At 53.9% G+C, this 52,260-nt stretch carries 79 protein-coding genes and 1 pseudogene (2 of these 80 only partly in view); 39 read left to right on the plus strand and 41 right to left on the minus strand.

Annotated elements, in window-relative coordinates; all coding sequences use genetic code 11:
- The 8 genes from B0E33_RS30770 to B0E33_RS31070 form a co-directional block, all read right to left on the minus strand.
- On the minus strand, positions 1-30 hold the 5' portion of the coding sequence (locus B0E33_RS30770) for a hypothetical protein (RefSeq protein WP_156912307.1). 138 nt of this gene lie to the left of the window's left edge; the window shows 30 of its 168 coding nt (coding positions 1-30); it begins with the start codon at positions 28-30; its stop codon lies off the left edge, out of view.
- A complete protein-coding gene (locus B0E33_RS01325; protein WP_077290182.1) occupies positions 27-290 on the minus strand; it encodes a hypothetical protein in 264 nt (87 codons plus the stop codon). The genes B0E33_RS30770 and B0E33_RS01325 overlap by 4 nt, the downstream gene beginning before the upstream one ends.
- Positions 287-490 (minus strand): hypothetical protein, encoded by a 204-nt coding sequence (locus B0E33_RS30775; protein WP_156912308.1) that lies wholly within the window; start codon positions 488-490, stop codon positions 287-289. The genes B0E33_RS01325 and B0E33_RS30775 overlap by 4 nt, the downstream gene beginning before the upstream one ends.
- Positions 491-739 (minus strand): hypothetical protein, encoded by a 249-nt coding sequence (locus B0E33_RS01330; RefSeq protein ID WP_077290183.1) that lies wholly within the window; start codon positions 737-739, stop codon positions 491-493.
- Entirely contained in the window at positions 736-1,047 is a 312-nt protein-coding gene (locus B0E33_RS01335; RefSeq protein ID WP_077290184.1) for a hypothetical protein, read from the minus strand. Before B0E33_RS01335 ends, B0E33_RS01330 begins: the two co-directional genes overlap by 4 nt.
- Positions 1,048-1,649: 602 nt before the next feature.
- Positions 1,650-2,543 carry a BRO family protein gene (locus B0E33_RS01340; protein ID WP_077290185.1) on the minus strand — a complete coding sequence of 298 codons (894 nt, stop codon included), beginning with the start codon at positions 2,541-2,543 and terminating at the stop codon, positions 1,650-1,652.
- Positions 2,544-2,556: 13 nt separating this feature from the next.
- Complete coding sequence (locus tag B0E33_RS01345) at positions 2,557-2,901, minus strand: hypothetical protein (protein WP_156912309.1); 345 nt, start codon at positions 2,899-2,901, stop codon at positions 2,557-2,559.
- A complete protein-coding gene (locus B0E33_RS31070) occupies positions 2,898-3,257 on the minus strand; it encodes a hypothetical protein (RefSeq protein WP_167579467.1) in 360 nt (119 codons plus the stop codon). The genes B0E33_RS01345 and B0E33_RS31070 overlap by 4 nt, the downstream gene beginning before the upstream one ends.
- On the opposite strand from B0E33_RS31070, the gene B0E33_RS01350 reads away from it, so the two are divergent.
- The gene (locus B0E33_RS01350) at positions 3,163-3,375 is read left to right on the plus strand and encodes a helix-turn-helix domain-containing protein (RefSeq protein ID WP_077290187.1); all 213 of its coding nucleotides are present in this window, start codon (positions 3,163-3,165) and stop codon (positions 3,373-3,375) included. The two genes, B0E33_RS31070 and B0E33_RS01350, sit on opposite strands and share 95 nt — an antisense overlap.
- Before the next feature lie 65 nt (positions 3,376-3,440).
- A complete protein-coding gene (locus B0E33_RS01355) occupies positions 3,441-3,737 on the plus strand; it encodes a hypothetical protein (RefSeq protein ID WP_077290188.1) in 297 nt (98 codons plus the stop codon).
- Here the strand turns inward: B0E33_RS01355 and B0E33_RS01360 are convergent.
- A complete protein-coding gene (locus tag B0E33_RS01360; RefSeq protein ID WP_077290189.1) occupies positions 3,734-4,096 on the minus strand; it encodes a hypothetical protein in 363 nt (120 codons plus the stop codon). The genes B0E33_RS01355 and B0E33_RS01360 overlap by 4 nt on opposite strands.
- Before the next feature lie 280 nt (positions 4,097-4,376).
- On the opposite strand from B0E33_RS01360, the gene B0E33_RS01365 reads away from it, so the two are divergent.
- The 6 genes from B0E33_RS01365 (at position 4,377) to B0E33_RS01375 (ending at position 6,233) form a co-directional block, all read left to right on the plus strand.
- Positions 4,377-4,577 carry a hypothetical protein gene (locus tag B0E33_RS01365; protein ID WP_077290190.1) on the plus strand — a complete coding sequence of 67 codons (201 nt, stop codon included), beginning with the start codon at positions 4,377-4,379 and terminating at the stop codon, positions 4,575-4,577.
- Between the two features lie 267 nt (positions 4,578-4,844).
- Entirely contained in the window at positions 4,845-5,009 is a 165-nt protein-coding gene (locus tag B0E33_RS30780) for a hypothetical protein (protein WP_156912310.1), read from the plus strand.
- Positions 5,009-5,176, plus strand: coding sequence for a hypothetical protein (locus B0E33_RS30785; protein ID WP_156912311.1), 168 nt, complete (start codon positions 5,009-5,011; stop codon positions 5,174-5,176). The genes B0E33_RS30780 and B0E33_RS30785 overlap by 1 nt, the downstream gene beginning before the upstream one ends.
- Before the next feature lie 168 nt (positions 5,177-5,344).
- Positions 5,345-5,515 (plus strand): hypothetical protein, encoded by a 171-nt coding sequence (locus tag B0E33_RS30790; RefSeq protein ID WP_156912312.1) that lies wholly within the window; start codon positions 5,345-5,347, stop codon positions 5,513-5,515.
- A gap of 225 nt (positions 5,516-5,740) precedes the next feature.
- Entirely contained in the window at positions 5,741-5,938 is a 198-nt protein-coding gene (locus B0E33_RS01370; RefSeq protein WP_077290191.1) for a hypothetical protein, read from the plus strand.
- An 85-nt stretch (positions 5,939-6,023) separates the two neighbouring features.
- Positions 6,024-6,233, plus strand: coding sequence for a hypothetical protein (locus tag B0E33_RS01375; RefSeq protein WP_156912313.1), 210 nt, complete (start codon positions 6,024-6,026; stop codon positions 6,231-6,233).
- 262 nt (positions 6,234-6,495) lie between these two features.
- Here the strand turns inward: B0E33_RS01375 and B0E33_RS01380 are convergent, their stop codons facing one another.
- The 15 genes and pseudogenes from B0E33_RS01380 to B0E33_RS01445 form a co-directional block, all read right to left on the minus strand.
- Positions 6,496-8,835, minus strand: a complete 2,340-nt coding sequence (locus B0E33_RS01380; RefSeq protein ID WP_077290193.1) for a bifunctional DNA primase/polymerase — start codon at positions 8,833-8,835, stop codon at positions 6,496-6,498.
- Between the two features lie 50 nt (positions 8,836-8,885).
- A complete protein-coding gene (locus tag B0E33_RS01385) occupies positions 8,886-9,176 on the minus strand; it encodes a hypothetical protein (RefSeq protein WP_077290194.1) in 291 nt (96 codons plus the stop codon).
- Entirely contained in the window at positions 9,176-9,361 is a 186-nt protein-coding gene (locus B0E33_RS01390; protein ID WP_077290195.1) for a hypothetical protein, read from the minus strand. The genes B0E33_RS01385 and B0E33_RS01390 overlap by 1 nt, the downstream gene beginning before the upstream one ends.
- Before the next feature lie 66 nt (positions 9,362-9,427).
- Positions 9,428-9,760: a hypothetical protein gene (locus B0E33_RS01395; RefSeq protein ID WP_077290196.1), complete on the minus strand. Its 333-nt coding sequence runs from the start codon at positions 9,758-9,760 to the stop codon at positions 9,428-9,430.
- Positions 9,757-10,071, minus strand: coding sequence for a helix-turn-helix domain-containing protein (locus B0E33_RS01400; RefSeq protein WP_077290197.1), 315 nt, complete (start codon positions 10,069-10,071; stop codon positions 9,757-9,759). The genes B0E33_RS01395 and B0E33_RS01400 overlap by 4 nt, the downstream gene beginning before the upstream one ends.
- A complete protein-coding gene (locus tag B0E33_RS01405) occupies positions 10,068-11,897 on the minus strand; it encodes a helicase-related protein (protein WP_228148049.1) in 1,830 nt (609 codons plus the stop codon). The genes B0E33_RS01400 and B0E33_RS01405 overlap by 4 nt, the downstream gene beginning before the upstream one ends.
- A gap of 69 nt (positions 11,898-11,966) precedes the next feature.
- Positions 11,967-12,824: pseudogene (locus tag B0E33_RS31600) on the minus strand (Hint domain-containing homing endonuclease); the annotation flags it as partial.
- Complete coding sequence (locus B0E33_RS01410) at positions 12,821-13,015, minus strand: hypothetical protein (RefSeq protein ID WP_077290199.1); 195 nt, start codon at positions 13,013-13,015, stop codon at positions 12,821-12,823. The gene B0E33_RS01410 and the pseudogene B0E33_RS31600, both read right to left, overlap by 4 nt.
- A 10-nt stretch (positions 13,016-13,025) precedes the next feature.
- Positions 13,026-13,316 carry a hypothetical protein gene (locus tag B0E33_RS01415; protein ID WP_077290200.1) on the minus strand — a complete coding sequence of 97 codons (291 nt, stop codon included), beginning with the start codon at positions 13,314-13,316 and terminating at the stop codon, positions 13,026-13,028.
- Entirely contained in the window at positions 13,316-14,281 is a 966-nt protein-coding gene (locus tag B0E33_RS01420; protein ID WP_077290201.1) for a hypothetical protein, read from the minus strand. The genes B0E33_RS01415 and B0E33_RS01420 overlap by 1 nt, the downstream gene beginning before the upstream one ends.
- 138 nt (positions 14,282-14,419) lie before the next feature.
- Positions 14,420-14,938: a hypothetical protein gene (locus B0E33_RS01425; protein WP_156912314.1), complete on the minus strand. Its 519-nt coding sequence runs from the start codon at positions 14,936-14,938 to the stop codon at positions 14,420-14,422.
- A 5-nt stretch (positions 14,939-14,943) separates the two neighbouring features.
- Positions 14,944-15,729, minus strand: a complete 786-nt coding sequence (locus B0E33_RS01430; RefSeq protein ID WP_077290203.1) for an ATP-binding protein — start codon at positions 15,727-15,729, stop codon at positions 14,944-14,946.
- A 110-nt stretch (positions 15,730-15,839) separates the two neighbouring features.
- Positions 15,840-16,334, minus strand: a complete 495-nt coding sequence (locus B0E33_RS01435) for a hypothetical protein (RefSeq protein WP_077290204.1) — start codon at positions 16,332-16,334, stop codon at positions 15,840-15,842.
- Entirely contained in the window at positions 16,335-16,787 is a 453-nt protein-coding gene (locus tag B0E33_RS01440; protein ID WP_156912315.1) for a hypothetical protein, read from the minus strand.
- Positions 16,788-16,931: 144 nt separating this feature from the next.
- Positions 16,932-17,180: a hypothetical protein gene (locus tag B0E33_RS01445; protein WP_077290206.1), complete on the minus strand. Its 249-nt coding sequence runs from the start codon at positions 17,178-17,180 to the stop codon at positions 16,932-16,934.
- Between the two features lie 99 nt (positions 17,181-17,279).
- Between B0E33_RS01445 and B0E33_RS01450 the strand changes: the two genes are divergently transcribed.
- Positions 17,280-17,603, plus strand: coding sequence for a helix-turn-helix domain-containing protein (locus B0E33_RS01450; RefSeq protein WP_077290207.1), 324 nt, complete (start codon positions 17,280-17,282; stop codon positions 17,601-17,603).
- A gap of 117 nt (positions 17,604-17,720) precedes the next feature.
- Here the strand turns inward: B0E33_RS01450 and B0E33_RS01455 are convergent, their stop codons facing one another.
- The gene (locus B0E33_RS01455; protein WP_077290208.1) at positions 17,721-18,233 is read right to left on the minus strand and encodes a helix-turn-helix domain-containing protein; all 513 of its coding nucleotides are present in this window, start codon (positions 18,231-18,233) and stop codon (positions 17,721-17,723) included.
- Positions 18,234-18,325: 92 nt separating this feature from the next.
- Here B0E33_RS01455 and B0E33_RS01460 point away from each other — a divergent pair, with 92 nt between their 5' ends.
- From B0E33_RS01460 to B0E33_RS01525, 14 genes are all read left to right on the plus strand, one after another.
- Positions 18,326-18,631 (plus strand): hypothetical protein, encoded by a 306-nt coding sequence (locus B0E33_RS01460; protein ID WP_077290209.1) that lies wholly within the window; start codon positions 18,326-18,328, stop codon positions 18,629-18,631.
- Complete coding sequence (locus B0E33_RS30795) at positions 18,628-18,804, plus strand: hypothetical protein (protein ID WP_156912316.1); 177 nt, start codon at positions 18,628-18,630, stop codon at positions 18,802-18,804. The genes B0E33_RS01460 and B0E33_RS30795 overlap by 4 nt, the downstream gene beginning before the upstream one ends.
- Positions 18,801-19,010, plus strand: a complete 210-nt coding sequence (locus B0E33_RS01465) for a hypothetical protein (protein ID WP_077290210.1) — start codon at positions 18,801-18,803, stop codon at positions 19,008-19,010. The genes B0E33_RS30795 and B0E33_RS01465 overlap by 4 nt, the downstream gene beginning before the upstream one ends.
- Positions 19,007-19,261, plus strand: coding sequence for a hypothetical protein (locus tag B0E33_RS01470; protein ID WP_077290211.1), 255 nt, complete (start codon positions 19,007-19,009; stop codon positions 19,259-19,261). The genes B0E33_RS01465 and B0E33_RS01470 overlap by 4 nt, the downstream gene beginning before the upstream one ends.
- Complete coding sequence (locus tag B0E33_RS01475) at positions 19,258-19,569, plus strand: hypothetical protein (protein ID WP_077290212.1); 312 nt, start codon at positions 19,258-19,260, stop codon at positions 19,567-19,569. The genes B0E33_RS01470 and B0E33_RS01475 overlap by 4 nt, the downstream gene beginning before the upstream one ends.
- Positions 19,569-19,835 (plus strand): hypothetical protein, encoded by a 267-nt coding sequence (locus B0E33_RS01480; protein WP_077290213.1) that lies wholly within the window; start codon positions 19,569-19,571, stop codon positions 19,833-19,835. Before B0E33_RS01475 ends, B0E33_RS01480 begins: the two co-directional genes overlap by 1 nt.
- Complete coding sequence (locus B0E33_RS01485) at positions 19,832-20,587, plus strand: DUF1194 domain-containing protein (RefSeq protein ID WP_208997743.1); 756 nt, start codon at positions 19,832-19,834, stop codon at positions 20,585-20,587. Before B0E33_RS01480 ends, B0E33_RS01485 begins: the two co-directional genes overlap by 4 nt.
- An 11-nt stretch (positions 20,588-20,598) precedes the next feature.
- Entirely contained in the window at positions 20,599-20,796 is a 198-nt protein-coding gene (locus B0E33_RS01490) for a hypothetical protein (protein WP_077290214.1), read from the plus strand.
- A complete protein-coding gene (locus tag B0E33_RS01495) occupies positions 20,784-21,053 on the plus strand; it encodes a hypothetical protein (RefSeq protein ID WP_077290215.1) in 270 nt (89 codons plus the stop codon). The genes B0E33_RS01490 and B0E33_RS01495 overlap by 13 nt, the downstream gene beginning before the upstream one ends.
- Positions 21,053-21,295: a hypothetical protein gene (locus B0E33_RS01500; protein ID WP_077290216.1), complete on the plus strand. Its 243-nt coding sequence runs from the start codon at positions 21,053-21,055 to the stop codon at positions 21,293-21,295. Before B0E33_RS01495 ends, B0E33_RS01500 begins: the two co-directional genes overlap by 1 nt.
- Before the next feature lies 1 nt (position 21,296).
- The gene (locus B0E33_RS01505) at positions 21,297-21,575 is read left to right on the plus strand and encodes a hypothetical protein (protein WP_077290217.1); all 279 of its coding nucleotides are present in this window, start codon (positions 21,297-21,299) and stop codon (positions 21,573-21,575) included.
- Position 21,576: 1 nt separating this feature from the next.
- Positions 21,577-21,801: a hypothetical protein gene (locus B0E33_RS01510; protein WP_077290218.1), complete on the plus strand. Its 225-nt coding sequence runs from the start codon at positions 21,577-21,579 to the stop codon at positions 21,799-21,801.
- Between the two features lie 2 nt (positions 21,802-21,803).
- Entirely contained in the window at positions 21,804-22,088 is a 285-nt protein-coding gene (locus tag B0E33_RS01515; RefSeq protein WP_077290219.1) for a hypothetical protein, read from the plus strand.
- A gap of 144 nt (positions 22,089-22,232) precedes the next feature.
- Positions 22,233-23,207: a tyrosine-type recombinase/integrase gene (locus B0E33_RS01525; protein WP_228148050.1), complete on the plus strand. Its 975-nt coding sequence runs from the start codon at positions 22,233-22,235 to the stop codon at positions 23,205-23,207.
- Positions 23,208-23,645: 438 nt separating this feature from the next.
- Here B0E33_RS01525 and B0E33_RS01530 read toward each other — a convergent pair whose 3' ends face one another.
- From B0E33_RS01530 to B0E33_RS01545, 4 genes are all read right to left on the minus strand, one after another.
- Positions 23,646-24,392, minus strand: a complete 747-nt coding sequence (locus tag B0E33_RS01530; RefSeq protein WP_077290222.1) for a hypothetical protein — start codon at positions 24,390-24,392, stop codon at positions 23,646-23,648.
- A gap of 78 nt (positions 24,393-24,470) precedes the next feature.
- Complete coding sequence (locus B0E33_RS01535; RefSeq protein WP_077290223.1) at positions 24,471-25,574, minus strand: MrcB family domain-containing protein; 1,104 nt, start codon at positions 25,572-25,574, stop codon at positions 24,471-24,473.
- A 177-nt stretch (positions 25,575-25,751) separates the two neighbouring features.
- Complete coding sequence (locus B0E33_RS01540; protein ID WP_077290224.1) at positions 25,752-27,956, minus strand: hypothetical protein; 2,205 nt, start codon at positions 27,954-27,956, stop codon at positions 25,752-25,754.
- A complete protein-coding gene (locus tag B0E33_RS01545; RefSeq protein WP_077290225.1) occupies positions 27,922-28,812 on the minus strand; it encodes a DUF7146 domain-containing protein in 891 nt (296 codons plus the stop codon). The genes B0E33_RS01540 and B0E33_RS01545 overlap by 35 nt, the downstream gene beginning before the upstream one ends.
- Before the next feature lie 224 nt (positions 28,813-29,036).
- Between B0E33_RS01545 and B0E33_RS01550 the strand changes: the two genes are divergently transcribed.
- Positions 29,037-30,035 carry a pentapeptide repeat-containing protein gene (locus B0E33_RS01550; RefSeq protein ID WP_167579477.1) on the plus strand — a complete coding sequence of 333 codons (999 nt, stop codon included), beginning with the start codon at positions 29,037-29,039 and terminating at the stop codon, positions 30,033-30,035.
- Between the two features lie 101 nt (positions 30,036-30,136).
- On the opposite strand, the gene B0E33_RS01555 is transcribed toward B0E33_RS01550, so the two are convergent.
- The 3 genes from B0E33_RS01555 to B0E33_RS31330 all read right to left on the minus strand — a co-directional run bounded on the left by B0E33_RS01555 (position 30,137) and on the right by B0E33_RS31330 (position 31,625).
- On the minus strand, positions 30,137-30,730 hold the full coding sequence (locus B0E33_RS01555; RefSeq protein ID WP_156912317.1) for a hypothetical protein: 594 nt from the start codon (positions 30,728-30,730) through the stop codon (positions 30,137-30,139).
- Positions 30,727-31,227 carry a hypothetical protein gene (locus tag B0E33_RS01560; RefSeq protein WP_077290228.1) on the minus strand — a complete coding sequence of 167 codons (501 nt, stop codon included), beginning with the start codon at positions 31,225-31,227 and terminating at the stop codon, positions 30,727-30,729. The genes B0E33_RS01555 and B0E33_RS01560 overlap by 4 nt, the downstream gene beginning before the upstream one ends.
- A gap of 251 nt (positions 31,228-31,478) precedes the next feature.
- Positions 31,479-31,625, minus strand: coding sequence for a hypothetical protein (locus tag B0E33_RS31330; RefSeq protein WP_206051403.1), 147 nt, complete (start codon positions 31,623-31,625; stop codon positions 31,479-31,481).
- Positions 31,626-31,725: 100 nt separating this feature from the next.
- Between B0E33_RS31330 and B0E33_RS01570 the strand changes: the two genes are divergently transcribed.
- The 14 genes from B0E33_RS01570 to B0E33_RS01635 all read left to right on the plus strand — a co-directional run bounded on the left by B0E33_RS01570 (position 31,726) and on the right by B0E33_RS01635 (position 41,015).
- A complete protein-coding gene (locus B0E33_RS01570; protein ID WP_156912319.1) occupies positions 31,726-32,490 on the plus strand; it encodes a S24 family peptidase in 765 nt (254 codons plus the stop codon).
- An 8-nt stretch (positions 32,491-32,498) separates the two neighbouring features.
- Positions 32,499-32,750 carry a hypothetical protein gene (locus B0E33_RS01575; RefSeq protein ID WP_077290231.1) on the plus strand — a complete coding sequence of 84 codons (252 nt, stop codon included), beginning with the start codon at positions 32,499-32,501 and terminating at the stop codon, positions 32,748-32,750.
- Positions 32,751-33,178: 428 nt separating this feature from the next.
- Positions 33,179-33,568, plus strand: a complete 390-nt coding sequence (locus B0E33_RS01580) for a hypothetical protein (protein ID WP_077290232.1) — start codon at positions 33,179-33,181, stop codon at positions 33,566-33,568.
- Complete coding sequence (locus tag B0E33_RS01585; protein ID WP_265733565.1) at positions 33,520-34,038, plus strand: PD-(D/E)XK nuclease-like domain-containing protein; 519 nt, start codon at positions 33,520-33,522, stop codon at positions 34,036-34,038. The genes B0E33_RS01580 and B0E33_RS01585 overlap by 49 nt, the downstream gene beginning before the upstream one ends.
- Positions 34,035-35,075, plus strand: a complete 1,041-nt coding sequence (locus B0E33_RS01590; protein WP_077290234.1) for a recombinase RecT — start codon at positions 34,035-34,037, stop codon at positions 35,073-35,075. The genes B0E33_RS01585 and B0E33_RS01590 overlap by 4 nt, the downstream gene beginning before the upstream one ends.
- Positions 35,072-35,662: a hypothetical protein gene (locus B0E33_RS01595; protein ID WP_077290235.1), complete on the plus strand. Its 591-nt coding sequence runs from the start codon at positions 35,072-35,074 to the stop codon at positions 35,660-35,662. Before B0E33_RS01590 ends, B0E33_RS01595 begins: the two co-directional genes overlap by 4 nt.
- Entirely contained in the window at positions 35,659-36,018 is a 360-nt protein-coding gene (locus tag B0E33_RS01600; protein ID WP_077290236.1) for a hypothetical protein, read from the plus strand. The genes B0E33_RS01595 and B0E33_RS01600 overlap by 4 nt, the downstream gene beginning before the upstream one ends.
- The gene (locus B0E33_RS01605) at positions 36,015-36,197 is read left to right on the plus strand and encodes a hypothetical protein (RefSeq protein ID WP_077290237.1); all 183 of its coding nucleotides are present in this window, start codon (positions 36,015-36,017) and stop codon (positions 36,195-36,197) included. The genes B0E33_RS01600 and B0E33_RS01605 overlap by 4 nt, the downstream gene beginning before the upstream one ends.
- Positions 36,197-36,595: a hypothetical protein gene (locus B0E33_RS01610; protein WP_077290238.1), complete on the plus strand. Its 399-nt coding sequence runs from the start codon at positions 36,197-36,199 to the stop codon at positions 36,593-36,595. The genes B0E33_RS01605 and B0E33_RS01610 overlap by 1 nt, the downstream gene beginning before the upstream one ends.
- Positions 36,592-36,852 (plus strand): hypothetical protein, encoded by a 261-nt coding sequence (locus tag B0E33_RS01615; RefSeq protein ID WP_077290239.1) that lies wholly within the window; start codon positions 36,592-36,594, stop codon positions 36,850-36,852. The genes B0E33_RS01610 and B0E33_RS01615 overlap by 4 nt, the downstream gene beginning before the upstream one ends.
- Positions 36,853-36,861: 9 nt before the next feature.
- Positions 36,862-37,221 (plus strand): hypothetical protein, encoded by a 360-nt coding sequence (locus B0E33_RS01620; RefSeq protein ID WP_156912320.1) that lies wholly within the window; start codon positions 36,862-36,864, stop codon positions 37,219-37,221.
- A 187-nt stretch (positions 37,222-37,408) separates the two neighbouring features.
- Positions 37,409-38,485 (plus strand): site-specific integrase, encoded by a 1,077-nt coding sequence (locus B0E33_RS01625; RefSeq protein ID WP_077290241.1) that lies wholly within the window; start codon positions 37,409-37,411, stop codon positions 38,483-38,485.
- Between the two features lie 36 nt (positions 38,486-38,521).
- The gene (locus tag B0E33_RS01630) at positions 38,522-39,454 is read left to right on the plus strand and encodes a hypothetical protein (RefSeq protein WP_077290242.1); all 933 of its coding nucleotides are present in this window, start codon (positions 38,522-38,524) and stop codon (positions 39,452-39,454) included.
- A gap of 373 nt (positions 39,455-39,827) precedes the next feature.
- On the plus strand, positions 39,828-41,015 hold the full coding sequence (locus B0E33_RS01635) for a glycosyltransferase family protein (RefSeq protein WP_156912321.1): 1,188 nt from the start codon (positions 39,828-39,830) through the stop codon (positions 41,013-41,015).
- Positions 41,016-41,045: 30 nt separating this feature from the next.
- Here B0E33_RS01635 and B0E33_RS01640 read toward each other — a convergent pair whose 3' ends face one another.
- The 9 genes from B0E33_RS01640 to B0E33_RS01680 all read right to left on the minus strand — a co-directional run bounded on the left by B0E33_RS01640 (position 41,046) and on the right by B0E33_RS01680 (position 50,980).
- Positions 41,046-41,942 (minus strand): sulfotransferase family protein, encoded by an 897-nt coding sequence (locus B0E33_RS01640; RefSeq protein WP_077290244.1) that lies wholly within the window; start codon positions 41,940-41,942, stop codon positions 41,046-41,048.
- Positions 41,943-41,968: 26 nt separating this feature from the next.
- Positions 41,969-43,864, minus strand: coding sequence for a glycosyltransferase family 2 protein (locus B0E33_RS01645; RefSeq protein ID WP_156912322.1), 1,896 nt, complete (start codon positions 43,862-43,864; stop codon positions 41,969-41,971).
- A 25-nt stretch (positions 43,865-43,889) separates the two neighbouring features.
- On the minus strand, positions 43,890-44,768 hold the full coding sequence (rfbA, locus tag B0E33_RS01650; protein ID WP_077290246.1) for a glucose-1-phosphate thymidylyltransferase RfbA: 879 nt from the start codon (positions 44,766-44,768) through the stop codon (positions 43,890-43,892).
- A 37-nt stretch (positions 44,769-44,805) separates the two neighbouring features.
- Entirely contained in the window at positions 44,806-45,696 is an 891-nt protein-coding gene (gene rfbD, locus B0E33_RS01655; RefSeq protein WP_077290247.1) for a dTDP-4-dehydrorhamnose reductase, read from the minus strand.
- Positions 45,693-46,775, minus strand: coding sequence for a dTDP-glucose 4,6-dehydratase (rfbB, locus tag B0E33_RS01660; RefSeq protein WP_077290248.1), 1,083 nt, complete (start codon positions 46,773-46,775; stop codon positions 45,693-45,695). Before rfbB ends, rfbD begins: the two co-directional genes overlap by 4 nt.
- Positions 46,772-47,350, minus strand: a complete 579-nt coding sequence (gene rfbC / locus B0E33_RS01665) for a dTDP-4-dehydrorhamnose 3,5-epimerase (protein ID WP_077293102.1) — start codon at positions 47,348-47,350, stop codon at positions 46,772-46,774. Before rfbC ends, rfbB begins: the two co-directional genes overlap by 4 nt.
- A 162-nt stretch (positions 47,351-47,512) precedes the next feature.
- Positions 47,513-48,607 carry a M24 family metallopeptidase gene (locus tag B0E33_RS01670; protein WP_077290249.1) on the minus strand — a complete coding sequence of 365 codons (1,095 nt, stop codon included), beginning with the start codon at positions 48,605-48,607 and terminating at the stop codon, positions 47,513-47,515.
- Positions 48,608-48,699: 92 nt separating this feature from the next.
- Positions 48,700-50,286, minus strand: coding sequence for an ABC transporter substrate-binding protein (locus B0E33_RS01675; RefSeq protein ID WP_077290250.1), 1,587 nt, complete (start codon positions 50,284-50,286; stop codon positions 48,700-48,702).
- A 25-nt stretch (positions 50,287-50,311) separates the two neighbouring features.
- Positions 50,312-50,980, minus strand: a complete 669-nt coding sequence (locus B0E33_RS01680) for a cupin domain-containing protein (RefSeq protein ID WP_023003831.1) — start codon at positions 50,978-50,980, stop codon at positions 50,312-50,314.
- 223 nt (positions 50,981-51,203) lie between these two features.
- Between B0E33_RS01680 and B0E33_RS01685 the strand changes: the two genes are divergently transcribed.
- Positions 51,204-52,260 carry the 5' portion of an ABC transporter permease gene (locus B0E33_RS01685; protein WP_077290251.1) on the plus strand. Its footprint extends 20 nt past the window's final position, so 1,057 of the gene's 1,077 nt are visible here — the first part of the coding sequence; it begins with the start codon at positions 51,204-51,206; its stop codon lies beyond the right edge, outside the window.

The raw sequence follows: 52,260 nt of genomic DNA on the forward strand, positions 1-52,260 counted from the left end.
AATCGCCCATGCAATGAGGAACCAAGTCAAACCATCACCTCCAACGTTGCAAACTCTGCCTTGTGCAGCACTTCCGCCATCAGCCGAACGCCTGGCGGGGTATCCTTGGGAATGATCGTCGGCACCGCTTCAATCTCGGCCCTGCAAGCGATCTGCCAGCGGGTTATTGCCTCGTCTCGCGTGTTGCCTTGCGTGCAGATATCGCGATACATGCCTTGACAGATGTGCTTGCCTGTCGATGGACAGCGAAACAGCGCAACGCGAAAGGTGAGATTGGCGGGCTGCTTCATTCCACCGCCTTTGGCTTGACGTTGATGCGGTAAGTTTCTTTGCGTCCACCCAACCCGCAGCTATCAAGAAATATGTCGGCATCTCTGCGACTATCCCACAAGCCACCAAAGAAATGCTCGCCGCCTGTGACGTATACATGAACCGAACCTGGTCGAATTTCTTTATCTGAACCGAACAACGGTCTGCACATCTTCGCCACTCAAACCTCCTGACCTGACCGGCAATAAGCGCCGGCCTTGTTGCGTATCCAAAGCACGTCGCCTTGCTTCGCCTTCACACGCACAATCACGTGCTCAGCTACCCATTCATGTTGCAGCCGAGCAGTTCTGAGAAACTGCGCCAGCTCAGCCGGTGACAGGCACGTGGTTTCGTTCGTGCTTGGCGGGCGTTCGTTGCTGGCCATTGCTGGCGAGGTGAGAGCGAGAAGGACGGCGAGCGTGCGGGTCATGGCTTTGCTTCTGCCGCAAGCTGCGCCTTCGCAAGCTCAAGAAGATGGTTCCATGTCGCTACAATTATACGAGCGTGCGCGGCTGAGTTCGGACTTGGCCCCGTGTGGCAGATGATCGTTTCAGATCCTTCCAGGTAAACGCCTTGTAGTGCTGTCTCATCTGGAAGGTCGAAATTATCTCGCGTCAGGTTGAGCGTGTTTCTGAACTGATTGATATGCTCTTCATCTGATTGCGTTGCAGTCTCACCCCATTCAACTGGACCGACTGCGAGAAGACGCTCGACTATGTCATCTGGGATACGGTTCATCCCGCCACACCCTCCAAATCATTCAATTTGGTGAATATAGCATAAACGGCATTTTGGATGCAACGGCTCGACTGTATCAAATACGATATTTAATACATCACAGAAATTGATTGATTGAGCGTGATTGATCACAGAAACAGGCGGCAAAAAAACTCAGGAACTAAATAATTCCAATTTTATAAGTATCTCCAATAACTTATTACTGATAGATTAGTTTTGACCTGTTTTCAGTATAGTGAATAGGCGGAAAGTGCTTTTTGTAGGGTAAAATTACCCCTACAATAATCAAAGAGACCCCCTTCGAAAAAAAGACAGAACTAAAATATAATAAAATATATATTATAAGTTATTGATATTATTAAGTTATTTCATCTGGATTTATTGAACATTCAATTATTTGAATATATTGTATCTTATTGATTTTTATAACAAATTTCGGTTTTATTTTATTTTCAATAAATACCCTCCGAAGCCCTTTCTTGAGTGAAAAACTCCACTTTGTTTGGCGCTGCCTAAAAATTAAATACGCCTAAAAAATGTGCATCACGCAAAAGAAAACCCGCTCAAGGCGGGTTCAAAAGTCCGATATTGGTGCCTGATATCTATCCAATCCAGGTCAAGACAATTGATGGTCTACCCTTCTTACCTTCGTTCCTGTTCTCTCTTTTGATCAGGTTTTCAGATTCCAGATCAGAAAGAATGATGTTTCGTTCTTCGGCAGTAAGACCTTGCATACCACGTGATAGCTCACGCTCAGAGCATGGACTGCGCCGGATTAGAAAGCTCTTGACGAGTTCTCTTTGTATGTCTGAAGTAACCACAACGCTCTTCTCTGCTCGCTTCAGTCTCGTGCCTTTCCAGACGAGCCATGTGACGTCATTCGGCCTTTTGAAGCCAATCGGCCCCTTCCCTTTGAAGCGGTTAATTGTTCCCTTCAGAACCTCACCTCGCACGATGGCGCGTCTTTCTTCCGCATCCAATTCCGGAAACATTTTGAACAGCTCCCGTTCATGTATCGCGCCAGCTTCGCTGATGACATTTCTAATACGCCTTACGGGGTCATGCGCATCTTCTGGCTCAACAATGCCAGCAAGCTTACGTCTACGACGATCCTGCTCCGGCGTTTTTTGCTTTCTCTCATAATCCGAAAATGCGTCTATCAAAAGGCTCATGCCTTCCGGGTACTTGTGCAGGTCCTCAGTTGGTGCGCCATTCGAATAAAACCACTCATTGAATTTTCTGAACTTCTCAGATTTCCCATCGGCAGCAGATAATACAACAGCATGAGGGCTTAAATGGGTGAGACTATGCACACCATTACCCGTCTTGTTTTTCAACCGCATCTTGTCTTTTTCATTAAAGAGCGAGGCAATATATACATGATTGCCATATCCAGTCGCCTCGCAAACATCCTTCGCGACTGCCCATATCTGCCCGTCATGGACGGCTGTCCTAATATGTTCATTTTCTGCAAGGTATTTCATCAGATCATTCATACCGTATCTCCTGTTAGGCAAATTCAGGCAGAGACAGAAGGCGTTTTGCGTCCTTGGCTGCGGACAACAAAACTTCTTCATTCATCAGGTCATCAAACTCGATTGTGCCGATGTAGACCTTGATTGCGATGTCTCTGGCGTCTTCAGCCGGCGTGCTGATCGCTTCATCAAATACGGCTTTGAGCGCGGTTTGATCCGGGCTTTCCATGCCTGCGTTATAATCAGCCATGATCTGCGACCATGCAGCGTCAGCGCGGTTCTTGAGTGCCTGCAACGCCGTTGCTGTTGCCTGCGTTGATGTAAAGCCAGCAGTCATGGCAAGCATACTGCCGCGTGTGAAATCTCGACGGTTCATCATGCGTCCTCCAATACCTTGACAGCAGCGCCGCCAGACAACTTTGGCAGCTTTGGTGCAGGGATTGCATAAGCGTTGCCGTTGTCGCGCTCTGCGCGCTCGAAAGCTGCACGCAGCGCCGGGTTTTTGAACATCGAGGAAAGAGATTGTGCCTGGTATGCCATTTTTGATATTTCCCGTGTTGACTTTCCGTCTTGCGATGAAATATACATAAATGGTGCAACATTGCATGTCAACATCATTAGTGCGATATAGGCAAAAAAAGTGCTATCACCAAGAGAATGTAAGGCAGCAAGAGCCGGCCTTGATTGGTCGCGTGATGAGCTTGCGGAAAAATCAGGCGTTGGAAAGCGCACCATCGTTGACTTCGAAAACGGTGCGCGTGAACCAATAAACGCAACAAAACTTGCTTTAAAATCAGCGCTTGAAGCTGGTGGAGCAAAATTCGAGACCGGGATGGTATGCGTTCCGATCTAAGTATCTGGACATATTTCAAATTGTCTGATTGAAATAATTCAATTCAACGTTGTCAGGATTGACATATGGCTACCGTTATCAGAACCACAAAGCGCAAGCGCGGAATCTTCGGCACTATCATGTGGTGGCTGTTTCTAGCCTTCAACGCAATCATGCTGATTTTTACCGGATTGATTGTTTATGGCGGCGGATCTGCCGTTACCAATACGCAAGACGCAGCAGAGCAAGCCGGAGCCGTTATCGGCACCGGGATTGGCGTTAGCATCATGATAAGCGCGTGGCTGACAGGAAGCCTTATCCTGGGTTTGATTGTTGCCCTGACGCGCGGTAAGGAAGTGACGGTAGAAAGAACCGTCGATTAATTCTCACACGAATAAACGTGCTCATACTGCCCATAGATCACCTTGCGCGTGTCTGTGATCGTGCACGTGCGACCGGTCGATGCGATATAGGCTTTTGCCATTTCCTGATGCTGCAAGCCTTCCGGCAACGTTTGAGCAATACCAAGCGTAAGGCCGCTTGCCGCTCCTGCTGACGCGCCTTTGCCGATAGACGGCGTTGTCATCATCTTGCCTTCTGCCGGCTTGTCAAAGATGCGCCAATTATCGCCATCGTACTCAAAGCGCATGACCGGCGTGCCTTCATACTTCATCGCGTCGGAAACGCTCTGACAGCCTGCCAATATGGCAAGCGCTGCAATTGGAACAAATCTGGAAATCATGTTCACCCCCTAAAGAGGTGCGATGCTAAACGGCGCGCGATGATTGCGCAAGCTGGCCGATTTCCGCCAATCCTAAATAATATCAAAAATGATATTTTTATCTCTTGACTGGCCGTCATAATATCAATTATGCTATTTTCTATAGCTTGAACGATACATCCAGGAGCCGGCCATGTAGTGCGACGGGCAAACATAAGGCGGCGCACATCGCAATTGCCGCCAGCCCCACAGAAAGCATCCGTGCGGTGCTTTGTGTCGGACTGAAAGAAAGGAATGAACGATGGCAGGACTCGTGATCATACCCGAAAGCATGGAACAAGCGATGAAGCGCGACTTGGACAGGCTTCGCGACAGCCTCCCCGAAAATGAGCGCGAGGCGTTCGAAGCAGAGCGCCACATCCACCGCCAGACGATCATCGATCACTTCGCGGAATACGGGTCTTACCCCGAGATTGGCGGCGTAGAAAAGGCCGTCGCCTAACCCCTCCCGAACTTGGCCGGTCGGCGGACCTTTAGACCGGAGCGGTCTGTTTTGTCGGACTGAAAGGACACCAGATGAAAGACGAACGATGGTCCGCGTATGAGGAATACGACGAAGGGCGAATTGGAAGCATTGGAATGCACGGCCTCAAAAGTAGGCAGGAGGCAATTGAATGGCTGACCAAGTGCTTTGACTGGAAGCGCTGCTGGTACAAGAAGCCATCTTGGCGCATCGAATGCCGCAAAAACTGAAAGAAAGGACAACCCGATGACCGGACAGGAAGCCTACGAGGAAGACGTGCGCAGATGCCCGCTCTATCCCCACAATGGAAAGCCACGCCCGCAATGGGATGACCTTTCCGACCTGATCAAAAGCACGTGGAACAAATACCCGGATCCGCGTGAATATGCGAACAAGAGGAAGACCGCCTGATGCAATATCTCCTGATTATCGTCACGTTGTCCGGCGCGTTTCAGATCGAGCGCGTGCACGACGACAAGCCGGCCTGCATTGAACAGCTCAAGAGCCAGGTCCATAACAAGACGCGCACCGGCTGGATGTGCAAGCCGTTCAAATATGAGCCTGCCAAACAGCGCTAACACCTCCCAGATCCTCCCCAACTTACGGACTGATATGCTCGCGCATATCGGTCCTTTCTTTTGATGTGCCAGGACGCATAAAAAAATATCGTTTTTGCTATTTTCCCCATTGACACGCATACAAATTATTTGTACGTTAGAGACATCAAGAGCATAGGAGATAGAGAAATGACCGACGTTAAATCCGCAACACTCAAAAAGAATGGAAAAGAAATTGAAATTTTTGTCGGGCAGATGGAAGAAAATTGCTATGGCGATCTTCGCTACGTTGCATGCAAGCAGCCTGATATGAAATACACCTTCTACGCCGATCCTGATTTCGTCACTATCAATGAGTGACCTAACAAAAGACGCCATGTATTGGGCCGATATCGGTGACAACCGGGTTGGCCCAATCATCCGCGAACTTATAGAAGCTTTGGCAGAAAGCGAAGACCCTCACCTAGTGAAACAGGTCGCCAGACGGATTCGCCTACTCTCTAGCTCCCTCGAATCTATGGCCCACAGGATGGCAGACAACCACAACAGGGCAGATTGCCCGATTTGCAAACACGGATCGACGCTATGACCTCCGACGATTTCAAAGCATGGCTGGCCGACATGAAAGAGGCTGGCCTTGCCACGTCAGACGCGCATTGTGGCCGTTTGCTTGGCCGCTCTGCTAACCAGATCGTGAATATGAAAAACAAGGGCGCAGACAAAGCGACTGGGCTTGCATGTTCCGCGCTTTTGGCCGGCTTGGATGAGTATCAAAAAAAATAGCGTTTTTGATATTTATCCATTGACACATATCCAAATAATTTGTATGTTCTTTTCATAGGGAAACGAAAGGAACACGGAAATGACCATGGAACAGATCAACGCAGAACGCGCAGCAGAACTTAAAGCCGAACTGGCTTCTATCGATCCGGCTGATACTTTTTCTCAATATTGGGCTCAGTCCCCGTCTGCTTCAGTCATTCGTGACTACAAGGCCGGCCGCACCGTCGAGATTAAAGCTTGCCGTATTCGCAATCGCAAAAATCGTGAGGCTTTGGCCCGTGCACGAAAGATTTAACCACCCATTTAGAGCCCGGCGAAATCACACTTTGCCGGGCTTTTCGTATCACAATGGGTTCACGAGACTTCAGAACAACGGAACGCCCATTGCGCCAGCTTCCATCGCTTCATTGCTTCAGCATGCAGCCAATCACAGACATTTACCGAAACACCACAAAATTTACATAAACAAGATTCGCGCCGTCAGGAAATTTGGGTCTTGGGTTGACGAAAAAGGCAGATATATAGCCTAAAAATAAGCCCCTCACGGGGCTTTTTCTTTATCCAATCCAACGCAGCATCCAGGATGGTCGCCCCTTCCCGCCTTCGTTCTTGTTCCATTTGTAGACCATTCCGCTTGTTTCCATGTCCCGAATAATCGATTCCCGGTCCCGTGACGTGATATGCGGCAACCGGCGCAGCAAATCCCGCTCGCTGATTTCCTTCGCCTTGCGGATTATCTTGCGGATCGAATTGACCTTCTCTTCCTGATCGTTCTTCGCCATGATGTCTTGCGCGCCTTCAATGACAGCCCGTGCGCTTGCCAGAACGAACGCCGCACCCCATTCCAGATCCTCCATCTTGACCTTCGCACGCAGACCGTCACGGCTGACCGCATGAAGCGTTGCAAGCCGTTCGGTGTATTCCGCAGCACGCGCCACGCAGCCGCCGTATTGCGGATCACTGTCAAGCCTATCCGCCATCTCGATGGTAAAGGCCCGCATTGCCAGCCTTACGTCATCCGATGCCCACGGCACACTTGTTTCCGTGACCGATCCGTAAAGCGTGTACGTATTCAATCCGCCCGCCAGGTTGCCGTCACCGTCCGGCATAAGCAGTTTCATGCGCCTGACGATGTTTGCCGGCACCTTGCGCACCTCTGGCGGGGCGTTGTCATTCAGCTCGCCTCGTGGCGCTGCCTGAACGATCAGAAAGCGATTGAGAAAGCCGTCTGTAATGGAGTTGCCGCCAACGGCTTCGAAGAACTCTTCATGCGTCGATGCACCAAGAATGGACAGGCCCGGCGATGGCACTGGCGTTTGCGTGCCTTGCGCGCGCTTGGTTGGATACCAGTCCTCGCGGCCGATCTCGCGGCTCCAAAGCTCCATAAGCGGCGTTTTCAATCCGATTTCATGAGACGATGCCCGGCGATGAAACATCTTTCGCAATAGGTTCGGCCCGATTTCATCCGTTGTCGCAATGCAGCCTGGATGATCGACAATCATTTCCTCAAGGCCGGATACTGAGAACACTTTCATAACCGTGTGCAGGCTGTCCATATCGGCGGCTTTGAGGATCTTTGGTGGCGCAGCCAATGGACTGCCCTTGCCGATTCCTGTTCCTGCCAGCATGATCAGATATGGATTGAGAGACGCGCCGGACGGGGAATAAAGGTGACGCATGCATGGAGCGGCGACTGTCGCCAAAGCCCCCGCAATGGCAAGAGGCTTGTTTGGCCATCGTGACGTTGCCATGATCCAGTTGGCGATTTCTTCGATCAGACCGCCAGGCTTTTGCCAATCAACGCCGGATCCAAGCTTGATACCGTCCAGAAGCTCAATTGGCCGTTCTTCGTCCTCGATGATTTCGCCCGTGTCCTGATCGATCAGCGTGCCGTCATCCTGGCGAACGATGGCAGCAGCGCATTGACGGCCATATTCGAGCGCACGGCCTTCCTCATCGATTTCCGAGGCAATGTGTTCCGGCAGCGGTCGCGGGCTTGCCATACCGCCACGGCGGGCGCTTCTGATGGTCTTGCGCACGGATGCCGCGCCATCGTCTGCAACAAGTCCGCATTCTTCGGCGGCTTGAAATAGAGCAGCTTCGACTTCGGACGCGCTAACGCCGGACCACTTTGCGGCCGCAAGCTGAAACAGCGAAAAGCCAGAGGTGTTGAGCTGGTTGTTTCTGCCGCCTGCCCCGCATGTTGCAAGGGCGCGGATTTCGTCGTTGTACGTCTGCTGTACGTACGCGCGCAAACGCGGGTGTTCAACGTCGATTGATGGCGCGATTGGCGTTGACGGTTTTGGCGTCTCTTGTGGTGGCGCTTTCGTCAGCAGATCCACCAGCCAAGGCGGCATGATTGGCGCGTCGAGAATGGCCAGCGGATCGCCGTCTCCGGGTTCATAGACGCCATCTTCACGCTCGGCACCTGGCGCGATAATGTAGCCGCCAGCGCCGCGAATATCGACCGGGCAAACGTCCTTCTTTGGAAGCGCGCCGCGTGCGTTGCCGTGGTTCAATCCTTCTGTCTGGCGGAAATAGTAATGCCGTCCGTTGCCGGGTGTGTCTACGGTTGGCGCATCGCATCCTCCGTGCTCTGCTGCGATGGCTTCCCATGCAGCGATACCGGCCGTACCGTCCGCATCCACGACAAGCAGACCGCTTTCCCCGAGATTAAGCCCCGGCATGGCGTCCGGCCAGCGCTGCCATTGCTGGTCAATCATTTGGCGGGATGACTTACGCCGCCACATGACGCCGGGACAAGGCTGCTTAGCGCCCTCGCCTTCGTGCTGGCACGGGAACACATGCAAACCATGCTCAAAGAGGGAAATGGCAAGCTCGTAATTGGACAGCGCGCGCGTGACGGATGGGTCGAAGGTAAAGCCGAGATTTGCCATTGTGGCCTTTTATGATCTGAGCGACATAAAGCGGGGTTATGATCTGGGGGCTATATTATTTCTCGCCACAATTTTGCGGCCTTTTCGATCATTTGCCTTGCAACATCCATGTTCATCCACCCAGCATCATAAGGCCCGGTTCCGTATTCTTCTTCGTAGTACCAAGACGGATTTCCAACAACGTCTTTGCCGTAAATTCCAACGCTGCTGTTGTCGTTTTCTTCACTGCCGATAGACAGAGACCATGAATTGCCGCGCGCTCGAAAGTAAAATGGTTCGCCGTCGATTTTACCTTCAGCCTGAACGGGGCAATTTCCACCAAGATAATCTATGACAACCATTATTTTGCACTCGTCTCTGCGTACTTCTTGGCGGCTTCTGCGCTATCAAAAGCGATACCACGATAGGTTATGTTTTCGCCCATAGCTGCCGACGCGCCGAATCCACGACGATCAACAATCGCATGATCATTTTCCGGCGAGGTATACACAATCGCACAGCCCTTTTTCTTCTTCGTCCAGTTCATATCAAACTCCACCCCGCTATTTCCGAAAGCCTAAACAATATCATATACGATATTTTTTAGCCACCGCTAAAACTGCGGCTCGAACTTTTCCAGCTTGTCCTCTAACGTGTCGCCAAAGTCGTCCAGAACACCGCGAAAGAATGCATGCGCCTGCATTTCGTCCATCTGAAACAGATCGGACGTACCGAAGCCTTCAAGCCGATCAGCGGCCTTGTTCATGGCCTCTTCCATGGCCTCGTGTTCGTAAACGTCGAATTGCTGTCGTGGCATTTCCAGCGCCTTCTTTGTCAGGTGAATGTGATCCATGCAGGACCAATGCAGATCCTTGCCGATGCGGATTGCAACGCCGTCATCACGTCGCCGGCAAACGACGCATGGCCCGCCAGATAGCGCGCTCATGCTGCTTGCCTTTGCGCTTGCTCCTGAGCCTGGATCTTCTGCATGATTTCGATTGCACGCATCCCCATGTCTGTCCCGTTGGCAATCTCGCGCTCAACGACCGCATAGCTGTAAACAATTGTCGTATGGTCGCGCTTCATGTGATGCCCGATCATTGGGTAGCTGTGACCGGTCAGTTTGCGGGCGAGCCAATGGGCGATTTGCCGTGGCTTGGAAATGTGCCGCGCGTGCGATTGACCGGTCGTGATGCACTTCGGGTTAAGCAGAAATTCGCGTTCAACAAACTCTGCAATTGACTTGATCGTAATCATTCCGCTGCCTCCAAGGCTCTATGCTCGGCATACTGCCGATCAACCACGTTGAAATATTTGGATTTCGGTTTCGGACGACGCACGCTGATTGCCGTGACAATCTTCAGCTCGCCAACACGCGCCAATGCGTCTTCAGCCGTCTTTGGTATCGGCAGATCGCCGCCCATGCGCCGCCAGACCTCGCCAGCCCGTTGACGCGGCTTGCCCTTCTGTTCGAACGCCAGGTAGTCTTTGTAAGGAGCGCCAAGTCCAGCCTCGTATTCAATTCGCAAGCTGGTCGGTGCGCCGATCTTGTGGTGAAGATGAAAGCTCGTGTCTTTCACTTCCAGCCATTTGGACTTTGCGACCGCCTGACCGTCTGACAGGATTTTCGCCTCACGCTCCGCAACAGCGTCATGCTTCGGCTCGCGCTTCGGCCATTCGTGATCGCATGTCGGGCATTGCATCGTTGCAAGGCCAACTTCCGTTTCGCACACCGGACAGTGCTTTGAGCGAACGGAATTTACCGATACCTTGCCGACAACCTCGTTGCCTCGACTGTCACGGGATTCCACTTCGATCTGATCGACCGGGCCATGACGGCGAATGTTTCCGCCGAAATCGACCGCAAGGCAGTTAGGTTTGGAGCTTTCCTCGATGGCTTCGCGCCGTTCTTCTACGGTTGCTTCATTCGGGTCAAAGCCTTGCGGCCAGACAACGCGCGTTCCACGCCCCCAGATCTGGACAATCAGCGAAGTGGACAGCACCGAGCGAAGCACGCCAATAAGGTCAACTTCCGGGTCATCGAAGCCGGTCGTCAAAATATCGGCGTTGACCAAAACCCGAAAAGCTTTAGATTTGAAGCGCTTAAGGATGCTATCGCGCTCGCCATCGTTCATGTCGCCATAAATGACCTCGGCGGAAATACCGCGCCGTCTGAAGGCTTCACAAACGCTCATTGCGTGCTGTACGCCGGACGAAAAAACCAGCCATTTACGCCGGTTTGCGCCTAGTTCGATGATTTCTTCAACGGCCTGTTCCGTGATTTCATCGGCAGCGCGCCCCATGGCTCCGATCTGAAAATCACCGCCAGAACGCGGAACGTTGGACACGTCGATTTCAGCGGATCGCTTGCCAGGCGGGGATGCGAGCGGACAAAGCCAGCCATCGCGGATGCCCTCGCCTATGCCGTATTCATAAACGGTCTTCTCATAGAGCCCGCCCTTGCCGTCCAAGCGGCCCATATCGGTGCGGTATGGCGTTGCGGTATAGCCGGACACGCGCAGATATGGATTGACGGACAGCATGTGCTGTATCACGTCATGATACATCCCTTCCTCGCCGGGCGGCAGAAGATGCGCTTCGTCAATCTGGATGTGATCGCGGGTTCCGAGAATGCCAGGATTGCGATAAATGGAATTGACCGTTGCAAAGATGATCGGTTGCCGCGTGTCGCGCCGTCCGAGCTTGGAACAGTTGATCCCGATAGGCGCACAGGGCCATATGCGGAGCATGGTTTGCGAGTTTTGCGCGATCAGCTCTTTGCGCGGCGCGATGATCAGCGAGCCAACGCCGCTGTATTCCCGATGGATGTCTGCGCACTGGCTGGCTATCAAGGCTGATTTGCCCGTGTTATGATGCACGGTAAAATCGGCAGTTAAATACAAGTGGTCGCCATCAAGCGAGAACCCGTAGTAATCATCTTCAGGCAGTATCTCGACCGTAAATCCTGACCTCAACGGGTTCTTTTTTTTCTTGCGAGGTTTCGCTTTCTTTCGCTCAAGGACGACAGGTATTTGATTAACGTCACCGTTAATATGAAGCCGAAAATATTCATCGCCATTCACGAATTTACTTTTCGGCCCAGAGGCTGAAAGGCCCAAAGACCTAGCGACAAATATAGCGTCCTCTGCAAGCTTTCTTGATTTTGATACAAGCTCATAACCGCAGCATGTTAAATGCCCATCAGTGTCTATAAGTCCTGCCAGAACCTGACGCCTAGTCTCTAGGGAGCCTGTCTTATATTCTTCAGGGATACTTTTATCCGCGCACGACTTCCCGTAGATCCCAATTTTCTTGATGATCTTTTGCGCCTCGTTTTGATGCTTATTCTTCGGACCTGGGGATTTTGCGAATAAGGTCCAAGCCTTGTTTGGCTTTGCCTTTTGCGCCCGCCTAACTTCACACCCTATTTCTTCAGCCCACTTACGAAAACGATGGTCTATTTCTAGATCCATAGTCGTAATATTTACTGACCTTCTAACACTACCGTCACCGAGAAGTGCGCCTACAATCCATGGGTCCACCAACGGCTTGGCGCGAGTCGGAAATGTTACACCGCATCTTTGCAGTTTGTGCATATGGCGAAAGGTTTTGGTCGCGCCTAGCCATTCTCTGACAGTTACATTTCTTACCACCCCACCACGATAGGAAGGGTATGTGTCTGCATCAGCGCACCTTTGTGTTCTGACGAGAGGCAGAATATGGCCGAGGTTAACGACGAAAGGCTCCCCACCTCTGAGCGGCTTTATTCTAGCCATCTCTTCGCGGCCGCGAGCTAACGCCAAGACAGCCCTTGGGCTGCTGTCGGGACCCATCAAGGTATCGCCTACCTTGATATCCTCGACACGCTTGACCGATCCGTCATGCATCAAGATTTTCGTTCCTGACGCATGGCATCCGGTTGCCAAGTCCGCAAGACCGTGATTGCCGCCGTTGTCCCAGAAGGCATTGAAAGCGTCCTTGGCCTCCTGCTGGTATGGCCGGAGTCTCATTTGTGGCAAGCCTCCTGCGCCTTGAAGGCAGCGTTCCAGACCTCGCGTGCGCCGCGATTGTCGCCACGCTTCAGCAGTCCGGACACTAGAAACGGCACTTCGTTGAAGGCGATTTCCGTCTTGCCGTTGTCAGGATCGTTGATAGTGACGCCGCCCGTTTTGGATGGCTCGATTTTGACGGTTTTTTTCATGCGGCCGTCCTCACTTCGGTTCGAAGTATTTGCAGGCGTGGGCATTCGCCGGAACTTTCATTGGCGTTTTGCACCCCATCTGCTTGGCTTTGGCGCACGGGAAGGCTCTCACGTCTCCTACGCGGCTCATGTTTTTACCTTTTGACATCCCGTGGAAACGGCATTGACGGCAGAATTTTCCAGGAGTGCCCCCCGCGAAATGGGCCATGCCTACATATGTTTCAGCAGGCTCGCCGCCGCAGGATGGTGGCACTTGCGTCATGTTGCTGGTCGTGTTCAGGCGCTCATAATTCTTGCTCATCACCTCACCGCCTTTCCGGTTCCGTCAGTCCACTCCTGACCGGACGGCAGCAGATATGTCACCGTTTCCGCTTCCGGGTCCGCGTCGATCTGCTTTCCAGGCACCAGGTCCGGAATAAACAGGTGATTTGGACAGCCGGTCTTTTGGTCTTCTGTCGTCAGGAAATGACCGTGCCGTCCGCAATGCCACCCGCCGTCGCCGTCCATTGAAGGCGTACTGTGCAAGCAAGTCCGGCAATTCGTGCGCGGCCATGCGCCGCCGTGGCAGACGCCGTAAGCGGGGCAACTGCCACACTTGAACGCCATCTTGTGCATAGGGTCTTCGTGCAGCTTCGGCGGCGCATGATTGTTGCGGACGATGTTTTCCGCTTGTGCCATTCGCTCACCCGAAAACACCGGGTCATAGTGAACGCGCTCAATGTGGATCTGTCCTGTTTCGCGTTCTTCAGCGACATAAAGCCCACGGTCGATGGCCGCGCCGTGCATGGAAAGCTGTAGCTTGACGTATCGGTCAGGCTTTCCTTCCTTCAGGCCCTTGGAAATGACAGTCTTATAGTCTTTCGACCGTAGTGAATGGATTTCGACCACATGGCGCGCTTTCGGCGCTTCAATAACGCCGGTCGCCGTGATCAGGTTTTCCGTTCTGACGTGATCGCCGACCAAATCGAACTTCAGGTAGAAGCCGTCATAGGTAACATCTGTCACGTCGAGGCCAAGGGCTTTCAGATCTGCAATAACCTGCTTTCTGTGAAGCTGGATAAGGCGGAACTCGCGAAGCCGTTCGCCGGTCTTGCGCTCCGGTTCGTGCGCCCATCTGAAAGCGTACCAGGGGCGGCGGCGGCAAACGTGACCGATATCATAGATGCCGATAAAATCGCGCTCGCCTTCGCGCTCAGCCTCACGCTGTTCATAGACCTGATAGATTGCGTCGATTGTGGGTGATCTGCGTTGCGGGATAGCGGCCATTGTCAGGCACCCCGCTTGTCAAGACACGGCTTGTCGTTCATCATTCCGCGTTCCTTTCGCGTGATGTTGAAAGCGTTATGTGATTGGAAGCGGCGGGCGGTTTCTGAGTGGAATTAGAGAACCGCCCGCCCGGCTTGGCTACGCGCTTGCTCGATTGCCCCAGCGGCGCTGATTGCCGTTGTTAGCGGCAGGTCCGCCATTCTGCGCCGGCTGCTGGTAGCCGTTATTTGCGGGCTGCTGCTGATAGCCATGCTGCGGCTGATGACCCTGCGGCGCTGCGCTGTAGGGTTCCGCCTTTTTCATGTTTTGGAAGCCGTCTTTTGACTTCAGGGTGATGTACATCGGGATAAACTCGATTTCCGAGCTGTCTTCGATTGTGTTCTTGCCAGCCGCCATCGTCAGCTTTCCAAGATCCTGATTCCCGATCTTTTCTTTAATCGGACTTCCAGGGTTCACAATGTCCATCCAAAGACGATACTGCCGACGCTCAAACGGGCCTTCCATGATTTCCATTTGTGCCCAAATGGTCCGAATGCCGTTGTCCTTGTCGATCCGACCGGTTTCAATAGCCTGCGACAGATACCGGCCATCGGGCGGGTTTTCGTATTCATCCTGCGGCACCTGTGCCGGATCGAACGTCATTCCGAGATTTGCCATGTGCGTTACTCCGCTGCTTCGGCCTGCATCGCAGGCGCTTGGGTGTTGGGGAAATACGGGGCCATTTGCGCAAAGCCGTTGCCAAGCTCATAGAAAAGCTTGTGCGGCAAGCCGTAGCGGTTCTTCGCCACGAAAGACGGACGGCCTTCCGTGTAGATCCAGCGTTTGCCGCCGCCAGTCGCTTTGACTTCCTTGCCGAAGCCCTGCTTTTCTTCCTTCGTGGTCACGTCCTGATTGAGAAACAGGATTGCATCCACTTCGTCCTGGAAGAGCGCAAGGGCGCGCTTGTGCAGCCGAATATCGTATCGGCTGTAGCTGGCCGTTGTCGGATCATCAAAGCGCTCGATGCTGGAATGCGCCAGAAAGACGACATTCATGCCCTTGGTGCGCAGAACATTGCAAAGCTCCATGAACTCGCGCCAAACTGCCTCGGTTGCGATGTAGCCCTTGCCATATCCAGGATCTTCGATGGAAGACCACTTGTTGTCGGCACATGTCTGCGCCCAGACCAAAGCTTCCAGCTTGTCCACGCTGTCAACGACGACCGTTTGAAAGTCGTGTTCTTCTTCGTCCAGTGAGACAAGCGCTTCCATGACGGACGGAAAGTCAGTGAGATGGCCGAATGTGTCGATTTCCAGACCGGCCGGCGTGCCGTCTTCAACCTGGATAAAGACCGGCGCAGGGAACTCGCTTGCAAGCGTTGTCTTACCCTGACCGGGCGGGCCATAAATGAGCAGGCGCGGCGGCTGTGTTGCCGTTGTTCGCCTGAGCGATGCGAGTGAAATTGCCATTCGTTTTCCTTTCGTGTTCGTCCCGTTTCCTAAAGGTCACGCCGCCCGGCGCAGGAGAACGGGAATGAACGAAACCGCACCGGATAAACCGGACGCCGGGCGGCGTTATGTTAGAAGCTCGCGCCGATTTCCTCGCAAGCAAGCTTCAAAAGACAAATTGCGTCGGCTTCGTTGTCGTCTGATGGGTCGAAGCCGTAACCCTTGGCAGCGTTGATCATCGCGCCCTTGTTCGCGTTCCCTTTGCCGGTCGCGTGCCGTTTGATCGTGCCGACCGGAACTCCCTGGTATGGAATGCGGTTGACTTCGCACCACGCCGTCAGCATTGCCAGAAGTCCGCCATAAACGTGTGCCGCATCTGTTCCGAGGTGCCGTCTGACTTCCTCGAAATAGACGACATCAACGCCGTTACGGTCATTCAGCGTTTCCAGCCATTTGCGAAAGCGCAGGAAGCGCATTCCGCCGCCTTCGTATCGGCTGTTCTTGAACTGCACGCTTCCTGTGAGCGTTGGCATCTCGCCTTGCTTGAGTGCAAAGCCGGTCGTGGTGCCAAGGTCGAGTGCAAGCACATTTGTTGGCTGCGTTGCCGTTGCGAGTTCTGCTGTCATTTAAACCGGCTCCTGATTTCTTCCGCCAGCCAAGGCGCGACTCTCAAGGCGCGATTGAAGTATCGCGCCGATTTCTGCCCCAGAACCTCCGAGCGCCACATCAAGAAGCGACCGAGAAAGCTCCGGGTTAGTCTGCTGAAACTGCTTCGCGAGGATGGCGAGCTGTCCGAATGCGTCTGCTGCTGCTGCACTTGCCTTTTCCTCTTGTCTTTTCGCCAATGCATTGGCGATCTTCATGGATACCGAGGTTTTAGGGTCTGTTGTTTCGCCGTAGAAAAGACGCTTTGCCATGCTGAAACTGATGTTTGCAGCACGAGCAGCACGGCTGATCATGGCTTCCTGATTTCGACACCCCGGCATATAACCAAGGCGCTCGATTGCCGATCTGAAGTCGGCTTCAATCGCGTGCATGGCATTAGAGCTTTCTTGTTTTTCGGAAGACTTTTCCCGCATCTCGGAAACCCTTTATGGCTAGATACAACCATCGAAAGGGAGCAACGACATGCGGAAACAAGACGAAATAAGAGGCCCACCAGGGCGCGCCGGAACAACACGCAAAAACTGAGATGTTCCGGCAAGAAGTGAAGGCAAAGGAAATCATTCCGCCGCCTCCATTTTGTCACGAGAAAGCGCCTGCTCGCGCTGTCGATACTGAGAAATGAAAGTCCTGATTTTCTGATCCGTGCGCGTCGTGATGTCGTTACCATCACGAAGACGACGAAACAGGTTCGGATTGCCAATTACAGACAAGCCAAAAGCGCTTGCCGGCATGCCGAACTCGTTCAGAAAATCCCTTACGACATAGTATGTCGGGATGGGTTCAGGTGTGTTTTGTTTCTCAGCCATGCCGGAAGAAATATCATAAATGATACATTCGAGGCAAGAGGAAAATTATATCAAATTTAAGCGTACCGAATTTGTATCAAGTTCGGTATTGTGCGCGACATGAGTGAAATGTGGAAAGAAGTGTTACGAAAAGCGTTGAAAGCCAAAGGCTTGACAATGCATGAGCTGTCCTTGCGGATGGGCAAAAACCAGCATTATATTTCGCAGATCCTCAAACGCGATCACGTGCCGTCCATCAACAAGATGGCCATGATCGCGAAAGAGCTTGATCTCTCAGTAGCTGATTTGCTTGAAGGTCCCGGCGCTGATTTAGACACCGCCATGCTTGCCAGGAAGTTGAACACGCTCACGCCGGCACAGAGAGACGCCGTGATGCGTATGATCGACAGCCTTAGACAGTCGAGCGATGAATTGCAGGACTAGCGCCTGGTCAGCTTTGCACAGCTTCGCAATCTCTTCGATTATTTCTTGATTGGTATTCATTTGGCCCTCCACCAATGCGGGAATCTTACCCCGCAAAAATTAGGTGGCAAGACGGTTTTATTTCCGCTTCTCAAAATGAGAATCCCGCAAAAGGGCAAACACTGCATTCAATGATGCAACGCATCTGTCTATCAAGGATCGGTGCAATTCCGCCCTTTTTTCCATCCAATCTTTACCATAGGTTGAAACAACGAAATCGAAGTTGTAGACGAACCGTCGCGGCGTTTCGTTAGGTATGACCTTGATGTGATGGGTATCGATCAAACGATTTATAACCCTGTTCATGGTTGCGCGCGAAAACCCCAATTCACGCACTAGTTGCGCTTCTGATATTCCGCCGTCACCGTTTGACGCTGCGGCAATGCGCAGAACGATAGCTGCCGCATCGTAACTCTCTAATTTCAAATAAATTTTAGCATTATGGATATTTTCGAACACGACCTTGGAAAGCTCGATAACGAGCGCTTTGTCAATGGGTCTGTTCTGCATGATCTGGCGTGAAATAAATATCATTTTTGCGCCGCGCAACTTCTCAAAACGAGAATGAACGTTATCCGCAACCGGCCACATTTCGTTAAAATGTGCCGTATCCGATATTTTTTGATTGACAGTATATCAAATATGCTATTTTCTGTTCTCAACGCCAACGGAGGACAGATCACATGCAAATCACCGAAACCTTTGAACTGACTGTCACATGCGACGGCATCGCTTTTTGCGAGCGTGAGGCTGAAGTGACTATCAGCCTTGAGGACGATGGCTGCGGCGATCTTGCTTGGCATGTCGAGCGCGTCGAGGTCGAGAACCTTGCCGGTACTGGCTGGCTGCGTTGGGACTACAAAGACACGCGCGGCGATGGTTTCCGCGCCAAGCTTGGCGGCGCGTTCTTCGCTGCGGCTCTTTCCGATCCACTGATTGATGAATTCGCCGCCAATCAGTGGCGCGATGCGATGCAGGAGGCGGCATGAAACCCTTCAGCACCTACCCAGAAGACAGGCAGAAGCTCCTTGAGCTTTGCGAAACCATTGAGCATGCGTCAACCGACGACGCAGCCATGCAAGCCGCACTTGAGCTTGCGGACCTCGTAAGGGCGATCCTCACCGATGAGGCCGTTGCCATTAAGGATGGAGAAGTCGCATGAGTATCATGATTTGCGATAAGTGCGAGCGGTATATTGATACTGACTATCACGACATGGTGCAGGTCGGCATTGAGCATTGGTGCGAAGCCTGCACCGAACAGAACCGCGCCCCGAATATCGCGAAAATCATTCGCGAGTTCAACATTCAGTCGCGGGCGCTGGCTGCTGGTGAGCATCCTTCTTGGCCCGGAGTGGATGCAGCATGACCGCCTCCATCACAGAAGCCAGCGCCAACGCGCTGGCCGGCATGGCCGAGCGTAACAGAAAGCGTGCTGCCTGCCTTCGCCGGGAAGCTGAAGGGCAACTGCCGTCCATCCATGAGCTTTCGTACGCCGGTCAGAAGATGGCCGCGAACCGGATTTCAAAACAAGTCAACCGCGCCTTCCGTCATGCGGACAGCCTGATGCGTTCGGCCGCAAAACTGGAAGAAAAAGCAAGCAGGAGCAAACAGCCATGAACGTGAATGCAATGCATAACTATTCCGCCGAACAGATCGCGGATCGCCTTGGTGAACTGGATCTGGTCATGAAGGGCGCGAAGGAAGAAGCCGACACGCTCAAGAACGAAATCAAGCGCCGGGAAGTCAACGCCGTTCGCTGTTCCAAGTTCATCCTGACGGTTTCGCATTCGACATCCAAGCGGCTGGATACCAAGCGGCTGGCGGATGACATCGGCAAGGACACGCTTGCGGACTATTACAACGAGACGGAAACCACGACCATTCGTGTGAAGCCCGCTCCGATCCAGGTGGAGGACGCGGCGTGATGTTGGATCGTGACAAGGCTATTTCATTTTACCCGGCTGAATACGTCGAGGAACTAAACAGCGAGCTTGAATGGGCGCGGCGTGCAAACGCTGGTCTTGAACAGTTACGCCCTGTCTGGGCCGAGGGATGGTCGAGCGACAGCATGGCAGCGCAGGCCAGCGCTAACATCATTTCTGATTTTTACGAGCTACTTGGAGTTGATAATTATCATGATGCTAAAAACCGCCTGAAATATCTCCTACTGCTGGAGGTAGATAAACCATGAAAACCGCCCCAATCATCGCGGCAATCATGGCCGCATTGCCAGCAAGCTACGATCCCGCCAACGAAGTTGATGTTGAACTCGTGCTTGCCGTCGATATCTCGCAATCGATGGAATCAGACGAAAAGGATCTGCAGCGCGCCGGTTATGCTGCCGCGCTGCTATCCCGAGAATTTCTTGACGCCATCGAAGCGGGGCCATTGCAGCGTATAGCTGTCTCCTACGTCGAATGGGGCGGGATTGGCGAGCAATACGTTGTTGCTGATTGGCAAATCATCGACGGGCCAGACAGCGCCGCACACCTCGCCGAAGAAATTCTGACCGCGCCAGAAAACAAATCTCAACGCACGTCAATCGCTGATGCTCTCCGGTTCTCAAAAACCATGCTGGAAAACAATCAGTATCAGGGATTGCGCAGTGTGATCGACATTTCCGGCGATGGCCCAAACAACCAGGGCGGCGCAGTCACGGAAGCCCGCGACATGCTTGTTTCCGCCGGCATTACGATCAATGGCCTGCCATTGAAGTTGAAGCAGGACAAGACGGCGTGGGCGGCAACGTTCAACATCGTGAACTATTACCGAGATTGCGTGATCGGCGGGCCAGGCTCTTTTGCGGAGCCGGTCAGGTCTAAGGATGAATTTCCGCAGGCGGTAAAACGCAAGCTGGTGACGGAAGTTGCCGGAATCCAGCCTCAAGTCATCCATGCATCATCAACGGAAAGCAAGCCGACCAATTGCGGCATGTTCGATTGAAAGGACGCGACATGTGCAAGCCTGAAATCCTTCTGGAAGACGAAAGCGGACTGCCGCCAATCGTCATCAAAACACAGTCTGTCGTGTTTCCGAACATTACCGACTTCGGCCATCTGGCAAGCGGCGAACGTAGCGCGCCAAAGCCTTACATCAATATCAGCCTGCCGCTTGTCGGTGAGCGTATGGAGGTTTCGTCATGTGTCCGGTGAAGGTCTGTTACGTGCCTGCTGGCGATACACTGTCTGCTCGCTGGTTTGATCGTCTCAACGGTCCTGTGTTCGGTCTGTCGCTGCTTGGCTTTGCGTCTGTGCTGGTATCCGCAATCGCGGTTTTTGTCGGGACGATCTGGGCGGTTCTTTTCAGCTTTGCGATTGTGTTTGTTGTGTTTGCGCTGATGATTGCGGCGCTTGCTGATGCGCGGCGGATGGATCGCAAGGAAAGCATTCTGTTCGCGGAGGACGTGTGATGAAGTACGACCCAAAAGCACTGGAAGCCATGATTGACAGCTTCAACTTTGGCGCAAGTCCAGAGCAGATCCTGGATGTGTACTGCGAGAAGGCAGGCGTGGTCATGGTGCCTGTCGATACCGTCAAGATCATCGGGAACCATTGGGCAGGCGAATATTTCAAGGGCGTAAGCTCAAATGACGCCGAAGACATCGACCGCCGCATTTCCGAAATGATCCGCGCCAGTCAGGAGGAAGAGTGAGATGCTTATGGGATTTGGCCTCTTTCTTTTCTTCGGTGCTTTCGCGGCATTTTTGTTGCTTACATACATCGGGATAAGCGCTGAAGTGACGGTGCTTGTTGGCAGCGTGATGTGGGTGTCAGGTGTCGCGATGTTGATGACAGCGGACAATATCAACTTCCAGAAATATGAAAAACACTGCCTCGGCAATGGTGGTTTTGTCGCTGAGTATACATCACACGACGGTCGGAAATGCTGGACGAAAGACGGCCGGCAAATCTTCCTCAAGACAGGAGACTAACATGGTAGCCGTCAAAACAGACTGTCAGCTTCGGCACATGTCAAAGCAAAGACTGCCTATACCGGCTGTCGATGTCGAGCGGCTGCTTGAAGAGAAAGACGCGCTCTACAAAGCCTTAGACGAACTGGTATCGACAATCATCATCGATGATGAAGAGGGTCTGGCTACGTTTCTTGATCCTATCCAGAGAGCGCAGGCAGCGTTGGCAAAGGCGCGGGGTGAATAGGGATGAGTGAGTATGACGAACTGGTGAGGAGGTTGCGGTTGTACGCCGAGACTGAACCCGGCGTAGTAAAGGACGTTTTGGATATTTCTGCCATTAAAGCCGCCTACGCCATCCAAGCCCTACAGGAACGTAATGCAGAGCTGGAGAGAGCGTTGAAAACAGCAACAGAGCTTGTCGATTTAGATGTGATCAGGGTGAGGCCGACCGAAAGAGAGTTTCTTCTTGACTGGCTTGAGAATGCCAATTCGGTTCTTTCCGCGTCCATCCGATCTCTGAAAGGAGAGTAACGTGAACTACACTCCTGATCAGCTCGCCGCCAGATGGGGCGTAACTTCAAACGCCATCAGGTCTATGTGCAACCGCAATGAGCTTGACCACTTCCGCGTTGGTCGCTTGTATCGTATCCCTGCTTCAGCAGTGGAGGCGAAAGAGTGCGGTACAGGCTTGTCAAATACCGGGGGAACTATGCCGTCGCATGGACGGAATCAGGAAGCACGCGCAGGATTTCGACTGGCACGGATGATCGGGAATTAGCAGAGCGCGTTTCAAAGCGTATCATTGCGACCTTGGACAAGCCGCCGTCCAAGCTAGTCTCTGATATTTGGGCGGCGTGCGAAAAAGACAAGAAGGCACAAGGCAAAGTTATCGGCCAGAATATGCACTTCCATTGGAAGGCAATCGGCCCATACTTCGGCAAGATGGAAGCCGAGGCAATAACCGTCCATGACTGCCGAGACTATGCCGAAAAGCGCAGAGCACAAGGCCGCGCTGAAAGCACGATATCAACGGAACTGAAGCACCTTAGACTTAGCCTGAATTGGGCTGAGAAGAACCGGCATTTAACCAAAGCACCATTTATCGAGGTGCCAGCCGATTCAGATGCGCGTGACCGCTATCTTACCAAGGCGGAAATGCGCAAGCTCATTGACAACGTGAAAAGCCCGCATATCGGCATTGCCATGGAACTGCTCTTGGCAACAGCCGGTCGCGTTGGCGCTGTTCTGGAACTAACCTGGGACCGAGTTGACTTCGAACGCGGCAAGATCCGGCTGAAGAACAGCGAGCGCGGCAAAGGGCGGGCCATCGTGGCGATGTCAGACCGTATCAGGAGAGTGCTTGAGGAAGCCCACCAAGTGCGGACGTGTGAATATGTGGTCGAGTACGCCAGCGGTCCAGTCAAGTCAATTCGCAAGGGCATAGCCAATGCAGCAGAGCGCGCAGGCGTTGAAGATGTTTCGCCGCACGTGTTCAGGCACACAGCAGCGGTATGGATGGCGGAAGCGGATGAAAGCATGGAAGAGATAGCGCAGTTTCTTGGACACCGTGACGTGTCGGTCACGCGCAAGGTGTATGCCCGCTATAGCTCAGAGCATCTGAGAAAGACGGCCAAGGCTTTGGATTTCTAGATCAAGTTAAGTGCGCCATGGTTCAAGTGAACCATGAGAGACGATTTTGAAGCGTTTGAATAGGTAAATCCGGCCCGCGTTAAGTGCTCCGATAGGCAGAAATCAATAACTTAGGCATGGATCACATAACTGGGGGTGAAGGGGTCGTCGGTTCAAATCCGGCCTGCCCGACCAACAATTTCAAAGACTTATAAAAGTTTGCCAGATTTCTTTGCAATGAAACTGCAATGAAATGCTAAGTAGCCGGCGGCTTTTAGTTTCATGATGTGGGCACCTGATAGGTCCGGAGGGACCAGCCAAATCTCGATTTTGCTTGTAAAAAAGTCGTGAGTTGCCGCGCGTAGCTGAGATCACGCCTTTTGGAAATCAAGGCGTTAGCACGGGTGTGCCCCACGACATTTTGTGACGCGACGACAAAACACACTCCGAAAATTGAACTCACTCACTCACTACGGCTTCTTTCAAACGTTCCATATCGGGAGAATTGATCAAAAAGTGAACTGTAGAAATTATTTCCAATAGAACTCCATTGATCATTGTAGGATCATATTTCCCGGGCGTTATCTTAGCGCCAGGCGCTCCAACGGCCCAAGTGATAGTTGGCTGATTTTCTCCACCCTCAATTTGCTCAAGCCTGATTGAAATCTGCCCCCTAAAATCCCCTAATATTTTCTCCCAAGTTTCGTTTATTTTCCCTGCATGGACACCGCTGCCTACGTTCGCCACAAACTTTATTACTTGGTGCCGTGTAATCCATTCCCCATCTGAAAAGATTACTTTTTGCTTTTTAAAACTATCAATGTTCAATTCGATCGTCTTGTCTGGGCTGTAGTCTCGAAAATCAAACGTGACATTGCCTTCTTGCCGCACAACCGCAGCCAGTTGAATTCCGTGAACACTCGCGCCACCGGAAACAAAAATATTAGCTGGTTTCTTACGCATAGACTGGTAGATCGGGTTGTTATCAACCGAAATGACCAGGAGCTTCCCTATCCGCGGTCCGGCGATGCGTTTCAAAAGATCTTCAACAAGCCATCTTCGAAGTATTGCACTTGCATGCCTTAAGTCTACTGGACTCGTCTTTGTCTTTTCAGAGACAGACTTGAGGTGCTCCAAATCTTCGACGAACAACAGCGCTTCTTCACGCGTTTGTTCTATCAACTCTTTTCTTTTTTCAGGATCCATTCTTCCCTCATGGGTATTGCACGTAAAAGCAAAGTCAATTTGGAAACGGGACCATTCAATATCAATAGATTATAAAAATCAGTCCTGTACTGTCTCACGACGATAAATGGCTCTCAGATGCCGTTCGGTGACTTCAACACCTCTTCGTTGCAGCCTTTCAGCACGCTCGGCCAGGAGCCTAGCCGACATATCAGAGCGCTCCGCGACTGGTCCAAAGTGGATCTTCCGGTGACAGGTGGGGCACAGTGCAATGATGTTTTCCGGCACATCCAAACTGTGCTGAAAGTCACCCTGGTGCGCCATGGGCACCAAATGGTGCGCTTCTACATAGTTGAGCCTAGTTGCCTCTGAAATGAAGGTATCGTGCTCTGGATCAATCTCACAGCGGTGCCCGGCATTTCGGAGAGCCCTTGCTGCCTGGGCGGCATCTCTCCGCCAACCTCCTCCTTGGCCAGCCGGATTCCTTTGGGGTAGAGCCGCCGGCCTCTCGTCTTGTTCACCTTCATCAGGCTCATTCGCCAGCATATTCGTTGCCGCTTGGTAGGCAGCTTCGTCGCCTGTGAGCAGATCGGTAACATCCGCTGGGACAACTTCCGCTAGACGATCATAGATCTCCAAAAGCTGCCCAAAATCATTAAGGACGTCACCCTCAATTCGGGGATTATTCCTGTCGTAATATCGGCTTAGTACCGATCCTGCTTCGTATCCCTTGCCAAGGCCCGATGTTGTAGCGAGATCGATGGGACCGACCTCGAAGTCGTGCGGAGTGTCAACGAGTTGATTGATCAAACGAGCGCCGACCATGGCGTATTGCCGCGACAAATCCGCTGTAGGGAAGATATTTCTGTATTGGGTGAAGCCCTGGTTGAGCGTCAGATAGCAGCCAGTCATGTCCTCTTTGAAAAGAAGAACAATGAAATAAGATCGTTGAACCGATCTTGTGATATTCCTTCGACAACAAGCAACCCAAGGCACTTTGCTAAAACTGAAATTGGTTTGACCGCAGCTTCCATAGCTTTTGTAATCGAGCGGCCGCTCACGCAGTTGTTCGACTCTTTGAGCAAAGAAGTTCGGCAGGTCGTTGCAGACAGCCCGGATGGCAAGCGCTCCTTCCGGAATGACCCCTGGAACCTTACCAATCGCCTTGTCGTCAAAATAGTTCTCAAAAACGTTCCGGAACAATTTACAGCCTCGTCGTCATCTGAAATGCAGTCGCCATCACAACCGATGTGAGCAGCGTATCCGATAGATTACAGACCCTTACCTGAGACCAGCTTAATCATTCGCAAATTTTGCAACTACAGGTATGCCAATTCGTTTTTTTGTTTGAGAATGGCAGTTGTCAGCGTCGCCGAGGGATCAGCCACCGTTAACAGGCACCATCCAGTCGGGCACGTCCTCGACCTGTCGGCCGGTGATTTTGTCGAAGGTGCTTCCCACGATTTCGTCAACGTAGCCGTCAATGTCTAAGTCGTCGGCAAAGTCCAGCTCTTCGCCCCGATCCTTCGGCAGCATTGGCTTGAGTTTATCAACTTTCGCCTTTGCCTTTATCACCCGTTCGTCGGCCTTGTTCTTGTCGGCCCGGAGCGCTCGCAACTCTGCATCCATGTCCGGTGTCATCCGCCCTTCGGCTTCAACACGTTCAATGGCCTCGATTCGGTTTCCGATCCGAGCTTGATCATACCGGCCCTTTGCAAAAGCCTTTCGGGCGTCGGCAAAGTCGACCAAGATTTTGACCGTTGGCGAGGCATTGGCCTGCTGGCGCACCTCGTTGATTTTCGCCTCCAAGTCATTCAGCTCATCCGCAAAGCGGTTGGCTTCTGCTTCGGCAATGAGACGTTCGGCCGAGATTTCGTCGGTAAGTCTGTCGAACTCTTCCAGCTCACCCGTCATCCGGCCGATAGCCTGGTCAAGATCCGACAGCTTGTCTTCTTGCTTCAAGGCCCGGCTCAGTCGCTCGCGCACCTGTTTAACCGTTGCGTTTGAAGGCAAGCCGATGCTTTCCAACCATTGTTCCGCGTTTGCCTCAAGAGCTTCGCGCGCGGCTTCGGCCGCCAACTCGTCTTCAGTACGAAGTGGTGCGCCGGCCATTTCATCACGGATCGCCGCCAAGATTTCATCCGGGTCAGCGTAGCCGTTCTGGTCTGTGTGCATCCGGGCAAGCAACGGGTCTTCCCGCGCAACCAAGTTGTCGACCGCCGACAGGCCGCCTTCCTTTCGGAACAAGCCCGGGGCAGTCTTCGGGTTGACCCCCATATGCCTAAGCTCTTGGTCCAGCGCAGAGCCGATCTTAACCCCGCCTTTCTGCGACAGTAGAGACAGCACAGGACGCTTTTGCCCGACCTTCGCAGACTGGGAAGCCTCTGCCACTGACCGCACCATGACATCGTCATCAGCCGCTTGCTTTGCCGCAGCAAGAACCGTTTCAGGAACGCGGCCCCGGAGCACGTCAAAGCGCTGGCCTTCCTTCCGGCGGATCGCTGATAGTTTGCCCTCACGGACCTTCCTGCGATTGGCCAGGCGCTCGTCAACGTTCTCGACACGCCCGAGCGCACGGCTTAGCTGTTCGTCAACGTCAGATGCCCGGTTGATGTTCTTGGCAATCTCGATTTCCTCTTGCCGTGCAATCGCCCTGTCGACCTCGCCGCGAATGTACTGTTTGAGGATGCCCCGAAACTGCCACTCGCCCGCAAGGATCTTTCCCCGGTCATACATCCGGTAAAGATAGCTTGGTGCGGTGGTCACTTTCACGCCTTCCGGCAATAGGCGAACGCCCACAGCCTCGTCCTTGAGTGGATCCGCTACGTCTTCGCGCCAAGACCGGGCGACAGCTTCAACGAACTCATTGCCGTCAACGTCTTTGTCACCGCGCCGAGTGGCACGGGCTACGGCCGCGTCAAAGTCCGCCTGCCTCCTGTTGAACCCTGCATTCCGCGCTGCCTTATAGCCTTGCCGCCGCTTCACAATGAACGTTGCAAGGTTTCCTTGGTAACGCTTCATCGTGCTTTCCACTGCCGGGCCGAGCGTTCGACCTTCCAGCTCGCCCGCCGTACCGACATGGTTTTCAGCCAGCTTCAGGAACGTGCTTCGGGACTTCATGGAAGGAGAGGTTAGAAGCTCAAGCCCCGGGTTTAGGCGTACGGCCGCTGTTGCGTTCGCAATCGCCTTGGTCGCACGGCCGCCACCAATCTGCAGTTCTTTTTCCCAATCGACCGTATCAAGATCATCGGTTGCCGCAGAACCGGCACTGCGCAGCTTCCGGACAGCCTTCGCCAATGCGCCGCCTGGAAGCAATAGCGTAGGGCTGGCAACACTGGCGAAAATCTCGGCACCTGTACCGCCCCAACCGGCCGCCTCAATGGTTTCCCGGTCACGCTTTTCCCGGTCAATATCGGCCTTGATGGCTTCCACGACGGTTGCGTTTTGGGCTTCAAGGAAGCGGTCGGAATGCTCTTCATAGCCCTTCAAGTCGCCGTTGGTGAAAGGGTTATATTCCGGATCAACCCGGAAATATTCCCGCTTGTCGAGGTCAAGAGCTTCCGAGGCGAGCAGCGAGCCGTTCAATTTCCCAAGGGAGAGCGAGGCCGGAAAGCCCGTTAGCGGTTCTGCATGCCCAGACCGGCAGACCTGAAAGAAGGTGGACGCCGAAGCCTGTTTCTATCCCCTCGCAAACAGCAATATAACTGCCGTCTTTAGGAGGATGCAGGCGAACAGCACCGCCACCACAGGGGCCAAGGCCCTTTTTAATCTTGCTGCCGTCTTCCGCGCGGAGATTGTCGCCATGCGCATCCAAGTATATGCGCCACGTTCCGACTTGCTGGCCTTCTGCGCCCTGGACGAGCGCGACAAGAGCGGGATGATATTGCCCTTTCGAGAGGAAGCATTTCGGGTGGAACCGGAGAACACCGGGCAGCTTCCCTTCAAGGCCTTTGACACGCCTACGCAGATAGTCTTCTGCCATCGAGCCTTCAATTATTCGGGCCTCGCCCCAAAGTTCCTTGGCGACATCAAGTCGGGCAAGTTCGTCCCGCTCTTCTTCTTCCTGCCTATGCCGGTCCCGCTCTTCCGCTTCTGCCTGTCGCTTCGCCCAGGCGGCGCGCTGTTCGGGCGTGTATTCGGTGCTCCCGCTGGGGGGAGCTTCCCCGGTCAGCTTTTCGCAAGCCTGTGCGAAGGTCAGCCCGTCGCAATGCATTACCAAGCCGATGGTGTCACCGCCACCACCGGCACCCCGGCAAACCCACTTGTTTTTAGATGTGTTCACCGCAAAGCGATCTTTCCCACCGCAGGCGGGGCACGGGCCGACGTATTCCTTACCCCCGGCAGGCTTCAGCGTTGCGCCGCACTTCTTTGCCGCGTCCAGAAGCGAAACCTTGTTGGCTCTCAGCTTGTAGTCTGTCCATGCTTGATCTAGGACGCTCATGCTGCACCTCGACAATTGCCTGCGCGCGTTAGCTCTGTTTTTATTCGTCCGTTGCTTAAGTCTTTTTGGAAATTGGATTTATGAAGCGAGACAAATCCCCTCGCCCTAACACTTTGGCAGAACGTAGGGCCCTTAGAGAAACCAGTACCAACGCCGCGGAAATTGACCCTCTGAGCAAATGGCACCGCAGAGCTCGATGGCTGCGAAATCACCCGTTCGTTGTCATGATGGAAACCGCAGGTCTTATTGGATTGATTTTTGCGGTTGCGCTCTTCGTTCTTGAACTCCGAGAAAAGCAAGATGAGCGCGTCGCAAGGGCATGGCAATTGCTGACGACAGCGGCGTCTGGCAACAGTGGAAAGATCCATGCACTTGAGTTTTTGAACGCTCAATACGGATGCTTGCCTGCCGGCTGGGAATTTCCGACCGTTGGTCAATGCTGGAAGCATCGCACGTCCCTGACGGGCGTCAATCTGTCGTCCACCGGTCTTAAGCAAGGTGTCTATCTCGTCGGTCTCCAGTTGCCCAATGCCGACCTCGTAAAAGCTGATTTCAGTGGGGCACAATTGGCTGAGGCCAATTTCAAGAATGCTAATTTGCTCTCTGTGGATCTGAGCGGTGCCAATATGAACTCCGCAGACCTTTCCGGTGCAAATCTCCATTTTGCAAACCTCAGTGCTGGCGTATATCTCGGCGATGCCACACTCGTTGGTGCCAACCTTCGTTATGCAAACTTGGAGAATGCGTTCCTGGTGAGTGCAAATTTGAGAAACGCAGTCTTGGCAAATGCAAACCTTGGTAATGCCGAATTGGGTTTTACCAACCTCGAAAATGCCGACTTGTCGACCGCTTGGCTTCAAGGCGCGAAATTCGACAGCGCGACACTCGTCTGTGCTGACCTTTCGCGAGCTGATCTCACCAGTGCCAACTTCGGAACAGCAAAAGACGGCCTCGGCCGGATCTTCACCGCCGCAGACCTTCGCTACGCCAACCTTAGTGGTGCAGACCTGAATGATGCGTTTGTCTCGAGCGAACCAAATGAATTGGAGAACCTTACTGGCATCTGGGCGTACGAAGACCTGCCTCCAAAGAACATGCCCCAAATTATCGCGAAGACCATTTCTTACAGACGGGTTGGTGAAAATTGGGACGCATTCAAGATGCGTATGGCAGAGGAAAGAATGGCTTCTAAGGATCATGCCCCCCCAATAGCCTGTCTTTAATTGCCTTTCCCGACGACCTGGGACTAGCTGATGTAGGTAAGCGCTTGCACTGATGCCGCTGAGCGCATCCTGCACATTGCCGTCTGGGAAAACATGATGGTTCATAAGGCTTCCCCCATATCGAAGAGGCCACCAGCTGGCGCTTGTGCGCGTTGCAGCTTCATTTGAGTTTGGAGCCAGAAGGCTACCCCTGCGGCTTCGGCAGCGTCCTTGGATTTGGCTTGGATCTTCATCATCTGGCAGACGCGCTTTGCCACGTCTTTCCAATCTTCTTCCTTTTTGGGATCCGGCTTCAGATCACCGAGGAAGGATTTGCGCCAGGATTGCACCGCGACAATTTGGAAAGGAACGTTCAGCGAGAAACAAACCTCTTGGGCACAGTTGTTGAGGTAGCTGAGCGTTGCGGCAGTCGCGTCGTTCGTGACCTCTTTAACCACGACCTTGCCGGTGACAGGGTCCTTGACCTTCTTTTTCATGTTCGCGACTGCTCGGCGCTCAATGGCAACTGCCTGCACATCACCTGTCTTGATCAGGGACCAAAGCCATTGCCGAAAGTTCGCATTGCGCTCTGCCTCGCAAGACACCTTCCGTTTGCCGATCTTGCCGGCATCGAAAAGGCCTGTTTGGTAGGCATTGCCGTCCGCGATGCACCAGCCGGTTTTAGTTGCTACGTCGAGCCCGCATATCCGCATCAAGCCATCTCCCCTGCGTTCGCAGAAACTTTCTCGCCGCGGAGGATGGCCAGCGTTCTTGCCGTCTGATCCAACAGCGCTTCCAAACGCTCAATGCACGCCGCCTGCTCTTCGCTGGTTAGCTTTGCATCCGCATAGGCATCGGCGACGGTTGAACTTGCTTCCGCGAAGACCTTCATTAGTTCGGAGAGAGACGTGAGCGCACAGCCGTCGCCTTTGCAGGTCCCGCGCCTCACCAGATCAAATCCCGCCATATCAGCGAGGCACTTGGTAACAGGGGGAAGGCAACCGCTCTCCACCACGTCGGCCTCAAGCTCGGCAATTGCCTTGATTGGGAAAAATCGGCGGTCCTGGCCGTCGATCGTAGTGCAGCGCTGAATTTGCGCGAGCTGCTTATATCCGGTGATTTCCCTGGCTCTCTCGGCACCGCCAGCGGCGCGCACGAGGTCTTTGCTTGCGATTGACAACCGGTCGTATTCGTCGCGGCTCAGATAATCCATGGTTACTCTCTTCCAATTTTTGCAACCGTGAAGACTTCAGAGGGCGTTCCCACCTCTTTGGACATGGAAACGAAACAGACCCCACACCCACACTGTTTGAGGCTCGTTGCCTCGGGCACCCGCAGAGCCGACAGCCTGGCCGAGAGATTGCGGAAACGCCGGATAAGATTGGTTTGGACCCGGGACGAGATACTTTCCGGGTCCGATCGCTCACCCCATAAGAAGGCGAGCGGTGTTGACCTTGTGCCGTTCTAGGCGGCCGCCATGTTCGCCGGGTGCTCTTCGCCGAGCGTCATGCGGGCAAGTGCCCCATAGTCGACCGCGGAAACGTCCGTCATTTCACAGGCGACCACGACAGCCGGCCAATACTGAACAGGGATTGAACCGCGGCGTTTCATTTGGCGGGCCGCCTCATATCCGCAGCCCACCAACTCAGCGAAATGCTTGATTGAGCCGAAGGCTTCAAACAAAGCGTCAATGGTTTTAGGTGTGTCAGCCATGATTGAAACGTACATTTCGTACGACAAAAGCGCAAGAAAAAATCGTACACTTCGGACGATAATTTCGTGCGAAACAGTTCAAATGGAACCGAAAGACCGTTTGAAAGCAGCAAGAGAGCGCGCGGGATATGACTCCCCAACGGAGGCATCGCGCGTGCTTCGCACTATCAACGTCAACACCATCATCAGCAACGAGAATGGCAACAGGCCGATTTCCAAGAAGATGGCGCAGGTCTATGCGGAAGCTTTCGGGGTTTCGGCTGGATGGCTTCTTTACGGCGACAGCGGCGAGCCAGAGCAAGAACCAAAGCCGACCAGGCGCCCAGCCCTACAAATCATCGGCGAGGTGGCTGCAGGCCATTGGCTTGAGAGCGATCTTTTCGAACACGAGAAGACCGAGAATTCCAACCTTGCCGGCGGTGACGCCCGATATTTGCCAAGTATGCAATACCTTATGAGAGTCAACGGCGAGAGCCTTAACAAAATCGCCCGGCATGGCGACCTCATCTTGTGCCTGGACTATGCACAGGCGGGAATTGAGTTGAAGTCGGGTGACTTGGTGGTTGCGGAACGCTCTAGAGACGGCGGCCTGACCTTCGAGCGGACCGCCAAGAGAATTGTTCGCCACAACGGTGAAATTGAACTCAGGCCGGAGAGTGACGACCCGCGCTTTCAAGAGCCGGTTATCTACAACGAGCACGGCGAAGAGGCTACCGAAGTGCGCGTAGTCGCTAAGGTTTTGGGCGTGTTTCGGGAGGTGTAGAGGCTGGAATGTTAGCGCCCGCAATCGTTTTTATAGTCGCAGTTGCAGTTGTTTTAATCGTCGGGCGACTTAGCGAAACGGGCCACATCCCTTACAAATTCGGGGCACCGTTTGAATTTGCGCTGGAAAAGCTTCCGGCGTTTTTGCTTTTTGGCGGGATCGTTTTTGCGATTGCCAGCTTTCTGCTTTGGGACGGAAGCCCCATTGGAACAGATTGTCTTATCGATTGGGACGGAAGATCTAACCCGCTCTCCTGCTGATCTATCCTCACTCTCTAACATCAGTAAGAAAATTTCTTGTCGATAGGAGGGGGAAGGGTTCCAAGCCATAGCCCCCCCTACCCCCTGGGGAAACCCAGAAGGCGGGAAATCCATGACCTGTGTCTTGTCGACCGGAGCCGGGAATGGGACACAAACGCCAGAGCGCCTTACAGCTAACTCGTCCTCTGTTTCTGGCGGCACCGTAGGACTTTCGACCCCCGCGCCTGCAGTTTTCATCCAGCAGGGAATTGCACCCTGTCACTGCGAGCGGCGACGTTAGCCACCCTCTTGTACGACCGTCAATAAAAAAATCGTACATTTTGTACTTGACCTCCAAACGTACGTTTTGTACGGTTTGCTCATCGAAGGCGGAACGAAGACGGCAACCGGCCAGATCTTCCGCCACGGGTTTCAAGAGGAAAAAGTCAATGTCCCTCAATACCGACACCTCCTTCTTTTCCGTCCTCTGCGAGTTGAGCGGAACCACCTACTCCCCGGAAATGGAGTTTGAAGATTTGCGCTTTTCGCAGATCGTCGCGGACATTCAGAGCGGCCAGCTTGAGAACGTGAAAGCGGTTTTCGAGTTCAACCCGGCAGAGGGTTGGTGCAACGACGTTACCGCCGACGTGATGGCGGCATCCTTCCCCGAGCTTGAAGACGACGGCGAAGACTATGCCGATTACTCACCTACTGCAGCGAGTGGGAAGAAGCACAAGAGAAGGCGGGTAAGGTTATCGTCTCTCCCGACGATATCGAGAAGATCCGCCGCATTGCGGAAGACGCTGCCCGCGACCCCATGGTGCAACAGGGCATCTTAAACGGCGCCGTTGAGCGATCCTTTTTCATCAAGGACGAGCGGACAGGTCTTTGGTTCAAGTCCCGACCGGACAACGACGCGGTAGACGGCTTCTTTGCCGATCTGAAAACCACGTCCAGCATGAGCGAAAGCTTCATTCGGCGGCAGATCAAAGACAACGGCTATTTCATTCAAGCCGGTGGAGTTCGTCGCGCAGCCCGGGAACTCGATCTGCCCTTTGACAGCTTTTGGAACGTCTACGTTTCAACCGGCGACACCCCCGACACTCAGGCCATTGAACTGGATCCGGAAGACCTCGACCTAGGCGAGCGCGTAATCCGTCACGGCCTGGACACCATCGCCGAATGTATGGCGTCCGGCATCTGGCCCGGCGCCCGCCCCTATGAGGCCCGCGCCGTTCGCATTGGCGATTGGGACCGCGAAGCTATTGAGCAAGACCTTAAGACCCCCGCATTGGAGCAAGCAGCATGAACCAGGCACCAGCACCCCAAGACGCGCTTGAATTGGCGGTTCACCACGGACAGTCCGTTTCGATTGACCACGTGAAGGGCGCAAAGCTTGCTCCGCAGTCCCTTGGCGAAGTTCTGCGCTTCGCTGACATCATGAGCCGGGCGGATATCGCTCTGCCAAAACACCTTCGGAACAATCCGGGCGCCTGTATGGCTGTCGCGCTTCAAGCATTGGAGTGGGACATGAGCCCGTTTGCGGTCGCGTCCAAGTCCTTTGCGGTCAACGGGCAAATCGCCTATGAGGCTCAGCTCATTGCCGCAGTGGTCAACACGCGCTCAGGCATTCAAGGGCGGCTTCGCTATGAGTTCGCGGGCGAAGGCGATAGCCTCACCTGCACCTTGCGCGGCACAATCGACGGCGAAGAATACAGCTACACTTCGCCCCCTTTTGGCGCGATCACCACCAAGAATTCACCACTCTGGAAGACAGACCCCCAACAGCAGCTCGGCTATTACTCGGCCCGGGCCTGGGCGCGCCGCTATACCCCCGAAGTTCTGTTGGGCGTCTACGACAAGGAAGAAGCTGCAAGCTTCCAAGGCGCAGATAATGCCCGCGACGTAACACCGGCCCGTGCGACCGGCGCGGAACGGCTTGCGGCCGCGAAGCGGGGCCAGGAACAGCCGGAACAGAGCTTTCTACCTCAAGAAGGCTTCAACCTCGATCACGTCAACGCAACTACCGCACAGGCTGCGGCTCAACAGGACAAGCCGGATCACAGCGACAACACCCGCACGCTCGACCTTGCGCCCGTAGACAACGCGCCATTGCATCATGAAAGCGAGAACCCAGCACCGGCCGAGAAAGTCCCGGCGGAACAGCGCGCAACCGACCCGCTGGCGTCCTTCAAGGCTGAGTTGTCCAAAACCCAGACGCTGGAAGCTGTCGACGCGGTAAAGGCTGACTTTGCCGCAGGCCTTAATCAGCTTCGCCCCGAGGACAAGAAACAAGCTCGCTTGGCGATCAGTGAGCGGAAAGAGCAGATCGAGGCGGGCAAATGATCACTCTTGCCCTATGCCTTGCCAACACAGGCATACAGCGCCCGGCCGCGCTCGATGATCAGCAGTACCCGCGCCCCGTCGCAATGGGTGCCGTGCAGTGGGACGCGGCTGGTGTGTTCGCCGAGTATCGCAGTTTCATCCGTCAGGAAAAGAGTGTGTCGGCGAGCGCGGAGAATTCCCACGGGATCTGCGACCGTGTTGCCCGGAGCCGTGGGCTACCGGAACGGACCGCCATTTCATGGCTCACCAACTCGCTCAGGACCTCAACCCACCTTATCGGCTGGGATTTGGATTTTGACCTTGACGTGATCCGGGCCGCCTTGATCCGGCACGACGCCAACCCGGCAACCCTTATCCGGCCGCAACTCCGGACAACGAGCCTTGCCGGCATCTGCGCAACGATTGTGGGCGGCCAGGATGACAACGGCGAGGCAGTCGCACCAACGATAATCGAAGCGCTCAATGCAATAGCCCCAGACGCCAGGATCTATCCGGACAACCTGCACACCAAGGCAGAAGCCTGCCGGGCCATCTTCACCGCCCTTTGCGCCGAGAACATCATTTCTGACATGGAGCAAGCGGCGTGACCCTGATCATCACCATTCGGAACGAAAGCCGACCGGGCAAAGACGGCACCCGATCTTTCAGCATCGCGGAATGCGAGGGCCTATCGGCCGCCAAGTCCAAAGGCGGAGTTATCCACGAGCTTGCACGACTTCTGCAGGAAGCCGGGCACAACCGGGAAGCGCCCGTAATTGTTCAGCGCGACGGGGTGACCGTCTTCGGTGAACGGCCGTTGCGGGAGTGGGCTGACTACATGCTTTACGAGCCAGACGGCGGGCCTATGCGCCTCATCAAATGGAATTACGAAGCCCAGGCAAAACTAAAAGCCGAGAGAACGGCGAAGGCGGAAAAGTCCGCGGTTAAGGAGGCTGCAGCATGAAATCGGAAATCGTCGTTTGCCCGGGCCGCAAAGGCCTTCGCCCGATCATCATCAAGACGAAAAGCGTTTCGCTTGTCGATCATCGTTATTCGGGGAAGAAGCTGACCGGGCCGCAAGGAACGCGCTTGGTGAAAGTCACCCTGCCCTCCCTCCCGTCGCTGGAAAAGGAGGCCGTTTAATGTCTCACCTTTGGCACAACCCACACGCCACAACCGCTTTTTCGCTCGACCCGAGTGGCAAAGGTCAGCAGCGGATGACGGATGAAACGCACCTAGCATTCATCCGGAAACTGCCGAGCCTGGTTTCAGGCGGCCAAGGCTGCGAGGCCTGCCACGTCCGCTACGGCGACCCACGCCATAAGAAGGCGAAGACCGCCAAGGGGCGGAAGCCGGATGACGCTTGGACCGTTCCCATGTTGCCGGAGGAACACCGCCTGCAGCACAGCGGCAACGAAAAAGCCTTTTGGGATCACATCGGCATCGATCCGCTGGAAGTAGCGCACCAACTCTATGCGGTTTCCGGAGACGTGAAGGCAGGCCGCGAAATCATCATGAACGCCAGGAGGGCAACAAAATGAGCGCCATAGTCGAGAAACACCGGGACCGCATTGAGCAGCTTGCCAAGAACACGCTTGCCGACATGCTCTTAGTGACTGGCCCACTTCCCGAGGTAGAACGCCGGGCCGTCGTGATTGGAGCACTTGCAACCGCCGTCAACATCACAATCGCCGATGCGAAACAGCGGGACCCGCGCTTTGGGGAACTGGTCGAGGCGACCTTTGCCCGAAATATCAATCTCGCCATTGTCGGCGAATTTGATGAAGCCGCTGAGTGAGGGACGCCATTGCTTGCAGCCGCAAAAATAGCAGTGCTTCAAAAGGCCGTCGAAGGCGACTTGCTGACGGCGGCCGAGGAAGACACCTTGCGCGAATGCGTCGAGGACTACCGCCGACGCCTGCCACTTGGGAACGGGTTCAAGCTGACAACGACTGACGTTGCCGAGGCATTCGAAATCCTGTTTGACGACGTGCAGTTTATGACAGGAAGCCGGAGGCAAAGAGTAATCCGGCTACTGATCAAGACAGGCGCCAAGGGCTACCAGATTGGCAGCCTTCCCGTGCGCCGAGAGCACCCGACGGACGAGCATATTGCCGAAGACTTCCGCGTGCCTGTGACACCCGAAGAGATAAGGAAGGCAAGCTGATGAACCTTCCAGATGGATGGAATGACGATACGCCCATAACGCTTTCCGAAGCGTGCAAGGTGCTTTTTCGGAACACCATAAAACCTGCAACTTTGAAGGCAGAGGCGGAACGTGGAAAACTTGTGCTGGAAAAAATCGGCCGCTCGTATTTCACTACGCCTAAGGCAATTCGTGAAATGAGAGAGCAATGCCGCGTCCAAGAAAAGCTCCAAGGCTCTGGTTCCGCAAAGACAAAGGCGGTGGCGGACAATGGATCATCCTCGACGGGTCAAAACAAACCCGCACAGGCTGCACTCTTGAAGACACTCGAGGGGCTGAGCAAAGGCTGCAGGAATACCTTGCCGAAAAACACCAACCGACCAACAGCCTCGATCCACGAATTATCCCGGTCGCCGACGCGCTGAATTTCTACGCCACACACCACATTCCAACGCTAGCCAACCCCAGGAACGAAGCGACGATACTCAAGGCCCTGGTACCATTCTGGGGTGAGCTCAATATCGGCGACGTCGCCCGATCGAACAGCAAACGCTACGCGACATTGCGCTACTCTCAGGGCGTTAAGCCAGGCACCGTTCGCAGGGAATTGAAGGCGCTTCAAAGCGCCCTCAATATGTACACCGAAGACCGAGAAATACCGTTCGTGTGTCGACTGGAGATGCCTAAAGCTGGTGAGAGTCGTTTGCGCTGGCTCACTCGAAACGAGGCCGCCGCGTTCGTGCACGCGGCCCGCAGACGTGGCAATCACCACGTTGCCCGGATCATCCTTATAGGGATCTACACCGGCACACGGATTGACGCCATAAAGCGCATGCAATGGCACCCCAACCCGGCAAGTGGATATTTCGACCTAAAGCAAGGCGTGATGTACCGGAAAGGTTGGGAAGAAAGCAGCACGACGAAACGTCGGCCAAGTGTTCATATTCCTGACCGGCTACTACCTCACCTAAAACGCTGGAAGACGTTGGACAGGAACCTGCCATGGGTCATCCATTACGATGGCGGATCTGTCGTTTCTGTGAAACGCGCGTGGCGGAAAAGCCGAGAAGACGCCCAATTGGGGCTCGACGTTATCCCTCATACCCTGCGCCACACGGCTGCAAGTTGGGGGATCCAAAACGTCCAAACAACGCAAGAATTGCAATCACTGGCCGACTTCCTGGGGATGTCACTGAAAATGCTGCTGGAGGTCTATGGGCACCAGAACCCGGTGCATCAGAAATCTGCCTCTTCTGCGATCAGTAAACGACCAGGAGCAATATGACGGGTACGATATAGCTTTCAGAAGGCATAGGAACAGATGACCGAGACTGAAACGATCATTGAACGGATACAAAGAGAGAAAAAAGAGCGTGCTGCCGCACTGCGAGCACGACATGAGTCAGCACCTTACCCGCCTGCAGTGTCGTCACTTTGCCTCAACCAAACGCTTTATACTCCGATCCAATTAAATCCAGAACGCGACGACAAGTTCCTTTACTCTCTAAAGTTCGAGAAGCAGCAGTTTGATGCGCACTGCGTCTACTGCGGCAAGCAATCAACTTTTAGAACATTAACCGACCGCATGCCTTCTGACGTCGCAGCAGAAAAAGCGAGAGTGGACGCATTCAATCGGCCAGCGACGGACCGATTGAAGCGCCTCAATTTGGCAGACGGCCAGTTTGCGCTGCATTTGGGGTGCTCTAGGCATCCTGTTCACCTGTATAGCTATTTCTTCGCTTACAACGAGAAAGAGGGTGTTCTAGAAAAAATTGGACAAACACCATCACTTGAAGATGTCGCTGGGGCAGATATAGAGCGCTACCGAAAGATACTTGGCGACGATTTTGCGGAGTTGCGCAGGGCCACTGGCTTATTTGCTCACGGCATCGGTATCGGCTCGTTTGTCTATCTTCGACGCATTTTTGAGAACCTCGTTGAATCCGCGAGATCAGCGGCTGACCCAGAGGGGCAACGTGAGACAGAGTTCATGCGGATGCGAATGGCGGAGCGGATAAATGCACTCGCAACATACCTTCCGCCAGCGCTAGTCAAGTACAAGGATACCTATGGAATACTTTCAAAGGGCCTGCATGAGCTGACAGAGGATGATTGCAAACGTTACTTTCCTGTGGTGCGTGCCGCCGTGATAATGATGCTGGAACAGAGGTATGAAGCTGATCAAAAAGCGAAGGTGGAGGCTGAGCTAGATCGCGCCGTCGCAGTCATCGCAGCGGAAACCAAGGACGCATAGAGTTCGACCATGCGAGTGGAAGTTTTTTAGCGTCGCAATGAAACCGCAATGAAACCCGCGAACAGATCGGAACATTTATAGAACTTCTGAATACAAAAACTGCAGTATTCTGCCGTTTCTAACCAAGCCCCACCCACTGGGGGTGAAGGGGTCGTCGGTTCAAATCCGGCCTGCCCGACCAACACAAACTTCCCCAAATATTTTGCAGATTTTGAACGAGTATGCGGCTGGAACTCCATCCAGCGCCGCATTGCGTTTGCCGTTCAGCATTCCAACGTTTCACCCAGAAGTATCACAGTCTGCCGTTTTCGCTTCCCGCAGTTGCTTGCCGTCGGATGCACGCTATGCGTAAACTTACCTACCGTGACAACGTATGGCAGCTTGCGGCCACGGCACGGAACTGGCACCTGATTATGCTGTATTCCGAGTAATCATAGCTACCAATGCGTATTCGAATATTCCGAGTATTTTTTTGATGAGAATAGCGACAAAATTTTCGAGAAAGTCGTCTGATGATTTTTACTATTGCTACAGCGTCCTCGCGCGTAATCTGTGTTCTTCGTTCAAAACCATTCCAACGACAGACATCTATTTTCTGAATTCCAACCGCGAGCGGAGCTTGCAGCGCGAAGGTGTCAATTCGTTTTCCACCCGTGATGCCGTTGTCGTCTGCCGTCGTGATCATCCGGGCGTCATCGAGCGTCTTTTGAATGAAAAGACAAAACGGCTCTATTACGTGATCGATGACAATTTATGGGCAGCCGACCACGATGTGTCACTGCCTGAAATTTACCGGCAACGTTTGCTGAGCCTTCGCAATGGACAGCACAACAAGCTGGCAACTGCAGCCGACACGATTGTTGTCCCTTCGCCTGCCTTGTTCGAGGTCTACGAGCAACAAGGATTTCAGGTCAAAATGCTCGATCCGTTTTGGTCAGAAGCACTTTCGACGGACTGGTGTTTTCAAGACCTGCCGGCAGATGCACCGCTCAGGATCGGCTACCTGGGAACTGCCAGCCACGCCGCCGATCGAAAATTCGTCCTTGAGGTATTTGAAAACCTGTTGGCGACAGGCGCAAATGTCGAACTGACAATCGTTGGAGATCACGATGTACCGCCGCAGCTATCAACGCACCCCAAGCTACGGGTTTTGAGGCACCTCGACTGGTATTTCTATCGCAAGCGCCTTTTCAAACACAGGTTTGACGTTCTTCTCTACCCGGTAATACCTTCGAGCTTCAACGATGCCCGATCCGCGAACAAGCTGGCAGAACATGCCGTTTGTGGAGGCGTTGGTGTGTACAGCGACAGCTGGGCCTATGCTGACTTCGTTCGTGTCAACCGCGTGGGCCTGGTCTGGAAAAACAGCGTTCGAACCTGGGTGGACAACCTGCTGTCGCTATCGATTGAACGGAACTTTCAGGATCTCGTCGGATCACTCACACCCGTTCATGAGCGAAATGAAATTGCCGGAAGAGAACAGAAAGCCTTCTGGTCGGCGTGTTTGGATACTTCAACGAGAACTTCCTTAAGTGAGGATACCGCTTTGGTATCGACATGAAACAAAGTGATTAATTCGCGATCCTTTCCACTATAGTTTTACAGTAGTCCCTGATATTCGAGCCTCGATCTCTGTACCGTCGCCCAATTTTTCCAACGGAATGGAGAACGCTCTCGCCCTAATTTCTTCGGGAAGATCTACCTTGAAATGGCTGGATGTCCCTGCCCCGATTATCTCGCCTCCAGAGCGAATCTCGATCGAACATGCAAAATCACCAGGAAGCCTTCGGGCCCAACCTTGAGCTACCCCGTCAATAACTCCGAAAAATTGACCTTCGTACCGGACCCGAGAACTCTGCAAATAAAGCTCTGGCCCGTTTTCAATTACAGCAAGCGCCTCAGTCCTTAAACCTTCATCGAGTTTAATTCCACAAAACTTGGCAAGTTTCTCTACAAGACAATCAGGGTCCGATAGAGCTTTTTCATAGCTAATTACAAGTATCGGCACTTCGATTGACTCGACGAAGTGTACGAGATCCAACGTCCGTTCAGCCGCTCTTTTCAGTTGCTCCAGAAAGTCGGTATGCATGGAGATTTCGTTGCGTTTTGCAATCGATGCAGGATCTCTCAGTATTACAATCAGGCGAGGGTTCCTGAATTTGTTCAACTTCTGCGCAAGCAGACCAAACGCTTCGGGCCGCTTGAACCCCCATACCTTGTGCTCTTTATTGTAGTTCTCAATAATTTGATCGAAACGAACCCAGTCGCCAGCTTCCAAAGCATTTGACAATACAGTGTCTTCAAAAACAGCCGGATCTGCTTTCTCACCAAGAAAAATGCCGAACTGTCGCAAAACAGCTCCAATAAGAGAAGTGCCACTGCGGGCCACACCAACGCAGATTAGCGTTGCGTACTCATCCGAGTGTGACTGAGAACCATTTAAAACAGTAAACCCGTCATTCTTTAGATTGCTCTCTTCACCTCTCACAAACACCCTCCAGAAGAACTATGTAATTATTCATATTTATACTGAAAATACGCATTATGATGCGAGAAGTTTTCATTATAATAAGGGTCCCGTTGCATGATATCACCCCAGCGCTGCCTCATGGTCATCGACTCATGCTCGAACCTTGCTATTTTCTCCGGTGAAGTATCTTGGCCACGCGAGACAGACTCATGATGAAATAATTGGGCATATGGAGTGTATACATTCTTTAACCCAAAATCTCTTGATAGCCTTAAGCAAAAATCAACGTCGTTATACGCAACCTTTAGATCTTTATCGTCCAGACCTCCACATTTTAGGTATTTATCCTTTTCAACTACCATGCAAGCGGCAGTAACTGCGAGAAAATATTGTGGAAGTTGTAACCTGTGCTGGTAGCCGATATCGCCGCCTTGATAAAATTGAAAAGCGTGATTTGCGATACCTCCCACACCCACGATCACACCAGCATGTTGAACCAAACCGTTGGCATATAGGAGTTTCGCCCCAACAGCCCCGATATGAGGCAGTACCGCATAGGACACCATCTCCCGAAGCCATTCAGAAGAAATAACTTGAGTGTCATTGTTCAAGAGCACAACAACTGAACCTGAAGCATGCTCAACGGCAAAATTATTCATGGCTGAATAATTAAATTCACCAGAATATGGCAATACAGTTACAGGGTGTTTTTCTGTTATTCCAGCCAGATATTCTTTTAACTCCACTTCCACACTGTCATTGTCCACGATGATAACGTCAAAACTTGGATAGTCTGTTTTATCAAACAGACTGAAGACACAGGCCTTTACAAATTCTGTGCAGTCACGGGTTGGAATAATGATGGTTACGTGCGGAACAGGGCTTGGGAGCTCCCTAACGATCCTGTTGCACGCTGAAGGGCCATTCGTTACCGATACCGGCGCGTCCGGGTAATTGTCCTTAAAGTATTCACGCACGGCGCGCTGACGCGCTTCTATGGCTTGCTGGATCCAGCGATCGGAAAAAGATCCCGAACCGGAGAAGCATCGCCAATGGTAGAGAATTTTCGGAATATGACGAATATTTTTCTCGTCAATCCGAGCAACCACCCGGAGTGCTAGATCATGATCCTGACTTCCCTCGAAACCTGGTCGAAACCCTCCGACATCCCTGACGATTGAAGCCCTGTATACGCTGAGGTGATTGATGTAGTTCTGGGTTAGAAAAAGTTCCAGATTCCAGTCCGGTTTGAAGTGTGGATCGGTAAGCCAGCCCTCCTTCCGAATTTTATCTTCATCCGAGTAGATGAAATCTGCCTCAGGATATTGCCGAATTTCTCTGGCAACATAATAAAGGGCATGAACTGGTAGCAGGTCATCATGGTCCATGAACGCAATGTAGGGACCGGTCGCAATATCTATGGCAGAGTTTGAAGCTCTGCAGATATGTCCGTTTTCACTCCGGTAAACGACCTTGATGCGCCCATCACTTTCTTCAAATTCCTTGAGAGCCTCTTGAACGGCTGGATCCGTTGAGCAGTCGTCAGCAATGCACAACTCCCAATGCGGATATATCTGCTTCTTCACGGATTGGATGGCATCTCGTAGCTGAGCCAGATCTGTATTATAGACCGGCATTACAATTGAGATTACTGGAGGATTATGCCAACCGGCAACTTCCTGCAGCATCTCTTCTCGTTCTGATATAGACGGGTTTGCTTGTGCAAAGCAGATATGTGGTCCGACACGAAGATTCTTACCTTGAATACTTGTGGCGCTGAAAACCAATCGGAATCGGTTTCGGGAACGCTGCCTTTTACCAACGACGTACCACCAGCAAGCAGCTACAAATATTCGTGGCGAGAGAAAAGCTTCGTATAGCCTTCGACAGAATTTATTAGCCTGTAAATCAATTAAATTATTATTAGACGAGATTTTCAATTTTCCTCCGAACGGATATATTTATTTATGCGTTAGAGTACCCAGAGACTATTTTTCCCAAGTATTTCCCATATCCACTGCTGGAATATTCTTCGCTCAGCCGTTCCAGATCATTCACAGTAATCCAACCGTTCTTGAACGCAATTTCTTCCGGAACGGCGATGCGGTGGCCCTGTCTTTTCTCGATGGCCTGCACGAAGGTCGCGGATTCTATGAGACTGTCATGTGTCCCCATGTCGAACCAGGCAAATCCCCGCCCCAGTTGTTCAACATGCAGGTCTCCGCGCTCAAGATACCGGGCGTTCACATCCGTGATTTCAAGTTCACCGCGCGCACTCGGACGGATATCGGAAGCGATGGCGGCGACGTCCTTGTCATAAAAGTAAAGCCCTGTCACCGCCCAGGACGACCGGGGGGACTTTGGCTTCTCTTCGATTGAAGCCGGTGCGCCTGACGGGTCGAACGAGATGACACCATATCGTTCCGGCTCCGCCACCTCGTATCCGAGCAGGGTCGCTCCGGACTTGCGCGCTGAAGCTCTCGCAAGAATTTCCGTCAGACCATGTCCGTAATAAAGGTTGTCACCCAGGATCAGCGCACATTCCTGTCCAGCAAGGAACTCCTCTCCGATCAGAAACGCCTGCGCGATGCCGGCCGGTTCAGGTTGAACTGCATAGCTGATATTGATGCCCCAGCGCGCGCCGTCTTCCAGAAGGCTCTGAAAAGCCATGGCATCGCGTGGTGTTGTGATGATCAGGAGATCTCTTATCCCGGCAAGCATCAGAACACTCAACGGATAGTAGATCATCGGCTTGTCGTAGACAGGCAGCAATTGCTTGGAAATACACCTTGTTACCGGGAAGAGACGCGTTCCGCTTCCGCCCGCCAGCACGATGCCTTTCATTGTCCAACTCCAATTCCAATTGCTTGCCCGCAAGATATCAGGCGTTTAGATACAGGCGGTCAAGCATGTCGGACAGTGCCACTGGCCAGTCCCTGGCGGAAAAGCCATGGACACGTGACAGTTTAGAGCAATCAAGCGCCGAGTTCGCGGGCCGATTTGAAAGCGTTGGAAATTCCGACGCCGGAATGCCAATCAGCTCCGGCTGTTTGCATAATCGTTCCCCGGCCAGTTCGAATATTTTGGATGCAAACCCATGCCAGCTCACCTGCCCCTGTCCGGCACAATGAAATGTTCCGTATCCACCCTTCGGAAAATCGCCCTTCAGGACCGGCACGGATAACTGCAATGCGATTTCAGCCAGGTCGGCGGCATATGTCGGGCATCCTGTCTGGTCGGTGACCACCCGAATTACATCCTTCTCCCGTGCGAGCCTCAGCATCGTCCGAACAAAATTCGCACCATGCACGCCGTACACCCAGGATGTGCGCAGGATCAGGTGACGTTCTGAGACTGTGCGGACGGCAGCCTCCCCGGCCTCCTTGCTTTCGCCATATACGCCTAACGGGCCGACTGTATCTTCTTCCACATAAGGCTGCGGCTTTGCCCCGTCGAACACGTAGTCCGTGGAGAAATGTATCAAGACGGCACCGCGCCGTTCGGCCACTTCCGCAAGATTGCGCGCTCCGTCGCGGTTGACCGCAAAGGCGGCCTGCCGGTCGGTCTCGGCACGGTCAACGGCAGTGTATGCAGCCGCATTGATGATCAGGTCGGGTGCCAAGTTCTGGACGATTTCCGCGACGGCTTTGCGATCGGTTATGTCGAGTGTCGATCTGTCGAGAGCCACAACATCAAGAGCCAGCGCCCGGGCTTGCCGAATGACTTCATAACCGAGTTGACCGTTCGCTCCCGTAAGCAGAACACGGGTCATGGAACACCGGCAGATGCACTTGAAACACCATTTGCACCCAGTCCCAGCCTGTCGCCTCTATATTGACCGCTACGGATTGCCTCCCACCAGCTGCGATTGGCAAGGTACCAGTCCAACGTCTGGCGCAACCCGCTTTCGAATGAATGACTGGGTCGCCAGTCGAGTTCGGCAGCGATCCGCGAAATGTCCATCGCATAGCGCGCATCGTGGCCAGGACGGTCTGTCACGAACGCGATCAATTCTCGGCGGGGTTTTACTGCGGGCACCGTTTCGTCCAGCAGATCGCAGATCAGATGGACTACATCGATGTTTCGACGCTCTGCGTCACCGCCGATGTTGTAAACTTGGCCCGGTGTGCCGCGCGTCAAGACCAGCCACAACGCATCCGCATGATCTTCGACATGCAGCCAGTCACGGATATTTGCTCCCGCGCCGTAGACCGGCAGTGGCTTTTCCTCCAGGCCGTTCAGGATCATCAACGGGATCAGTTTTTCCGGAAACTGGTAAGGCCCGTAATTGTTGGAACAATTGGTGGTGACCACCGGCACCCCATACGTATGGTGCCAAGCCCTGACCAAGTGATCCGACGCCGCCTTTGATGCGGAATAAGGAGAATTCGGCGCGTATGCGGTCGTTTCCTTGAAGGCCCCTGTCGGACCGAGACTGCCATAGACTTCATCGGTGGACACATGATGAAAGCGAAAGGCTTCCTTTCGAGACACTGGCAAGCCGGACCAATACCCCCTCACCGCCTCCAGCAAGGTGTAAGTGCCCACGATATTTGTATCGATAAAGGCAGCCGGGCCATCGATCGACCGGTCGACGTGACTTTCTGCCGCCAGATGCATGACAGCGTCGGGTGCCTCTGTCTCCAGCAGACTGGCCATTGCCTCCCCGTCCCGGATGTCTGCCTGCACGAACCGGTGGCGGCGATCTTCCATGACCGGAGCCAGGGACGCCAGGTTACCGGCATAAGTCAGGGCATCCACGGTGACGACTTCTGCAAGGCCTTGCAACACCAGCTTTCGCACGACCGCCGAACCGATAAAGCCGGCGCCTCCCGTGACAAGAACCTTCATCGTTCTCTGGCCTCCGGGTATGTGAAACAGCTGTCAGCATCGGCAAGGCGTGGGAGCTTCTGATCCTTTTGCGACAAGATGGCATCGGCTTCAGGTATTCGCCAATCTATGTCCAGATCGGGATCGTTCCACACGATGCCCCGGTCATGCTCCGGCGCATAGTAACGCGAGACCTTGTAGAGAACCTCCGTGTGCGCCTCCAGGGTCACCAGCCCGTGGGCAAATCCGATTGGCACCAGAATCTGATTGCCGTTTTCCGCGGAGATGACAGACGAGACGTGTTTGCCGTAAGTCGGAGACCCTTGCCGCAGATCCACAGCGATATCCAGAATCGCTCCGCGCACGACACGCACCAGCTTGTCCTGCGCGAACGGCGGCGTCTGGTAATGCAGGCCGCGGACCGTTCCCTTTTCCGCAGAGTAGGCATGATTGTCCTGGACGAAATCGATGTCTATTCCGACGTCGGAAAGAAGCGCTTTGTTGTAGGTTTCAGAGAAGAAACCACGGCTGTCACCATGCCTCTTCGGCCGGAGAATCTTGACCTCGGGAATGTCCAGTTCAATTACTTCGAGCATGAATCCGTTTCGGGTCTCGCGGTCACGTTTCGTGGCAAGCCCCGCTTCAAGGCAGGTCTTGCCGCGAATCTGTATAAGATTTTCAGGTTCCTTCAAGGGCGAAGGAACCACAATCCGACCTCGTTTCCCAAAACGGCTTCGTGTCTGTTTACTGGAGTACCCTCACCTTACAACCGCCGAACGCGGCAGGTCGGAGAGGATTTCCGCGCCGTCTTTCCGCAAGATGACGATTTCCTCAAGACGCAGGCCGAATTGGCCGGGGAGATAGATGCCAGGTTCGATCGAGAACACCATGCCCTCGTCCAGTACGGTTTCGGAGGTCGCCGTCAGATATGGCGGTTCATGTATGTCTATTCCGAGGCCATGGCCGGTCCGGTGTGTGAAAAAGTCACCATAGCCCGCATCTGAAATGACATCCCGAGCCGCCTTGTCGATTGATTTTGCCAAGACCCCAGGCTTTGCAGCGGCAAGCGCTGCTTCCACAGCCTTGTTGACGATGGCGTGGACCTTCTCAAATTCCGCCGTAGGCGTTCCGAAGAAGCCAACACGGGTCATGTCGGACGGGTAACCGTCCAGTCGGCCACCTGTGTCGATCAGCACGGCATCGCCGGATTTCAGCTGTGTTTCGCCGGTGTGGTGGTGCGGAAAGGCACCGTTTCCACCGAAACAGACCGAGGTGAAAACCGGGGTCGCGCCTGCCTGCTTGTAGACGTCCCGGATGACGGCAGCGATCTCAAGTTCCGTGATGCCGGGTGTCAGGGCGTCGAAGCCCGCCATGGCGGCAGTGTCGTTCAGAACGGCACTGGCTTTAAGGCGGCGGTATTCGTCCTCTTCCTTTCGAGCGCGCAGGAAGCCGACCGTGTCATCCGTAAACCGGCGCGAAGCCCCCGGGAGCGCGTCCAGCAACAGAAGCGCAAAATCGGCACGCATGGTTTCGTCGATGACGACACTTGGCGATTGCGGAAGTCCGGAGGCTTCCAGCAAAGTTGCAAGCGCGGCATCCGGTCCATCGTCGTCACGCCAGGGGAAGAAGGGCAAGTGCGTCTTCTGGCGCGAGCTGTCGACATTGAGCGCCGGCATCAGAAAGCCCGCATGGCTCCTGGAAACCAGAAGCATCACCGGCCGTTCGTCGCCATGGGGGTCGAGACCAGCCAGATACATCATGTGACTGGACGGACCGATGGCCACAAGGTCGGTCCCGGTCGCAGACATCCGCTCGCGCAAAGCGGCAAGGCGCTGATCGGAAAGGGAAGACATTTCAGGAAACTCCGGAGGGGTTGGTCAGTCAGTGTGCTGTGTCAGCGAACAAAAAAGCCGCCCCGGAAACCGGGACGGCCTGGTATCTGGCGTCAGTTTTTCGTTACCAGACGATAGTAGACGAAGTCGGACGTCGCACCGTTGACGTAACCTTCGACCTTCTGGTCCATGGCGACCTGATAGGCTGCCTGGAACATGATCACGATCGGCGACTTGGCCTGAACTTCCTTCTGCAGTTCGACATACATCCCGTTGCGTTTTTCCGCATCGCTCTCAGCCAAGGCAGCCTTGGTCATGTCGTTCATCTCGGCCGGAACAGCCCAGGCATTCCGCCACGTGGTGGTTGCCTGGTAGTTGTCGTCGGAGTTGTCGCTGTTATAGGCAAAGGCCTTTGCGTTGGAGTGCGGGTCCATGAAGTCCGGGCCCCAATAGAGCAACATCGCTTCATGGCTGCGCTCGCGGTATTTGGTGATGACCTGCGAACCGGTCCCCGGGATGATGTCGAAGTTGATGCCGGCTTCGGCAAAGCTTGCCTGCAGCGACTGGGCCATGTCCGTGAACGGGGTGGAGTTGATCACGTCGAGGGTTACCGTGATCGGCGTTTCGATGCCGGCATCCGCCAGGATCTGCTTCGCCTTTTCCGGGTCGTAGGTGTAAGGCGTCTCGTCGTAGGATCCAGGGAAACCCTTCGGCCAGAATGCCTGATGGATTTCCATCTGGCCTTTCAGGAAGCTGTCGGTCATGCCTTTGTAGTTGACAAGGTAACGAGCAGCATCCCACACCGCTTCAGGCTGCAGCACGTCCTTCTTCTGGTTGAAGGATAGGAAGTGCACGGCTGCCTGCGGATAGGTTTCCACCTTGATGGTGTCGCCTTCCATGCCGGCAATCTGGTCCGGCGTCAGATTGCGGGCCATGTCGACATCACCGGACTGCAGCAGCAGCTGCTGGGTTGCGGCTTCGGCCACGTGACGGATGATCACGCCTTCAACCTTCGGCGCGCCCTTGAAGTAGTCGGCGTTGGACTTGTAACGCACCAGTTCGCCGGCGCGGTAGGTTTGCAGTTCGAACGGACCGGAACCGGCGGAATTGGCATTGAGCCACTTGTTGCCCATGTCGCCATCTTCCTCGTGCTCCATCACCGTCTTTTCGTCGACGATGGAAGCCGGACGGGCAGCCAGGACGTTGAGGGCGAACGCCGGAGAGAAGTCACCTTCGTATTTGACAACGACCTTGTTGCCGTCGGCCGTGACCATGTCCTCGACATTTTCCGCCGTCCAGCCAAGCTGGGCAAGGATAAAGGCCGGTGTGAGGTTCAGCTTGATGACACGGGCAAAGGAGAACACCACGTCTTCAGCGCGGACCGGATTGCCGGAATGGAACGTTGCACCGTCGCGCAGGGTGAAGGTGATGGTCTTTGCATCAGCGTCAGCCTGCCATTCGGCAGCAAGGCCCGGTGCCAGAACTGTCGGGTCTTCGGCGTCATATTGCACAAGGCGGTCGTAGACATTGGTCACGAGCTCGCCGGAGGAAAACTCGTAAGCCTGGGCGGGGTCGATCGCGACGATATCGTCGATGTTCTGCGCCACCACCAGAATGTTGTCCGGTGTCGCGGCACCAGCAGGCATTGCCATCGGCATTGCCAGGGCGGCCGCCAGAAGCGCGGTCCTTAAAAGCTTCATTTCTTCGTCTCCGTCTGTCAGGGGGTTAGGATTTGTTCTTGTTTTTGGCGCGGCTCGGCTTCACCGCGCTCTTGTCTGGCGACACCAGCTCGATGCGGCTGGTTTTCTCGTCGCCGGCGTTGAAAATCGTTAGGGTGCCGGTCCACAGGATCTTTGCCGGCGCATCGTTCGGGTTCGACCAGGCATGCGGGGTATTGCCCCGATAATGCAGGCTGTCGCCAGCTGTCATCACCATCGCCTCCCCGTCGAGGTACTGGGTGATGGACCCTTCCAGAATGTAGATCAGCTCCTCGCCCTCGTGGCTCACCGTTTCCGAGGCATATCCGGGCGGCACGGTGAGAATGAACGAGGAAAGCTGATTGCCTGGAAACTCGGTTGCCAGCCGCTCATAGCTTACGGCGGAACCGGAAATGGAGAAATTGGGCCGGGTGGCGGCACGGGTCAGAGCATCCTGGGCCCGTGGCTGGGCCACGAAATAATCCAGCCCGACGCCGAGTGCCCGGGCGATTCCCGCCAGAGATCCGAGTGTCGGTGTCGCGTGATCGCGCTCGACCTGACTGAGATACCCGACCGAGAGGTTCGAAGCGTCGCTCAGCTGTTGCAGGGTGAACCCCAGCTGCCGGCGCCGCGCACGGATCAGCGCGCCAACCTTTGTATCGACATCGGAAGCGGCACGTGCTGTCGAACTGCTCAAAGATTTTTACTCCCATCAAAATTTTTTTGATGTAACCAGATTTTTTTGTATGCTCCAAGAACTTTTTTAGACAGCTTTTAAAAAAGCGCCTTACGAGCGCTTTCTGAAAGCTGTTTAAAAACAACAACCTGAAGACTCTAATTCAGAAATTGAGTCACATGAGTGTGGAGAACGGACTTGAAGAATCCGGTTGAACAGGGAACGGCGACAAGCCGCTACCGGCATGTCTTTTGAGCCTTCCGAGAGCGTAACCGACGCAAGAGAGGGCCTGTTGACGAGCCAACTGCTGGGCAGTGCGGCGGCGCTGTTGCGCTTCTGTCTTGTAACGGCCGGAACGTTCCTTGGCCTGCTTGCAATCACGTTTTTCATCGGCCGCGTGGTGCCGATCGATCCGGTTCTGGCAGTAGTCGGCGACAGGGCATCGAACGAAGTCTATGAAGCTGCCCGTCAGGCGATGGGACTGGACAGGCCACTGGTCATCCAGTTTTTCTCCTACGTGGGCGACGTCTTCACCGGCAATCTCGGCATGTCGATTTCCACCGGTCGGCCGGTCGCTGAAGACCTGGGGCGGTTCTTCCCCGCCACCCTGGAAATGGCCACGATCGGCATCCTGATCGGTGTGCTGCTCGGCGTACCTATGGGCGTATTGGCCGCCACCCGCCAGGGAACCTGGATCGACCAGTTGATCCGCGTCCTCGGCCTTCTCGGCTATTCCGTCCCCGCTTTCTGGCTTGGGCTGGTTGGTCTTGCGGTCTTCTACGCGGGCCTCGGCTGGGTTGCCGGTCCGGGCCGTATCGACATCTTCTACGACGGCATCGTTGATCCCATAACCGGGCTTTACCTGATCGACAGTGTTGTCGCAGGCGAATGGGACATCTTCTGGAACGCGCTCGATCACCTCATGCTGCCGGCGTCGATCCTCGGTTTCTTCAGCCTTGCCTACATCGCCCGCATGACCCGGTCGTTCATGCTGGATCAGCTTGGGCACGAATATGTGACGACCGCACGAGTGAAAGGTGTGCCCGAGCGCCGCGTCATCTGGCGCCACGCGTTCTACCCGATCCGCATCCAGCTGATCACCGTGATCGGCCTGTCCTATGCCGCTCTTCTGGAAGGCTCCGTGATGATCGAGACCGTGTTCTCCTGGCCCGGTATCGGCAACTACCTGACCAGTGCCCTTCTCAATGCCGACATGAACGCCGTGCTGGGCGCGACGCTCGTCATCGGCGCCGTCTTCATCCTCATCAACAAGATTTCCGACGTGCTCTACCGCATTCTCG

The sequence above is a fragment of the Roseibium algicola genome, assembly GCF_001999245.1.
GTDB classification, from domain to species: domain Bacteria; phylum Pseudomonadota; class Alphaproteobacteria; order Rhizobiales; family Stappiaceae; genus Roseibium; species Roseibium algicola.

Bases quoted from the DNA above. Each gene is read 5' to 3' on its own strand.
- B0E33_RS01495 (WP_077290215.1), top strand. From the start codon at position 20,784: ATGTGTCCGGTGAAGGTCTGTTACGTGCCTGCTGGCGATACACTGTCT.
- B0E33_RS01340 (WP_077290185.1), bottom strand. From the start codon at position 2,543: ATGAATGATCTGATGAAATACCTTGCAGAAAATGAACATATTAGGACA.
- B0E33_RS01570 (WP_156912319.1), top strand. From the start codon at position 31,726: ATGATTGAAACGTACATTTCGTACGACAAAAGCGCAAGAAAAAATCGT.
- B0E33_RS30785 (WP_156912311.1), top strand. From the start codon at position 5,009: ATGCAATATCTCCTGATTATCGTCACGTTGTCCGGCGCGTTTCAGATC.
- B0E33_RS01430 (WP_077290203.1), bottom strand. From the start codon at position 15,729: ATGGCAATTTCACTCGCATCGCTCAGGCGAACAACGGCAACACAGCCG.
- B0E33_RS30780 (WP_156912310.1), top strand. From the start codon at position 4,845: ATGACCGGACAGGAAGCCTACGAGGAAGACGTGCGCAGATGCCCGCTC.
- B0E33_RS01395 (WP_077290196.1), bottom strand. From the start codon at position 9,760: ATGAGCGCGCTATCTGGCGGGCCATGCGTCGTTTGCCGGCGACGTGAT.
- B0E33_RS01515 (WP_077290219.1), top strand. From the start codon at position 21,804: ATGAGTGAGTATGACGAACTGGTGAGGAGGTTGCGGTTGTACGCCGAG.
- B0E33_RS01330 (WP_077290183.1), bottom strand. From the start codon at position 739: ATGACCCGCACGCTCGCCGTCCTTCTCGCTCTCACCTCGCCAGCAATG.
- B0E33_RS01480 (WP_077290213.1), top strand. From the start codon at position 19,569: ATGTTGGATCGTGACAAGGCTATTTCATTTTACCCGGCTGAATACGTC.
- B0E33_RS01670 (WP_077290249.1), bottom strand. From the start codon at position 48,607: ATGTCTTCCCTTTCCGATCAGCGCCTTGCCGCTTTGCGCGAGCGGATG.
- B0E33_RS01410 (WP_077290199.1), bottom strand. From the start codon at position 13,015: ATGAAAAAAACCGTCAAAATCGAGCCATCCAAAACGGGCGGCGTCACT.
- rfbA (WP_077290246.1), bottom strand. From the start codon at position 44,768: ATGAAAGGCATCGTGCTGGCGGGCGGAAGCGGAACGCGTCTCTTCCCG.
- B0E33_RS01370 (WP_077290191.1), top strand. From the start codon at position 5,741: ATGACCTCCGACGATTTCAAAGCATGGCTGGCCGACATGAAAGAGGCT.
- B0E33_RS01675 (WP_077290250.1), bottom strand. From the start codon at position 50,286: ATGAAGCTTTTAAGGACCGCGCTTCTGGCGGCCGCCCTGGCAATGCCG.
- B0E33_RS01445 (WP_077290206.1), bottom strand. From the start codon at position 17,180: ATGGCTGAGAAACAAAACACACCTGAACCCATCCCGACATACTATGTC.
- B0E33_RS31330 (WP_206051403.1), bottom strand. From the start codon at position 31,625: ATGAAACGCCGCGGTTCAATCCCTGTTCAGTATTGGCCGGCTGTCGTG.
- B0E33_RS01470 (WP_077290211.1), top strand. From the start codon at position 19,007: ATGACCGCCTCCATCACAGAAGCCAGCGCCAACGCGCTGGCCGGCATG.
- B0E33_RS01545 (WP_077290225.1), bottom strand. From the start codon at position 28,812: ATGAGCGTCCTAGATCAAGCATGGACAGACTACAAGCTGAGAGCCAAC.
- B0E33_RS01485 (WP_208997743.1), top strand. From the start codon at position 19,832: ATGAAAACCGCCCCAATCATCGCGGCAATCATGGCCGCATTGCCAGCA.
- B0E33_RS01455 (WP_077290208.1), bottom strand. From the start codon at position 18,233: ATGTGGCCGGTTGCGGATAACGTTCATTCTCGTTTTGAGAAGTTGCGC.
- B0E33_RS01375 (WP_156912313.1), top strand. From the start codon at position 6,024: ATGGAACAGATCAACGCAGAACGCGCAGCAGAACTTAAAGCCGAACTG.
- B0E33_RS01630 (WP_077290242.1), top strand. From the start codon at position 38,522: ATGACCGAGACTGAAACGATCATTGAACGGATACAAAGAGAGAAAAAA.
- B0E33_RS01360 (WP_077290189.1), bottom strand. From the start codon at position 4,096: ATGATTTCCAGATTTGTTCCAATTGCAGCGCTTGCCATATTGGCAGGC.
- B0E33_RS01380 (WP_077290193.1), bottom strand. From the start codon at position 8,835: ATGGCAAATCTCGGCTTTACCTTCGACCCATCCGTCACGCGCGCGCTG.
- B0E33_RS01595 (WP_077290235.1), top strand. From the start codon at position 35,072: ATGATCACTCTTGCCCTATGCCTTGCCAACACAGGCATACAGCGCCCG.
- B0E33_RS01390 (WP_077290195.1), bottom strand. From the start codon at position 9,361: ATGAACTGGACGAAGAAGAAAAAGGGCTGTGCGATTGTGTATACCTCG.
- B0E33_RS01460 (WP_077290209.1), top strand. From the start codon at position 18,326: ATGCAAATCACCGAAACCTTTGAACTGACTGTCACATGCGACGGCATC.
- B0E33_RS01490 (WP_077290214.1), top strand. From the start codon at position 20,599: ATGTGCAAGCCTGAAATCCTTCTGGAAGACGAAAGCGGACTGCCGCCA.
- B0E33_RS01610 (WP_077290238.1), top strand. From the start codon at position 36,197: ATGTCTCACCTTTGGCACAACCCACACGCCACAACCGCTTTTTCGCTC.
- B0E33_RS01575 (WP_077290231.1), top strand. From the start codon at position 32,499: ATGTTAGCGCCCGCAATCGTTTTTATAGTCGCAGTTGCAGTTGTTTTA.
- B0E33_RS01440 (WP_156912315.1), bottom strand. From the start codon at position 16,787: ATGCGGGAAAAGTCTTCCGAAAAACAAGAAAGCTCTAATGCCATGCAC.
- B0E33_RS01580 (WP_077290232.1), top strand. From the start codon at position 33,179: ATGTCCCTCAATACCGACACCTCCTTCTTTTCCGTCCTCTGCGAGTTG.
- B0E33_RS01505 (WP_077290217.1), top strand. From the start codon at position 21,297: ATGCTTATGGGATTTGGCCTCTTTCTTTTCTTCGGTGCTTTCGCGGCA.
- B0E33_RS30795 (WP_156912316.1), top strand. From the start codon at position 18,628: ATGAAACCCTTCAGCACCTACCCAGAAGACAGGCAGAAGCTCCTTGAG.
- B0E33_RS01425 (WP_156912314.1), bottom strand. From the start codon at position 14,938: ATGGCAAATCTCGGAATGACGTTCGATCCGGCACAGGTGCCGCAGGAT.
- B0E33_RS01590 (WP_077290234.1), top strand. From the start codon at position 34,035: ATGAACCAGGCACCAGCACCCCAAGACGCGCTTGAATTGGCGGTTCAC.
- B0E33_RS01335 (WP_077290184.1), bottom strand. From the start codon at position 1,047: ATGAACCGTATCCCAGATGACATAGTCGAGCGTCTTCTCGCAGTCGGT.
- B0E33_RS01510 (WP_077290218.1), top strand. From the start codon at position 21,577: ATGGTAGCCGTCAAAACAGACTGTCAGCTTCGGCACATGTCAAAGCAA.
- B0E33_RS01530 (WP_077290222.1), bottom strand. From the start codon at position 24,392: ATGGATCCTGAAAAAAGAAAAGAGTTGATAGAACAAACGCGTGAAGAA.
- B0E33_RS31070 (WP_167579467.1), bottom strand. From the start codon at position 3,257: ATGGTGCGCTTTCCAACGCCTGATTTTTCCGCAAGCTCATCACGCGAC.
- B0E33_RS01385 (WP_077290194.1), bottom strand. From the start codon at position 9,176: ATGGTTGTCATAGATTATCTTGGTGGAAATTGCCCCGTTCAGGCTGAA.
- B0E33_RS01415 (WP_077290200.1), bottom strand. From the start codon at position 13,316: ATGAGCAAGAATTATGAGCGCCTGAACACGACCAGCAACATGACGCAA.
- B0E33_RS01435 (WP_077290204.1), bottom strand. From the start codon at position 16,334: ATGACAGCAGAACTCGCAACGGCAACGCAGCCAACAAATGTGCTTGCA.
- B0E33_RS01420 (WP_077290201.1), bottom strand. From the start codon at position 14,281: ATGGCCGCTATCCCGCAACGCAGATCACCCACAATCGACGCAATCTAT.
- rfbD (WP_077290247.1), bottom strand. From the start codon at position 45,696: ATGACCCGTGTTCTGCTTACGGGAGCGAACGGTCAACTCGGTTATGAA.
- B0E33_RS30790 (WP_156912312.1), top strand. From the start codon at position 5,345: ATGACCGACGTTAAATCCGCAACACTCAAAAAGAATGGAAAAGAAATT.
- B0E33_RS01475 (WP_077290212.1), top strand. From the start codon at position 19,258: ATGAACGTGAATGCAATGCATAACTATTCCGCCGAACAGATCGCGGAT.
- B0E33_RS01500 (WP_077290216.1), top strand. From the start codon at position 21,053: ATGAAGTACGACCCAAAAGCACTGGAAGCCATGATTGACAGCTTCAAC.
- B0E33_RS01550 (WP_167579477.1), top strand. From the start codon at position 29,037: ATGATGGAAACCGCAGGTCTTATTGGATTGATTTTTGCGGTTGCGCTC.
- B0E33_RS01465 (WP_077290210.1), top strand. From the start codon at position 18,801: ATGAGTATCATGATTTGCGATAAGTGCGAGCGGTATATTGATACTGAC.
- B0E33_RS01450 (WP_077290207.1), top strand. From the start codon at position 17,280: ATGAGTGAAATGTGGAAAGAAGTGTTACGAAAAGCGTTGAAAGCCAAA.
- B0E33_RS01635 (WP_156912321.1), top strand. From the start codon at position 39,828: ATGGCAGCTTGCGGCCACGGCACGGAACTGGCACCTGATTATGCTGTA.
- B0E33_RS01365 (WP_077290190.1), top strand. From the start codon at position 4,377: ATGGCAGGACTCGTGATCATACCCGAAAGCATGGAACAAGCGATGAAG.
- B0E33_RS01325 (WP_077290182.1), bottom strand. From the start codon at position 290: ATGAAGCAGCCCGCCAATCTCACCTTTCGCGTTGCGCTGTTTCGCTGT.
- B0E33_RS01345 (WP_156912309.1), bottom strand. From the start codon at position 2,901: ATGATGAACCGTCGAGATTTCACACGCGGCAGTATGCTTGCCATGACT.
- B0E33_RS01615 (WP_077290239.1), top strand. From the start codon at position 36,592: ATGAGCGCCATAGTCGAGAAACACCGGGACCGCATTGAGCAGCTTGCC.
- rfbC (WP_077293102.1), bottom strand. From the start codon at position 47,350: ATGCTCGAAGTAATTGAACTGGACATTCCCGAGGTCAAGATTCTCCGG.
- B0E33_RS01355 (WP_077290188.1), top strand. From the start codon at position 3,441: ATGGCTACCGTTATCAGAACCACAAAGCGCAAGCGCGGAATCTTCGGC.
- B0E33_RS01605 (WP_077290237.1), top strand. From the start codon at position 36,015: ATGAAATCGGAAATCGTCGTTTGCCCGGGCCGCAAAGGCCTTCGCCCG.
- rfbB (WP_077290248.1), bottom strand. From the start codon at position 46,775: ATGAAGGTTCTTGTCACGGGAGGCGCCGGCTTTATCGGTTCGGCGGTC.
- B0E33_RS01560 (WP_077290228.1), bottom strand. From the start codon at position 31,227: ATGGATTATCTGAGCCGCGACGAATACGACCGGTTGTCAATCGCAAGC.
- B0E33_RS01400 (WP_077290197.1), bottom strand. From the start codon at position 10,071: ATGATTACGATCAAGTCAATTGCAGAGTTTGTTGAACGCGAATTTCTG.
- B0E33_RS01625 (WP_077290241.1), top strand. From the start codon at position 37,409: ATGCCGCGTCCAAGAAAAGCTCCAAGGCTCTGGTTCCGCAAAGACAAA.